At 64.0% G+C, this 50,898-nt stretch carries 43 protein-coding genes and 1 tRNA gene (1 of these 44 only partly in view); 10 read left to right on the top strand and 34 right to left on the bottom strand.

Annotation, left to right across the window (positions count from 1 at the left end; all coding sequences use genetic code 11):
* The first annotated feature begins 334 nt into the window (after nt 1–334).
* Complete coding sequence (locus V6767_RS08010) at nt 335–1,327, top strand: P1 family peptidase (protein ID WP_448472981.1); 993 nt, start codon at nt 335–337, stop codon at nt 1,325–1,327.
* 9 nt (nt 1,328–1,336) lie between these two features.
* On the opposite strand, the gene V6767_RS08005 is transcribed toward V6767_RS08010, so the two are convergent.
* The 5 genes from V6767_RS08005 to V6767_RS07985 form a co-directional block, all read right to left on the bottom strand.
* Nucleotides 1,337–2,734 (bottom strand): efflux transporter outer membrane subunit, encoded by a 1,398-nt coding sequence (locus V6767_RS08005; RefSeq protein ID WP_448472980.1) that lies wholly within the window; start codon nt 2,732–2,734, stop codon nt 1,337–1,339.
* A 97-nt stretch (nt 2,735–2,831) separates the two neighbouring features.
* Nucleotides 2,832–5,966, bottom strand: coding sequence for an efflux RND transporter permease subunit (locus V6767_RS08000; protein ID WP_448472979.1), 3,135 nt, complete (start codon nt 5,964–5,966; stop codon nt 2,832–2,834).
* Between the two features lie 48 nt (nt 5,967–6,014).
* Nucleotides 6,015–7,250, bottom strand: coding sequence for an efflux RND transporter periplasmic adaptor subunit (locus V6767_RS07995; RefSeq protein WP_448472978.1), 1,236 nt, complete (start codon nt 7,248–7,250; stop codon nt 6,015–6,017).
* Nucleotides 7,251–7,395: 145 nt separating this feature from the next.
* A complete protein-coding gene (locus V6767_RS07990; protein ID WP_448472977.1) occupies nt 7,396–7,998 on the bottom strand; it encodes a TetR/AcrR family transcriptional regulator in 603 nt (200 codons plus the stop codon).
* Entirely contained in the window at nt 7,998–8,957 is a 960-nt protein-coding gene (locus V6767_RS07985; RefSeq protein WP_448472976.1) for a phosphoribosylaminoimidazolesuccinocarboxamide synthase, read from the bottom strand. Before V6767_RS07985 ends, V6767_RS07990 begins: the two co-directional genes overlap by 1 nt.
* A 131-nt stretch (nt 8,958–9,088) precedes the next feature.
* Here V6767_RS07985 and V6767_RS07980 point away from each other — a divergent pair, with 131 nt between their 5' ends.
* Nucleotides 9,089–9,739 (top strand): LysE family translocator, encoded by a 651-nt coding sequence (locus V6767_RS07980; RefSeq protein WP_448472975.1) that lies wholly within the window; start codon nt 9,089–9,091, stop codon nt 9,737–9,739.
* 320 nt (nt 9,740–10,059) lie between these two features.
* Here the strand turns inward: V6767_RS07980 and rlmN are convergent, their stop codons facing one another.
* From rlmN to V6767_RS07935, 9 genes are all read right to left on the bottom strand, one after another.
* On the bottom strand, nt 10,060–11,289 hold the full coding sequence (gene rlmN, locus V6767_RS07975) for a 23S rRNA (adenine(2503)-C(2))-methyltransferase RlmN (RefSeq protein WP_448472974.1): 1,230 nt from the start codon (nt 11,287–11,289) through the stop codon (nt 10,060–10,062).
* Between the two features lie 192 nt (nt 11,290–11,481).
* The gene (locus V6767_RS07970) at nt 11,482–13,041 is read right to left on the bottom strand and encodes a glucan biosynthesis protein (RefSeq protein ID WP_448472973.1); all 1,560 of its coding nucleotides are present in this window, start codon (nt 13,039–13,041) and stop codon (nt 11,482–11,484) included.
* 129 nt (nt 13,042–13,170) lie between these two features.
* Nucleotides 13,171–13,494 carry a thioredoxin gene (gene trxA / locus V6767_RS07965; protein WP_448433122.1) on the bottom strand — a complete coding sequence of 108 codons (324 nt, stop codon included), beginning with the start codon at nt 13,492–13,494 and terminating at the stop codon, nt 13,171–13,173.
* Nucleotides 13,495–13,598: 104 nt separating this feature from the next.
* A complete protein-coding gene (gene addA / locus V6767_RS07960) occupies nt 13,599–17,126 on the bottom strand; it encodes a double-strand break repair helicase AddA (RefSeq protein WP_448472972.1) in 3,528 nt (1,175 codons plus the stop codon).
* Nucleotides 17,116–20,307 carry a double-strand break repair protein AddB gene (addB, locus tag V6767_RS07955; protein WP_448472971.1) on the bottom strand — a complete coding sequence of 1,064 codons (3,192 nt, stop codon included), beginning with the start codon at nt 20,305–20,307 and terminating at the stop codon, nt 17,116–17,118. The genes addA and addB overlap by 11 nt, the downstream gene beginning before the upstream one ends.
* A 254-nt stretch (nt 20,308–20,561) precedes the next feature.
* On the bottom strand, nt 20,562–21,005 hold the full coding sequence (gene tsaE, locus V6767_RS07950; protein ID WP_448472970.1) for a tRNA (adenosine(37)-N6)-threonylcarbamoyltransferase complex ATPase subunit type 1 TsaE: 444 nt from the start codon (nt 21,003–21,005) through the stop codon (nt 20,562–20,564).
* Nucleotides 21,002–23,518, bottom strand: coding sequence for an ATP-binding protein (locus tag V6767_RS07945; protein ID WP_448472969.1), 2,517 nt, complete (start codon nt 23,516–23,518; stop codon nt 21,002–21,004). The genes tsaE and V6767_RS07945 overlap by 4 nt, the downstream gene beginning before the upstream one ends.
* A 256-nt stretch (nt 23,519–23,774) precedes the next feature.
* Complete coding sequence (locus V6767_RS07940; RefSeq protein WP_448472968.1) at nt 23,775–25,007, bottom strand: MFS transporter; 1,233 nt, start codon at nt 25,005–25,007, stop codon at nt 23,775–23,777.
* 124 nt (nt 25,008–25,131) lie between these two features.
* Entirely contained in the window at nt 25,132–25,518 is a 387-nt protein-coding gene (locus V6767_RS07935; protein WP_448472967.1) for a RidA family protein, read from the bottom strand.
* 190 nt (nt 25,519–25,708) lie between these two features.
* Here V6767_RS07935 and V6767_RS07930 point away from each other — a divergent pair, with 190 nt between their 5' ends.
* Both V6767_RS07930 and V6767_RS07925 read left to right on the top strand, forming a co-directional pair.
* On the top strand, nt 25,709–26,503 hold the full coding sequence (locus tag V6767_RS07930) for an SDR family oxidoreductase (protein ID WP_448472966.1): 795 nt from the start codon (nt 25,709–25,711) through the stop codon (nt 26,501–26,503).
* A 34-nt stretch (nt 26,504–26,537) separates the two neighbouring features.
* Complete coding sequence (locus V6767_RS07925) at nt 26,538–27,584, top strand: alanine racemase (protein WP_448472965.1); 1,047 nt, start codon at nt 26,538–26,540, stop codon at nt 27,582–27,584.
* Between the two features lie 3 nt (nt 27,585–27,587).
* On the opposite strand, the gene V6767_RS07920 is transcribed toward V6767_RS07925, so the two are convergent.
* From V6767_RS07920 to V6767_RS07900, 5 genes are all read right to left on the bottom strand, one after another.
* A complete protein-coding gene (locus V6767_RS07920; RefSeq protein WP_448472964.1) occupies nt 27,588–28,298 on the bottom strand; it encodes a copper homeostasis protein CutC in 711 nt (236 codons plus the stop codon).
* On the bottom strand, nt 28,295–29,488 hold the full coding sequence (locus tag V6767_RS07915) for an MFS transporter (RefSeq protein WP_448472963.1): 1,194 nt from the start codon (nt 29,486–29,488) through the stop codon (nt 28,295–28,297). Before V6767_RS07915 ends, V6767_RS07920 begins: the two co-directional genes overlap by 4 nt.
* A gap of 141 nt (nt 29,489–29,629) precedes the next feature.
* Nucleotides 29,630–31,093 (bottom strand): M81 family metallopeptidase, encoded by a 1,464-nt coding sequence (locus V6767_RS07910; protein WP_448472962.1) that lies wholly within the window; start codon nt 31,091–31,093, stop codon nt 29,630–29,632.
* Nucleotides 31,094–31,101: 8 nt separating this feature from the next.
* The gene (locus V6767_RS07905) at nt 31,102–33,033 is read right to left on the bottom strand and encodes a beta-N-acetylhexosaminidase (RefSeq protein ID WP_448472961.1); all 1,932 of its coding nucleotides are present in this window, start codon (nt 33,031–33,033) and stop codon (nt 31,102–31,104) included.
* 43 nt (nt 33,034–33,076) lie between these two features.
* The gene (locus tag V6767_RS07900) at nt 33,077–33,940 is read right to left on the bottom strand and encodes a MurR/RpiR family transcriptional regulator (RefSeq protein WP_448472960.1); all 864 of its coding nucleotides are present in this window, start codon (nt 33,938–33,940) and stop codon (nt 33,077–33,079) included.
* Nucleotides 33,941–34,188: 248 nt separating this feature from the next.
* Between V6767_RS07900 and V6767_RS07895 the strand changes: the two genes are divergently transcribed.
* Together V6767_RS07895 and V6767_RS07890 are read left to right on the top strand one after the other, a co-directional pair.
* Nucleotides 34,189–34,665: a hypothetical protein gene (locus tag V6767_RS07895; protein ID WP_448472959.1), complete on the top strand. Its 477-nt coding sequence runs from the start codon at nt 34,189–34,191 to the stop codon at nt 34,663–34,665.
* 29 nt (nt 34,666–34,694) lie between these two features.
* Nucleotides 34,695–36,185 (top strand): M81 family metallopeptidase, encoded by a 1,491-nt coding sequence (locus tag V6767_RS07890; protein WP_448472958.1) that lies wholly within the window; start codon nt 34,695–34,697, stop codon nt 36,183–36,185.
* A 21-nt stretch (nt 36,186–36,206) separates the two neighbouring features.
* Here V6767_RS07890 and V6767_RS07885 read toward each other — a convergent pair whose 3' ends face one another.
* Genes V6767_RS07885 through V6767_RS07860 form a run of 6 tightly spaced genes read right to left on the bottom strand, consistent with a single transcriptional unit; the run spans nt 36,207 to nt 41,972 of the window.
* Complete coding sequence (locus tag V6767_RS07885; protein ID WP_448472957.1) at nt 36,207–36,962, bottom strand: SDR family NAD(P)-dependent oxidoreductase; 756 nt, start codon at nt 36,960–36,962, stop codon at nt 36,207–36,209.
* Entirely contained in the window at nt 36,959–38,473 is a 1,515-nt protein-coding gene (locus V6767_RS07880; RefSeq protein ID WP_448472956.1) for a class I adenylate-forming enzyme family protein, read from the bottom strand. Before V6767_RS07880 ends, V6767_RS07885 begins: the two co-directional genes overlap by 4 nt.
* Complete coding sequence (locus V6767_RS07875) at nt 38,470–38,943, bottom strand: MaoC family dehydratase (RefSeq protein ID WP_448472955.1); 474 nt, start codon at nt 38,941–38,943, stop codon at nt 38,470–38,472. The genes V6767_RS07880 and V6767_RS07875 overlap by 4 nt, the downstream gene beginning before the upstream one ends.
* Nucleotides 38,943–39,959, bottom strand: a complete 1,017-nt coding sequence (locus V6767_RS07870) for an NAD(P)H-quinone oxidoreductase (protein ID WP_448472954.1) — start codon at nt 39,957–39,959, stop codon at nt 38,943–38,945. The genes V6767_RS07875 and V6767_RS07870 overlap by 1 nt, the downstream gene beginning before the upstream one ends.
* Before the next feature lie 53 nt (nt 39,960–40,012).
* A complete protein-coding gene (locus V6767_RS07865; protein WP_448472953.1) occupies nt 40,013–40,990 on the bottom strand; it encodes a fumarylacetoacetate hydrolase family protein in 978 nt (325 codons plus the stop codon).
* A gap of 37 nt (nt 40,991–41,027) precedes the next feature.
* A complete protein-coding gene (locus V6767_RS07860; protein WP_448463846.1) occupies nt 41,028–41,972 on the bottom strand; it encodes a DUF6282 family protein in 945 nt (314 codons plus the stop codon).
* Nucleotides 41,973–42,083: 111 nt separating this feature from the next.
* Between V6767_RS07860 and V6767_RS07855 the strand changes: the two genes are divergently transcribed.
* The 3 genes from V6767_RS07855 (at nt 42,084) to V6767_RS07845 (ending at nt 43,738) form a co-directional block, all read left to right on the top strand.
* Entirely contained in the window at nt 42,084–42,866 is a 783-nt protein-coding gene (locus V6767_RS07855) for a helix-turn-helix domain-containing protein (RefSeq protein WP_448429917.1), read from the top strand.
* A 138-nt stretch (nt 42,867–43,004) separates the two neighbouring features.
* The gene (locus V6767_RS07850; RefSeq protein WP_448472952.1) at nt 43,005–43,370 is read left to right on the top strand and encodes a type II toxin-antitoxin system RelE/ParE family toxin; all 366 of its coding nucleotides are present in this window, start codon (nt 43,005–43,007) and stop codon (nt 43,368–43,370) included.
* Nucleotides 43,370–43,738, top strand: a complete 369-nt coding sequence (locus V6767_RS07845; RefSeq protein ID WP_448472951.1) for a helix-turn-helix domain-containing protein — start codon at nt 43,370–43,372, stop codon at nt 43,736–43,738. Before V6767_RS07850 ends, V6767_RS07845 begins: the two co-directional genes overlap by 1 nt.
* Nucleotides 43,739–43,776: 38 nt before the next feature.
* Here the strand turns inward: V6767_RS07845 and V6767_RS07840 are convergent.
* The 5 genes from V6767_RS07840 to V6767_RS07820 form a co-directional block, all read right to left on the bottom strand.
* Nucleotides 43,777–43,852 (bottom strand) — tRNA-Thr (locus tag V6767_RS07840).
* A 91-nt stretch (nt 43,853–43,943) separates the two neighbouring features.
* The gene (folE, locus tag V6767_RS07835; protein WP_448472950.1) at nt 43,944–44,555 is read right to left on the bottom strand and encodes a GTP cyclohydrolase I FolE; all 612 of its coding nucleotides are present in this window, start codon (nt 44,553–44,555) and stop codon (nt 43,944–43,946) included.
* A 50-nt stretch (nt 44,556–44,605) separates the two neighbouring features.
* On the bottom strand, nt 44,606–45,511 hold the full coding sequence (locus V6767_RS07830; protein ID WP_448472949.1) for a DMT family transporter: 906 nt from the start codon (nt 45,509–45,511) through the stop codon (nt 44,606–44,608).
* A gap of 116 nt (nt 45,512–45,627) precedes the next feature.
* Nucleotides 45,628–46,149: an AAA family ATPase gene (locus V6767_RS07825; RefSeq protein WP_448472948.1), complete on the bottom strand. Its 522-nt coding sequence runs from the start codon at nt 46,147–46,149 to the stop codon at nt 45,628–45,630.
* A 6-nt stretch (nt 46,150–46,155) separates the two neighbouring features.
* The gene (locus tag V6767_RS07820; RefSeq protein ID WP_448472947.1) at nt 46,156–46,503 is read right to left on the bottom strand and encodes an MliC family protein; all 348 of its coding nucleotides are present in this window, start codon (nt 46,501–46,503) and stop codon (nt 46,156–46,158) included.
* A 154-nt stretch (nt 46,504–46,657) separates the two neighbouring features.
* Here V6767_RS07820 and V6767_RS07815 point away from each other — a divergent pair, with 154 nt between their 5' ends.
* The gene (locus tag V6767_RS07815; RefSeq protein ID WP_448472946.1) at nt 46,658–47,944 is read left to right on the top strand and encodes an Hsp70 family protein; all 1,287 of its coding nucleotides are present in this window, start codon (nt 46,658–46,660) and stop codon (nt 47,942–47,944) included.
* Between the two features lie 234 nt (nt 47,945–48,178).
* Here the strand turns inward: V6767_RS07815 and V6767_RS07810 are convergent, their stop codons facing one another.
* The 4 genes in view from V6767_RS07810 to V6767_RS07795 are tightly spaced (at most 10 nt apart) and all read right to left on the bottom strand, a layout consistent with a single transcriptional unit that may run on beyond the window.
* Entirely contained in the window at nt 48,179–49,024 is an 846-nt protein-coding gene (locus V6767_RS07810) for an ABC transporter ATP-binding protein (protein WP_448472945.1), read from the bottom strand.
* Nucleotides 49,021–49,866, bottom strand: a complete 846-nt coding sequence (locus tag V6767_RS07805) for an ABC transporter ATP-binding protein (RefSeq protein ID WP_448472944.1) — start codon at nt 49,864–49,866, stop codon at nt 49,021–49,023. Before V6767_RS07805 ends, V6767_RS07810 begins: the two co-directional genes overlap by 4 nt.
* Nucleotides 49,867–49,871: 5 nt before the next feature.
* Nucleotides 49,872–50,780 carry an ABC transporter permease subunit gene (locus V6767_RS07800; RefSeq protein ID WP_292055901.1) on the bottom strand — a complete coding sequence of 303 codons (909 nt, stop codon included), beginning with the start codon at nt 50,778–50,780 and terminating at the stop codon, nt 49,872–49,874.
* Nucleotides 50,781–50,790: 10 nt separating this feature from the next.
* Nucleotides 50,791–50,898, bottom strand: the 3' portion of a protein-coding gene (locus V6767_RS07795; protein WP_448430282.1) for an ABC transporter permease subunit. The gene runs 900 nt beyond the window's last position; the window shows 108 of its 1,008 coding nt (coding positions 901–1,008); its start codon lies beyond the right edge, outside the window; it ends in the stop codon at nt 50,791–50,793.

Raw genomic sequence — 50,898 nt, 5'->3', positions numbered from 1 at the left:
AAGCCGCTCGCCACGTTTCTCTTTCTTCACATATTCAATTGTCCAAATAACCGACAGATGGAACCATCCGTCAAAATTCCGTTTCGCGTGCCAAACCTTTTGAGTTCAAACACGTCAATCAGCAGAGCTAATTGGCGAAATTAGGGTCAACAGTGTTGTTCGCGAGAGCGACCGTCGACCCCGTCGGTGATGCGCATATAGGGTGAACCGGCCTTGGAAGTCAACAAGGTATTTTCAAAAAAGCGCATTTATTTGCGAATTTCCTCTTTCCCATTGACCGCGACGGCCCCGGAGGGCCTGTCTTCATTGGGAAACAGCACCGGAAGGCAGGTTCATGAATAATCTTATTACCGATATCGACAGCATTTCAGTCGGCCATGCCCATGATCTCGACCTCGCCTCGGGCGTGACCGCGATCATCTTCGATCGGCCCGCGGTCGCCTCTGGTCTTGCGCTTGGCGGCGCGCCCGGAAGCCGCGACCAGCTTCTGCTCGATCCGGCCCGCACGGTGGAGACGGTGGACGCCTTTGTGCTGTCCGGCGGATCGGCATTTGGACTCGATGCGGCCGGCGGCGTGCAGTCCGGCCTTCGCGCCGACGGTCGCGGTCTCGCGATCGGCCCGGCGCTGATCCCGATCGTGCCCGGTGCCATTCTGATGGACCTTCTCAATGGCGGCAACAAGGGATGGGGGCTACATGCGCCCTATCGCGATCTCGGCTATCAGGCCTATCGCAGCGCTCAACAGGGACCGTTCGCGCTCGGCACGGTCGGCGCCGGAACCGGCGCTACGACGGTCAATCTCAAGGGCGGACTTGGTTCCGCGAGCGCGGTCAGCGCTGCGGGTTTCACCGTGGCGGCGCTGGTGGCCGTCAATGCCATGGGCAGCGTGACCATGGGGGACAGCCCCTATTTCTGGGCAGGCAGCCTCGAGCGCGACGGCGAGTTCGGCGGCCGCGGCCTGCCCGCGACCATGCCGGAGGATGCCCATCGTCTCGCCATCAAGGGCGGGCCAACCACCGCGACGACGATCGGCGTGGTGGCCACCGACGCGCGGCTGACAAAACAACAATGCCATCGTCTCGCCGTGATGGCCCATGATGGCCTCGCCCGGGCGATCCAGCCGGCGCATCTTCCCTTCGATGGCGACACGGTTTTGTCGGCGGCGACCGGCGAGAAGCAGGCTCCTGATGATTTGGCCTTCGCCGAAATCTGCATGCTGGCGGCGAGCACGATGGCGCGGGCGATCGCGCGCGGGGTCTATGAAGCAGAAACGCTCCCTCAAAGGGGAGCGCTTGAAAGCTGGAAAGAAAAGTTCGGGCGGCGCTGACGCCGCCTTTTACTGGGCGGCGTAACCGCCGCCGATCGCCACGTTCAGCGCCACGAAATCACTGGCCTGCTGGGCGATCGCATTGGCGAGGTTGGCTTCCGCATCGGAGACCGCGCGCTGGGCATCGAGCACGTCCAGCAGCGAGATCGCGCCATCCTTGTAGCTCGAGGTCGAAAGCGACAGGGCGTCGCGATAGGAGGCGACGGTCGCCCGCAGCGATGCCACGGTGCGGCCATCGCGGGTCACCTGCGCCAGCGCCGATTCGACTTCCTGCACGGCATTGAGCACGGTCTGCTTCCAGGCGAGATAGGCCTCGCGCGCCTGCGATTCGGATTTTGTCACATTGGCCCGAAGCGCGCCGCCATCAAAGATCGGCAGGTTGAGCGTCGGACCGAACGACCAGGACGACACGCCGGCATTGCCGAGCGAGCTTCCCGAAACGCTGGCCTGAATGGTGCCGCCGAGGGAAATCGACGGATAGAGCTGGGCCTCCGCGACGCCAATATTGGCGGTGGCGGCAGCCAGATTGCGTTCCGCGCCGCGAATATCGGGCCGGTTCCGGATCAGGTCGGCGGGCACGCCGGAGGCAAGGCGCGCCTTGGCCACCGGGATCGGCTTCACCTTGTTCATCTGGTCGATCAGCGTTGCGGCGGGAAGCCCCATCAGCGTCGACAGCGCATAGACCTGCTTGCGGTAATCGGCCTCAAGCTGCGGGATCGTGGAAAGCTGCGCGTTCACCAGACCTTCCGACTGGACAACGTCGAGCCGCGAGGCAGCGCCGGCCTCGAGCTGGAACTGGGTGAGCCGCAGCGTCTCGCGCCGGCTGTTGAGGTTGGAGCGCGCGATCGCCAGACGCTCCTGATAGAGCCGGGCGGCGATGTAGGCATCGATCAGCTGGGAGATCAGCGTGAGCTTGGCCACATCCGCGCTGGCATAGGCGGCGTCGAGCTGGTCGAGGGCTGCTTCGCCGGAACGGGCATAAAGGCCGAACAGATCAAGCACCCAGGACACCGGAACCGATCCGCCGAAGGTGTTGGTGATCTTGCGCGACTGAGCCGAGGCGCCGTCGCCGCCAGACGCGCCGACGGTATCCGAGCCGTTGAGGTTGACCTGCGGATAGGCCCCCGCCGTCGCGGACACGACATTGGTCTCGGCCTGCACGATCCTCTCGAGCGCCTGCAGCACCGAAAGGTTCTGCACCATGCCCTGCTGGACATAGCTGGTCAGCAACGGGTCGTTGAATGCGCTCCACCAGGCGACATCGGTCACATCGCCGACCGGCTGGCTGCTGCCTTCGCTGAACTTGTCCGGCAGCGCCGCTGTCGGCGCCACGTAATCCGGCCCGACGACACAGCCGGACAGGAAAACCATGAGCAGCGGAACGGATGCAATACGGCGCAACAACATCTGAAAATATCCTGTCAGTTCTGCCGATCCGCGACGCGGACCAACGGCCTATTAGTAAGCGCCGGGCCGCGCCCGGCGCAATATGGTTAACCCGGTTTTAAACCGCCTGTTGCTCTTCTGCCGCTTTCTCGTCCTTCTTGCCAATGCCCATGATGCGGCAGACGGCGACGAAGAACGAGGGAACGAAGAAAATGCCAAGGGTGGTTGCCGCCAGCATGCCGCCGAACACGGCCGTGCCGATCGCATTCTGGGCGGCCGAGCCGGCGCCCGTCGCCAGCACCAGCGGCGTGACGCCGAGGATGAAGGCGAGCGAGGTCATGATGATCGGCCTCAATCGCATGCGGGCGGCGTGAAGGGTGGCGTCGTAGAGCGAATCGCCCTTCTCGCTCTGCTCGCGCGCGAATTCCACGATCAGAATGGCGTTCTTCGCGGCCAGGCCCATTGTGGTGAGCATGCCGACCTTGAAGTAGATGTCATTCTCCATGCCCCGCAAGTTCGCCGCCAGAACCGCGCCGAGAATGCCGACCGGAACCGCCAGGATCACCGCGAACGGAATGCTCCAGCTTTCATAAAGCGCGGCAAGGCAGAGGAACACGAACAGCACCGAGATCATGTAGAGATACGTCACCTCATTGCCGGAGATCACCTGCTGCAGGGACATATCCGTCCACGCCACGGTGAAGCCGCCGGGGGTCTGTTCCACCATGTCGACAAGCTGGTCCATCGCCTGGCCGGAGGCAAAGCCCGGCAGGGTCGAACCCTGGATATCAACAGCGGAGTTGCCGTTGTAGTGGGCCAGCGAAGGCGCGCCCGTGGTCCATTCGATATCGGTGAAGGCGGAGAACGGCACCATATCGCCGCTGAGATTGCGGGCATACCAGCGATAGATGTCCTCGGGCTGCATGCGGTAGGGCGTATCACCCTGCACGTAGACCTTCTTCACCTTGTCGTCGAGCGTGAAGTTGTTGATGTTCGAGCCGGCATAGATGGTCGCCAGCATGCCGGTGGCTTCGGCGATGCTCACGCCATAGGCGCCGGCTTTCTGGTCGTCGATCGCAAGCTTGAGCTGGGTTTCATCCGGCTGGGTGTCGGTGCGAACCTGCGCGGCGATGCCGCCCTGATTCATCTGCCGGATGATCCGGTTGGTAACCGCAAGCGTCGCCTCCTGGCCCTGATTGCCGCTGTCCACCACATAGCCGGTCCAGCCGGTGGACTGGCCAAGGCCCGGAATTGACGGCGGCTGCACCACATAGACCTGCGCATCACGCACATTCATGTAGAAATAGCCGTTGGCGCGCTGGGCCACCGCCGCTGCGGTCAGGCTCTTGTCCGTTCTGTCGTCGAACGGCTTCAGCTCGACGAAGGCCATGGCGTAGTTCTGGCCCTGACCGGCGAAGGAGAAGCCCAGAACCGTGAACACGGCCTCGACGGCGTCTTTTTCCTGGTTGCGGAAATAGGCGCCCACCTGCTCCGTGACGGCGCCGGTTCGCTCCGTCGTCGCTCCCGTCGGGAGGTTGACGATCACGAACAGCGAGCCCTGGTCCTCATCGGGAAGGAAGGATTCGGGAAGCTGGGTGAAATAATGGTAGACCCCGAAAAGCAGGATGGCGAAAACCGCGAAAACCGGGATCAGCCACCGGAGCATGAGCGCGACGCCGTGGATATAGCCATTGGTGACGCGTTCGAAGCCGCGGTTGAAATAACCCGAAAGGCCGCGATCCTTCTTGGTCGGATCGACGGGCTTGAGCAGGGTCGCGCACAGCGCCGGGGTGAAGATCATCGCCACCAGAACCGACAGGATCATCGCCGCCACGATCGTGATCGAGAACTGACGGTAGATGATGCCGGTGGAGCCGCCGATGAATGCCATCGGAATGAACACCGCCGTCAGCACCATCACGATGCCGACCAGCGCGCCCTGGATCTCGCCCATGGATTTCTGCGTCGCCTCCTTCGGCGGCAGACCGTCCTCGTGCATGATTCGCTCGACGTTCTCGACCACGACGATCGCGTCGTCCACCAATAGGCCGATCGCCAGCACCATGGCGAACATGGTGAGCGTGTTGATCGAGAAGCCGGCAAAGGCAAGCACCCCGAAGGCGCCGAGCAGCACGACGGGCACGACAAGCGTGGCGATGAGCGTTGCGCGCAGGTTCTGCAGGAAGACCAGCAGGACCACGAACACCAGCACGATCGCCTCGAACAGGGTGTGAACCACCTGCTCGATCGACAGTTCGACGAAAGGCGTCGTGTCATAGGGGTAGATCACATCGACGCCTTGCGGCAGCGACGGCTTGATCGAATCCATGAAATCGGTCACCGCTTTCGAGGTGTCGATCGCATTGGCGCCATTGGCGAGCTCGACGGCGAAGCCGGCAGCCGGCAGGCCGTTATAATAGGTGTAGAACTGGTAGTATTGCTGGCCGAGCTCCACCCTGCCGACATCCGAGAGCGTGACTGTCGCACCGTTCTCCGTCGATTTCAGGATGATGTTCTCGAACTCCATCACGTTTTCGAGCTGGGTCGCCGAAACCGCGGTGATGCTGAGCTGCTGGCCCTCGACGGAGGGATTGCCGCCGACATCGCCGACGGCAACCTGCTGGTTCTGCGCCTGGATGGCGTTTGAAACGTCGGCAACCGTCAGATTGTACTGGTTGAGCTTGTAGGGATCGAGCCAGACGCGCATGGCATAGGGCGTGTAGAATCCCTGCACGCTGCCGACGCCTTCAAGGCGGGCGATGCTGTCATTGATCGAGCTGTCGATGATATTGCCGAGGTCGGCGGCGGAATACTGGCCGCTGCTGTCGGTCAGCGCGACAACCATCAGGAAGCTGGAGGACGAGCGGCTGACGGTGATGCCGAGATTGCGCACCACGTCGGGAAGCTGGGGCTGCACGAGCTGCAGCTTGTTCTGCACCTCGACCTGGGCGATTTCCGGATCGATGCCGGGGCCGAAGATCACCGAGATCTGCGACAGGCCGGGCGACGACGTCGAGGTGAGGTAGAGCATGTCGTCGAAGCCGGTCAGACCGTCTTCGATAACATTGGTCACCGTCGTTTCGACCGTTCTGGCACTCGCGCCCGGATAGCTGGCGGAGAGCGAAATCGTCGTCGGCGCGATCTGCGGATATTGCGAAATCGGAAGCTGGGATATGCCAAGCCCGCCGATGAGCATGATCACAATGGCGATCACCCAGGCGAAAACGGGTCTGTTGATAAAGAAATTAGCCATTAATCATACCTCGAGCGCTTGGTTCCGGTGCCTGCACAAGCCTTGCGCTCAGCCATTTCCGCCTGTTGATCCTGCAGCGCTTGATGAACCACCGCTCGAAGAACCGCCGGAGGAACCCGACGTGTCATCGACCACAACGCCCTTGTCATTGATCTTCGCCGGCACCGGCGTGACGTCGGTCACCCCGCCCACCAGCGACTGGAAGCCGTCGACGATCAGACGGTCGCCGTCCGAGACGTTCTTCTGCACCAGCCAGGAATTGTTGGAGACCATCACATTGTCGAAGACCCTGGTCTCGACCTTGTTGTCGGATGTCACGAACATCGCCGAAACCTTGCCGCCGGCCTCGATCTGGGCGGCGAGCTGCGGGATGAGATAGCCCTGTTCCTCGGCAACCGTCAGTGTCGCGCGCACGAACATGCCGGGCAGCAGAACATGATCCGGATTGTCGAAGATGGCGCGCAGGTTCACCGTGCCGGTCGACTGGTCCACCGTGCGGGCCGAAACATCGAGATTGCCGGTCACGTCATAGGTGCTGCCGTCGTCGAGCTGAACATTCACCTTGACCTTGGACAGGTCGCTTTCGGATTTGAAATCGGCATATTTGCCGGTGGCCGACAGAACCTGTCCGGCTGATTCGTACATGTCGACATAGATCGGATCGAGCTGGTTGAGATCGACCAGCGGCGTCGAGGACGTCGGCGAGGCGAGGTTGCCGACCGAAACGTTCGACACGCCGAGAACGCCGCCGAAGGGCGCGGTAATCTTTGTGTGATCGAGGTTGATCTGCGCCGATTTCACGGCCGCTTCGGCCGCGCTGACATCCGCGAGCGCGGTATCATAGCGGGTCTTGGCGTCGGTCACCTGGATTTCGGTGGCGCCGGTGTTCACGATCCGCTGATAGCGCTCGTAGTTTTCCTTGGCCCCGGGAACGGCGGCCTTGGCCTTGTCGAGGCTGGCCTGCGCGGACGCAAGAGAGGCCTCGTAGGTATCGGCTTCGATCTCGTAAAGCAGGTCGCCGGCGTTGACCAGGGCGCCGTCCTTGAAGGCCTTGTTGGTGATGATGCCGGTCACCTGCGGGCGGATCTCGGCATACTGATAGGCAACCGCACGCGCCGGCAGGGTCGTGGTCAGCGGCACCGTCTGCTCCGTCAGCGTGATAACGCCGACCTTCGGCGGCGGAGGCTGCTGACCGGCCTGTTGGTTCTTGCCATCATCACTGCAAGCGCCGAGCGCGAATGCGAGAACGGTAAAGGCAGCGATCGGAAGCTTGCGCGACAGCATGGGCACCTATCCAGAATAGAAAATGAACAATGGTCGTTTTCTTAACACAGTCTAAACGTGGCAGGAAACAACATATCTGCCACACACGAGATCGGATTGAGGCAGGACGCCCCTTTATTGCCTTAGTGACGTATCTCAGAAATCATCACTTTGCAACTCGGTATTTCAATCCGCTGTCGATCATGTCGATAATCAGCGCCGTCTTGTCCGAAAGCGCTGGCGGATCAACGCAATGCAACATCTTCGGGTGCAGCACGCTTGCCAGCATGTCCACGACCACCTCGGCATCGCGCGCCGGGTCGCCCGGGCGGTAAATGCCGGCCTCCATGGCTTCGGCGATCAGGGCGCAGAGTTTGTCCTCGACGAGCCGGCGATAGATTCTGCCGCCCTTGGCGGGATCTTCCAGAACCAGCGGGATCATTTCGAAAAGGTACTGATTCTCCAGCTTGTCGCTGACATGCTCGCGCGCGAGCCGCGAAAGAAAAAGCCTCAGCTTCTCGTCCGGCGCTCCCGATGAATCCTCGATGCTGCAACGCTCCGCCAGCCTGCGGCCGTGGCGATAGGCAATTGCCCGGCCAAGCGTTAGCTTGCTCTTGAAGTGCTTGAACACATTGGCCGGCGACATGTTCAGCTCGGCGGCGATATCGGCGATCGACACGGCGGCAAAACCGCGCGCGCGGAAAAGACGCTCGGCGGTCGCGAGGATCGCCTCTCTCGTCTCCGCGCCCGTTCGCCGAGGTCTGCGCATCAGCCCCAGTTCCCGTCGGGATAATAGGCCTTGAGGTTCGCCCTCACCCGCGCCTTCACGCTGTCGCCGCTTTCATCCGGGGAGAAAGCTTTGCCGGTGATCATCTCGAAGGCCCGGCCATAGACCTCGGAGGCCGCCAGCACGACATCTTCGGGAATTTCCGGAATCGGGTCCTTATAGGGGTCGCAGCGCGCCACCACCCAGGAACGGATAAAATCCTTGTCGAAGCTTTCCGGCCGTTCGCCCGCCGCAAACCGCCGCTCATAGCTTTCCGCCATCCAGTAGCGGCTCGAATCCGGCGTGTGAATCTCGTCGGCAAGCAGGATATTGCCGTCGGCATCCTTGCCAAACTCGTATTTGGTGTCGGCGAGGATCAGGCCGCGCTTCGCCGCGAGCTCCTGACCGCGCGCAAAAAGCTTCAGCGCCGTCGACGAGACCTCGTCCCACTCGGCCTGCGTCAAAAGCCCCTTTTCAACGATCTCGTCCGCCGTCAGCGGCTCGTCATGACCGCCATCGAAGGCCTTGCTGGTCGGGGTAATGATCGGTTCCGGCAGCGCCTCGTTGTCGCGCATGCCATCGGGAAAGGTGATGCCGTAGATCGTCCGCTCGCCGCGCTTGTAGCGGGTCAGGATCGAGGTATCGGTGGTGCCGGCGAGATAGCCGCGCACGATGATTTCCACCGGCAGGATGTCGAGCCTTCTGCCGACCACCACATTCGGATCGGGATAGGCGACCACGTGATTGGCGGCGATATCGGCGGTTTCCTCAAACCAGAACCGGGCGATCTGCGTCAGTATCGCGCCCTTGTGCGGGATCGAAGCCAGCACCCGGTCGAACGCGCTGATGCGGTCGGTGGTGATGATGATCCGCCGGCCATCCGGCAGATCGTAGTTTTCCCTGACCTTGCCGCGGTAGTAATTCGGCAGCTCCGGAAAAAAGGCTTCATCGAGAACACGCAAGAACAATCCCTTCCCTGTTTTCGGCCCTGCCGCAAAGTGTGGAATCTTGCAAAGCCTCACCGCCCTCATTACAGATTGTTAACCTCGTCGGCAATCACAATGAGGGTCCGCCGCCCTCATGCAGGTGTCCCATGGATTTCATTCCGTCGCTTCCCGTTCTCCTCGCCTTTTCCGCCGCAACCCTGCTTCTGGCGCTCACCCCCGGCCCCGACATGACGCTGTCGATCAGCAAGGCGCTGAGGGAGGGCCGGGCCGCGGGCCTTGCCGTTCTGATCGGCACCAATCTCGGCATCTGCGTCCACACGATCCTGGTCGCCTTCGGGGTCTCCGCCCTGATCATCGCCTCGCCCACCGCCTTCTTCATCCTGAAAAGCGGGGGTGCTGCCTATCTGCTCTGGATCGCGGTGATGGCGATCCGCAAGGGCAATAATTTCGTGCTGGAGGCCGAGGCGCGGCCGGAGCGCAAACGCGGCTCGCTGAAGGCGGCAATGGCGAACGGCTTCTGGGTCAATCTGCTGAACCCGAAGGTCATCATCTTCTTCATGACCTTCCTGCCGCAATTCGTGACGCCGAACGATCCGAACGTCACCGGCAAGCTGCTCTTCCTCGGCTTCACATTCATCACCGTCGCGATCCTCCCGACCATCGCGATCGTTCTGGCCGCCCACCGGCTCTCCGGCTGGCTGAAGACCCACAAACGTGTGCTGCGCGCCATCGACTACCTGTTCGCCGGCGTGTTCTCGCTGTTCGCGGTGAAGATATTGCTCACGCAGGCGCGGTGAAATAAGATCGACGGCCATGAAGGCACAAGAATTTGACAGGCGGTTTGAGGCAAGCGAGGACCTGAGCGACGCTATCGACTGGTCGCGGGCTCACCGACCAAACGCGCGGCCCGAGCACGACGGCACCTCGCCGCACAGCCCCCAAAACTTCTCGCCCCGGAGGGGAGAGATGTCGCGAAAGCGACAGTGAGGGGGGAGTCTGTCGCCGCGAACGCCGTCACGAGACGAGATGCCGCGCCACCCTCACTGCCCCTTTCGGGGCATCTCTCCCGCCAGCGGGAGAGAGTAAAGGGAGCAAGCGGCAAACGCAGCGCTTCGTCTCAATCCCCGTGATTGGCGATCATCATCGCCTCATAGGCGAGCCGCTCGGTCTTGCGCATGCGCTCGGATTCCGACTTCAGCTGGCCGCAGGCCGCCAGGATGTCGCGGCCGCGGGGGGTGCGGATCGGGGAGGCGTAGCCTGCCTGGTTGATGAAATCGGCGAAGCGCTCGATCGTCTCCCAGTCCGAACACTGGTAGTTCGACCCCGGCCACGGGTTGAACGGGATCAGGTTGATCTTGGCCGGCACTCCCTTCAGGAGCTTCACAAGGTCGCGCGCATCCTCAAGGCTGTCATTGACGTCCTTCAGCATCACATACTCAAACGTGATGCGCTTGGCGTTCGACAGGCCCGGATAGTCGCGGCAGGCCTTGATCAGCTCTTCCAGCGGATACTTCTTGTTGATCGGCACCAGAATGTCGCGCAGATCGTCGCGCACCGCATGCAGCGAAATCGCCAGCATGCAGCCGATCTCGTCGCCGGTGCGGTAGATTTCCGGCACCACGCCGGAGGTCGAGAGCGTGATCCGCCGCTTCGACAGCGACAAGCCGTCCTCGGCGGAGGCGATCAGCAGCGCCTTCTTGACCGCTTCGAAATTATAAAGCGGCTCGCCCATGCCCATCATCACGATATTGGTGACCTTGCGATCCGATTCCGGGATAAAGGCGCCGTTCGGGGCGTCGCGGTTCGGAAAATCGCCGAGCGCGTCGCGGGCAACCAGAAGCTGGCCGAGAATTTCCTCAGGCCGCAGATTGCGCACCAGACGCTGGGTGCCGGTGTGACAGAAGGAGCAGGTCAGCGTGCAGCCAACCTGGCTGGAAATGCAGAGCGTCCCGCGGTCTTCTTCCGGAATATAAACGGTCTCGATCTCGACGGGCTTGCCGGCGCCGTGAGAGGGAAAGCGGATCAGCCATTTGCGGGTGCCGTCGGTCGAAATCTGCTCGGTGACGATCTCAGGACGGGCGATATCGAAGGCTTCCGCCAGCTTCAGCCGCAAATCCTTCGCCACATTGGTCATTTCGGCAAAATCCGAGACGCCGCGCACATAGAGCCAGTTCCAGATCTGGCTGACGCGCATCTTGATCTGCTTGTCGGCGACACCGACCGAGGAAAGCGCCTCGGCAAGCTCCGGCTTGGAAAGGCCGATCAGCGTGGTCTTGCCCTGCGCGGGAGCGGCGGCAGGACGCTGCCGGGCGCGCTGGGCTTCAAGATCGATTTCGGCTACGGACATGGTCTCTCCGGCAACGCGGCCGTTCGCCGCCGGCCATTCAGGCGGCAGGGCGAACCCGCTGATACGCTATGAAAAATCATCGGGCGCTGTCATAAGGGCCGCCCGTTTGCGCGAGCCTATAGCACTAAATTGCCGCCGCGTCATCCCTTGCCGGGGCATCGGCCTTTGCGCCGCGCCCCGGCAAAGATTGCGTCACTCGAACTGGCCGGCGTGAAACTGGCCGAGCCAGGTTTCCGTCAGCGGCGCGTCATCCTTCGAAAGATAGGCGCGGACATCGACGGTATCAGCGCCTTCCTCGAACTTCAGGTCGTAGGTCAGCCGCCAGTCGTCGGTGCCGACGATCGGCATGGCGAAGGCATCGAGCAGCTCCGCGCCCGGCCCCACCGAGACTTCCGGCTCGACGCCGTCTTCCATCGTCAGCCCCGTGACCGCATCGCCCGAAAACTCGACCACGACCTTGATCTGGTCGTCCGGGCGCGGCTGGCCGGGCACGCCGCCGCGGCCAATCCGGCTCGCCTGGGTCTCGGCCAGAACAGCACTTTCCGGCCCGCGCTTCGCCCAGGTCAGCGTATAGGCGAAATCGCGTTCGTCACCCGCTTCGGGCAGGTCCTCGGGCAGCCAGTAGGCGACGATATTGTCGTAAATCTCGTCATCGGACGGCAGTTCCACGAGTTGCACCATGCCCTTGCCCCAGTCGCCTTCGGGCGTGATCCAGGCGGAAGCACGGCGATTGTAGAACACGCCGTCATCGAGATAATGGTCAAAATCGCGGTCGCGCTGGATCAGCCCGAAACCCTGCGGATTGTCGTCATAGAAGCTCGAAGTCACCACCCGGTCGGGATTGTTGAGCGGTCGCCAGATCTGCTCGCCGCCGCCGGTGACGATCTCCAGACCGTCGCTGTCATGCACTTCCGGACGCCAATCGAAGGCCATGTTTCGGTGGGTTTCGGAATACCAGTACATCGAGGTCAGCGGCGCGATGCCCAGCCGCTCCACCGCGTCGCGGAAGAACAGCCGGCTCTGGATGTGCAGCACCTGCCCCTCGCCATCGGTGTTTTCCGCCTCGATCCGGTAGGCGCCGGCGACGCTCTTGCTGTCCAGCAGGGCGTAGATGACGATGCCCTCATCGGCCTCATCGTCTTCCTCCAGATAGAAGGCGGTGAAGCGCGGGAATTCCTCCGCCGTCGACAGGCCGGTATCGACAGCCAGCGCGCGCGCCGACAGGCCATACTGCTTGTCGGGGCCATCGGTGCGGAAATAGGACGCGCCGAGGAATGAAATCCAGTCGGTCTTCAAATCCGGCCGCATCACCCGGAACCCGGCCCAGCCGGCAACATCCTCGACGGCCTTGGCGGGGCTATCCTCCGGCATGTCGAAATAATCGGCGCTGTAGACCAGTTCGCGGGCCTCGCCATCCTCGACCAGGCTGATCGTCACCGGTTCCTTGAAATAGCGTCCCTGATGAAAGAACTGAACCGGCGCATCGCCGACATCGACGGTGTGATCGGCGCGGAACCTGATCTTCCAGTGCGCATCGTAATCGATCTTCTCGAACAGTTCCGGCGTTTGCACCGGATAGGGCTCGAACGGCTTTTCCGAAAGCGCTTTCGCTTCTTCGGCAAGCGTTTCAAAAGAGAAAGGTTTTGCCGGGCCGAGTTCCGGTTCGAAGGCGAAAGCCGTCACCGGCAGCAGCATCAGGGGAACAACAAACAGGCTGAGAAGAGAGGGCGAAACAGAACGCATCGTCGTCATCAAGAGGTAAACTCCGTTTTGGCCATAATTATGCTGAAGGCCAAAACGCGGCATAACCCGCCAGGTTCCGCCTCGATCAAAAAAAGCCCGCGCGATGGCGGGCTTCATGACTGCAAAATATGGCTGTTTTCAGCCTACGACGCCGGAAATCCAGCTCGAAAGCGCGGTTTTCGGCGCGGCGCCGACCTTCACGTCGGCAAGTTCGCCGCCCTTGAACATGGCAAGCATCGGGATCGAACGAACGCCGTACTGGACCGCCAGATCCGGGTTGTCATCGACATTGACCTTGGCGATCTTGACCTTGCCGTTCATTTCCTCGGCGATTTCTTCCAGGCTCGGCCCGATCATCCGGCACGGGCCGCACCATTCGGCCCAGAAATCGACCACGACGGGTTCGGCGGACTCAAGCACTTCCTGCTTGAAATTGGCTGTAGTGACCTTGACTGTCGTCATTTGAGAACTCCTTGGCGTTGCCGAAAGCGGCGTACCCTGCCCGTCTTTCGCAATTGTTGATAGGCATGTGAGCACTGTTTCACAAAAAATCAATGCCGTAACATTCATTTTTTTGAAAGTGTTGCGAGCGCCTCCGTCAATTCATTGTCACCGAGTACCCGCACTGTCGCAGCTTCAGTATAAATCAGCAGGCAATCGACTTCGTGGTCCGGGTAGAGCGGTTTTAGAATTTCGCGATAGACCGCCATCTGAGCGACATGGCTGAAGGGCGCCGCCTCACTATTGCCCGGCGGGTTGCGGTTGGTCTTGAAATCGGCGAGCAGCACGCGGCCGCCGTCAACCGCCAGCCGGTCGAGCCGGCCGGAGACGGTATAGGCCCCGCCGGCAAGCCGGACGGTTCCGGAAATCGACACTTCCGGACGGGCGGACGGCGCAAACAGCGGCTGCAGCCGGGGATCGCCGATCACCGCCATCACGCTTTCCGCAATCGCGGCGCGCTCTTCTTCCGGAAGCGCAAAAGCCGCGCGGTCGAGATAGCGCCGGCAGGCGGCATCACGGTCATCGGTTTCAAACCCCGGCAAAATCTGCAACAGCCGGTGCACCAGCCGGCCACGCTCCAGCGCCAGATTGATCTCCGGCTTTTCAAACAATGGAGAGGCCGTCATCGGGGCAGGGTCCTCGACCTCGATACCGGCGCGCGACGGGCTGAGCGGCGGCCGCGGGCGTTCGCTCTCGCGAAACGGCGTCAGCAGCGCCTCCGGCAGCGGCGGTTTTTCGGGGGCGGCCTTGCCGGCCTTGGCCGCTTCAAACCGGCGCGGCGGGATCTTTTCCTCGAACACCAGCGCCGGCCATTCCTCGCCGCCCGGCCCGGCCATCACCGTCTCATTGACGCGGTGATCGCCTTCCAGCGCCGACCAGACCATGCGATGCCAGGTATCCGGCACTTCGGTGCGGCCGCGATAGCCGGCCACGATCAGCTGGTCGGCGGCGCGCGTCATGCCCACGTAAAGCAGCCGGCGATATTCCTCCTTCGCCTCAGCCTCACGTCGGGCGAGATCGGCGGTAACCATACTGTCGGCATCGCGCGCGGCTCCATGCCAGACCGGCACATCGCCCGTCATCACCCGGAAGCCCGAAAGGTTGCGGGGCTCGAACGGCTTGCCGCCGCCATCGACGAGAAACACCACCGGCGCTTCCAGCCCCTTGGCGGCGTGGGTGGTCATGATCCGCACTTCGTTGCGGCCCTGATCCTGCTCACGCTTGATCTCCAGCCCGCCGGTCTCCAGCACGTCGAGAAAGCTCTGCAGCCCCGGCAGGCCGGTGTCCTCGTGGCCCTTGGCGGCATTGAGGAACTCGTCGAGAATATCGCCGGCCTCGCTGCCGAGCCTCGACAGAAAGGCCCGCCTGCCGCCCTCGCGCGCCAGAATCCCGGCATAGAAATCGAAGGCGGTGCGCCTCCGCGCGGCATTGATGACCCGCTCCAGCGTTTCGACGGCGGCGGAAAGCGTCTCATCACCGGCGCCGGCAAGGCGCCGCAGCGCCGACCAGACATGCTCGCCGGGCTTGCGCATGGCCGCCACGGCAAAGAGATCGTCCTCCGAAAGCGAGAGCAGCGGGCTCTTGAAGATCGCAGCCAGCGAAAGATCATCCTCCGGCAACACGGCAAAACGGCCAAGCGCGATCAGATCCTTGACCGCGATATGATCGGCAAGCCGCAACCGGTCGGCGCCGGCGACGGGAATGTCGTAGGGCGATTTCAGCGCGCGGGTCAGCGCATTGACGAAGGCATCGCGTTTTCTCACCAGCACCAGAACGTCGCCGGCCCGCACCGTCCGGCTGACTTCGCCATCAACCAGCGTCTCGGTTCCGACCATGCCGGCGATGCGGTGGGCGATCCGCCGCGCGAGGATCGCCGCCGGCGCTTCGTCGGGCGTGGCGTCGAACGGCGCGGTCCAGTCATCGGTCTCGATCACTTCGGCCGGCGCGATCACATCCCACGCCTCAACCCGGCCCGGATGGCCGATGCGGTTGGAAATATGGACCGTGGCCTCATCCTCCGCCGAAAGCCCCTTGCGGTTTTCCGGCACCGAAAACACGAGGTCGACCGCCGAAAGCACGGATGCGGTCGAGCGGAACGACAGCGGCAGGCCAATCCGGGCGAAATCGGCGTCGATCGCCGCCACCCGCCGCGCCGTCAGCCGGCCCTCGGCGGAGAAGCGTTCGGGCCGCGCGCCCTGAAACGAATAGATCGACTGCTTCTCGTCGCCGACGGCAAACATGGTGCGCCGCCCCGGCCGAGCGCCAGCCCCGGAGAAGAAATCCTCGCTCAGCGCCCTGACCACATCCCATTGCAGTGGGGCGGTGTCCTGCGCCTCGTCCACCAGAATATGATCGATGCCCTGATCGAGCTTGTAGTGGATCCATTGTCCGGAATCGGGCCGCGTCAGCAGGCTCGCGGCATGGGCGATCAGGTCCTCGAAATCGAGCTTGCCGCGCCTGCGCTTCAGTTCCTCATAGCGCCGGTCCAGCCGGTCGGCGAGCGTCAGCGCGGCAAGCGTCTTTTCGAAAATGCGATAGCGGGCAAGCGTATCGCGCACGGCAAAGACATGTTCGGCTGCGGCCAGCACCGCCTCGGCGATCTCCGACGCCTTGTCGCGCAGGCTCTTGAACACCAGCGTGCGCTCCGCCTTCGGAAGGCCGGCCTTGGTCAGGAATGCCTCCTCAAGAAGGCCGAAACGGGCAACCGCGTCATCCTCGGCCAACGCGGCGGCAAGGGTCTCGGCGAATTGCTTGGCGCGGCTGCCGCCATCGGCCCGCGCGATCGCGATCAGCGCCGAATAGTCGCTCTCGCCAAGGTTCGGCAGCGGCCACGCTTCGCCGGCAATCGTTTCGGGCGAAGTATCCGCCTTGAACCCATAGGCCTCGCGCAGCGCCTCTTCGAGCCTTCCGCGCGCCGCCTCCAGAAATGGCCGCACCGCATGGCGGTTGCGCACGATCTCGCCGAGCAGTTTTTCGAGCCCGCTATCATCGGCGATCTCCAGAACGGTCTGGAACGCCTTCGACAGGTCCGGGTCCTCGCGGCTGGCGGTCGCCGTCAACAGGCCGAGGCGCGCGTCGGCCAGAAGCGTTGCGGCGGCGGTATCGTCCAGCACAGCGAAATGGCCGGCGACATTGGCTTCCAGCGGAAACCGATGCAGCAGGCTTTCGCAGAAGGCGTGGATGGTCTGGATCTTCAGCCCGCCCGGCGTTTCCAGCGCGTGGGCGAACAGCCGCCGCGCCATCGCGATCTTCAGCGCGTCCGGCCGCGCGCCCTGGATTTCGGCGATCTCGTCGGCAAGAGCGGCCTCCGGCAGCACCGCCCATTCGGCGAGCCTGCGGAAGACCCGGTTCGACATTTCGGACGCCGCCGCCTTGGTATAGGTGAGGCACAGGATCGCGGACGGTCGCGCGCCCGCCAGCAGCAGCCGGACCACGCGCTGGGTCAGCACATGGGTCTTGCCCGAGCCGGCATTGGCCGAGACCCAGACCGAACGGGCCGGATCGGACGCGAGCCGCTGGCGGCCCGTGGTCCAGGAAAGCCAGGTCGCCGCATCGGCGTCATGTCCGGGCGCGGTTTCGCTCTCATTCGTCATCGCCGCCCTCCCCGTCTTCAGCGGTCGACCACTCGGCGACGCGGGCCAGATGATCGTATTCGCCGGAGAAATCGCGCGCGCTCGCCGGCACCAGCCGCGAGGCGAAGGGCCGCTCCCCGGATTTCAGCGCGACCACGAAACGGGTGAACTCCCTGAGCGCGTCGGCTGCGAGTTCCTCTGCGGTGATCGCCGCTTCCTTGGCTGTCTCCGCCTTCTCCAGCGCCTCGCCGATGAAGCGATGGCCGGGGCGCAGCCGCACATATTTGAGGCTCGTCGCCTCCACCGGCGCGACCTCCTTGAAACCGCCCGCCGCAAGGGCCGCCGCCTCCAGCGGCAATTGCGGGTCAAGCAGGGTGCGCGCCTGTTTCAGCGAGGGCGAGGAGCCGGTCTTGTAATCGATGATCTCGGCCCCGCCGCCGGAAAGCATGTCGATCCGGTCGGCAATACCGGTCAACCGGACGCCGGCCAGCGGAATATCGAAACCGGCCGGCACCTCCGTCAGCGATTTTTCGATTTGCGTCAGCGCCCGCCGCCGCGTCTCGAAGGCGAGGAATTCGTCAGCGACCGAGCGCAGGCGCGGCACCCAGCTGACTTCGAGATGCGGCGCAAGTTCGGCCTCGAAAAGCAGTTCCGCGATGATCTCGTCCATCACCGCCCGGCCCTCATCGCTGTCCGGTCTCGCGCCGGATTTGATGAAGCGTTCGGCGAGCGCATGATAGAGAATGCCGCGCTCCTTGACGCCCGGATCGGCGTTGAAGGGCAGTAGCGGGTCGAGCTTCAGCACCTTCTGGGCATAGACCGCATAGGGGTCGCGCCTGAGCCGGCCGATCTCGGAGAAGGAATAGCGCTCCGGCTGGCGCTCGGTCGGCGGATAGGGCGCGGGTCGGCCGGGGATCGGCTGGCGCGGCGCGGCATCGAGCGCCTCGGCCCAGTCGCGATAGACCGCGCCGCGGCGTTGAAGATCGGCGGCAAGCGCGGGGCCGCCAAAGGCGAGCAGCCGCTGCAGCCAGCGGCTTGCCACCGTCGGCGCGGTGCCCTGCCGCAGCGCGCGCGAAATCACCAGACGCGGCGCGCCAGCGGCCATCCAGAGATCGTGCGCCAACTGGCCAACGCGCTTTTCGGGCGGCTCCAGCCCGATCTCGGCCTTCATGCCGCGCGACAGGAAGGGGTTGTTCTTCGGCTGGGTCGGCCACACGCCCTCATTCATGCCGCCGAGCACGATCGTGTCCATGTCCTGCAGCCGCGCCTCGACCGCGCCGAAGATGAAGACGCGCGGATTGCCCATCTGCCGTGGCTTCACCGCCTCGGAGGCCGAGAGCGCCGCAACGATCTCGATCCATTGCGGCCCGTCCGCCTCGATCGGCGTGGAGGAGGCCATGATTTCGGAAAGCACAGCCGCCAGCCGTTCGCCGGCCTCCCCGCTCCACAGCGCCGCCAGATCATCGGTCGCATCGCGCGCGACGGCCTCCAGCGCCCGTCCGGTGCGCGCCGCCCAGTCGGCAAGCGTCAGGCTCTCGGTGATCGGCGCCCGGTCCGGTCCGCGCGGCACATGGGTCTCGATCAGCGGCGCGAGGGCCGCGTCGATGCGCCGTGCGAGATCGCGGGCGTCCTCGGCTGCGGTCTTCGGCAGCGCGGAGCGCCAGCGCGGCGGGTGCCGGTCGTCCTTCTGCTTCTCCAGCGCGTCATCCAGAAATTCCTCCAGATGGCCGAGCGGAACCAGCCGCGTGCCGCCCCTGAGCGCGATCAGTTCGAAGGCAGCACTTGCCCCCCGCATGGCGCGGGCCGACAGACCGAAGCGGGCCAGCGGGTGTTTCAGAAGTGCGGCGAGGGTGGCCGGATCGCCGGGCTTCAGCGCCGCCTCCAGCATCAGCGTCAGCAGCGTGCCCTGCCCGGTCGCGGCAAGCGGCGTGCCGGCCGAATCATCGGCCTCGATCTGAAACCGCCCGAGTTCGGCCGCCACGCGGCGGGCGAGATCCCGGTCGGGCGTGATCAGTGCCGCGCGCGCAGGCCGTCCGTCCTCGGTCTCCTGCTCCAGCGCCAGCCGCAGCGCGATGGCGACCGCCACCGCTTCCTGGCGTTCATTGGCCGCCTCGATCAGCGCGACATCGGCAAAGCCGCGCGCAAGGTCATCCGGTGCAATCGTTTCCCGCCACGCTTCCCAACGATCGGTGGCTTCTGCCGGCGCGAAGGCGGCGGCGAGCACCGCATGGCGGGCGGCGCTTTCGGGTTCCGGCGTTTCCAGCGTTTCGAAATCGGCTCGGGTCACGCCGAGACGCGCGATCAGCCGCGCCATTTCATATTGCGGATGGCTGCGGATCGAGGGATCGGGCATGGCCGGGTTGAGGTCGGGGGCGGTCAACGCCTGAAAGTCAGAATCCGGCATGGCGGTGTCGAGACCCGGCAGCACGATCACGCCGTTTTCCATCTCCGCCGCCGCCGCGATCAGCCCCGCCACCCCCGGCACCGAGCCGGTGGAACCGGCGATGATGACGGGCGACGAAAGCGTCCGCAGCCGCTCCGCCTCTCCGGCAAGCAGGCCGTTGCGGTGGGCGACCGCCGAGGACCGGCCAAGTTCATCGAGCCGGCCCGGCCAGTAGATCGCCGCGATGCCAAGAAATTCGGCGGTCAACTGCCACCAGACGGCGTAATTGTCCTGTTCCAGCGCCGAAAGCCGGTCCCAGTCGACCCCTTCGGTCTCCATCGCGTCGATCAGTTCGGCAAGATCGCGGGCAAGCCAGACGGCATCGGCCGGGCTTGCCGGCGCCACCAGCGGCGAGCCGCCGTGCAGGCCGGCAAGCTCATCGGAAAGCCGGTTGCGCCAGGGCAGGATCAGCCCGGCAAGCTCCAGCAGGCGCGGCACCGGCTCGATCGGCGGCAGCGATTGCCCGGCCTCCGGCAGGCTTTCGCCCAAAAACCCCTCATCCTCGTCGACTTCGCCGAGCGCGCGGATTTCCGGCAGGATCGCCGCCTCGCCGCCGAGCCGGGCGGCGAAGGACGCGCGCAGTTCGCGCACCGCGCGGCGGGTGGGTAGGAATATTTTCACATCGGCGAGCGCCAGCGGATTTTTAGGGTCGTGGCTGAATTGATCCGTCAGCCGTCCCTCAAGCAGGTTGGCGGCAAGGCTGTCCAGAAACGAAACGCCCGGCGGTATCGTCCACAATCTCGCCCGCCCTTGCGCCACGTTCTCGCTCCCTGCTTCGCTTTTGCGGTTTTACGAAGCATGGGGCGAGGACGCAAGCGCCGTTCCCTCATCCGGCCTTCGGCCACCTTCTCCCCAAGGGGAGAAGGGGAAGACGGCGAGGCTCGGCCTTTCCGCGATACTCGGCGATGGCTGCATAGTCCCCCTCGCCCCGGAGGGGAGAGGGTGGCGCGTATGCGCCGGGTGAGGGGAGACAGCGCTTCCTCAAAACACGATGCCGGAGAAGCTGGAGACGCCTACAGCGCCGCCGCCAGGTCCCCGGCCCGCGCACCCGTAAGCCGCACCCGCCGCCCCGCGCCTTCCTCGGCAAAGGCCAGCCGCAAGGCGTCCTTCGGCAGCAGCCCCTCGCCCCGGTCCGGCCATTCGATAAGGCTCAAGCCATCCTCCAGCGCCTCGTCGATGCCGAGTTCGATCAGTTCGTCGGGGTCGGAAAGCCGGTAGAGGTCGAAATGCCAGATCGGCGGGTCGCCGTCATAGACCTGCACGAGCGTGAAGGTCGGGCTCGGGACTTCGAGGTCGCGAACGCCCGTTCGGGCGCGGATCAGCGCGCGGGCGAAGGTCGACTTGCCCATGCCGAGATCGCCGTCGAGCAGCAGACAATCGCCTACCGTCAGAAGCGGCGCGAGACGCCCGGCAAAGGCGATGGTGGCGGTTTCGTCGGGGAGAAAGAAGCTGCTCATTCTGCAGCGATAATGTCAGCGGAGCGCTTCTCGCCGACGGCATCGGGAATCCGGCAGGACACGGTGGTGCCCGCGCCCGCTTCGGAATCAATGAAGATCTTGCCGTGATGAAGGCCGACGAAACTCTCGACGATCGCAAGGCCGAGGCCCGCGCCGGCATATTGCGCCTGCCGGCCGCCCGATTCGAAGCGGGAGAACACGTTTTCAAGCGCGTCGTCGCTGATGCCGGGGCCGCTATCGGTGACGGTGAAGACGAAGTCGCCATTTTCGCGCCAGCACGACAGCGCGATGATCGAGCCGCGCGGCGCGTAGCGGATGGCATTGCCGAGGATTTTCAAGAGCACCTGTTTCAGCCGCTGGAAATCGGCGGTGATCTCGCCGAGCTTCGGCGGCGCGGTGATTTCCAGCGTCACCCCGGTTTCCTGCAGCCGGCTCGAAATATCCTCGGCGACCGAATCGATAAGGTCGTCGAGCGACATCCGGTCGCATTCAAGCTGCAGGATGCCGGCATCGGCCGATTTCAGGTCGATCATGTCGTTGACGATGGTCATCAACACCGAGGAGGAATTGGCGATGTGATCGACATAATTGCTCTGGCGCGCCGTCAGCGGCCCGATCTCGGACGACTTCAGCAGCTCGGCGAAGCCCATGATCGAGGTCAGCGGCGTGCGCAACTCGTGGGAGACATGTTCGAGGAAGGCGTTCTTGAGTTCCTCGGCCTTGCGCAGCGCGTCGTTCTTTTCCGTCAGCGCGCGCTCGACATTGACCGAATCCGTCTTGTTGACGAAGGTCAGCATGGTCTGGGCGTTGGGAAGGGGCGTCACGGCATAGTCCAGCACCACGCCGGAGGCAAGTTCCAGCCGGCCCTGACGCGAGACCCGCTCGTCGTCGAAGGAGGTGATCATCCGGGCAAACAGCCGCCAGCCCTTGGCCGCTTCCTCATCCTTCTCGCCGATCTGCATCAGCGCGCGGATATGGGTGCCGGGCGCGGCCTCGTTCTCGCCGATCCGCCACAGGCCGAGAAAGGCCGGGTTGGAAAGCTTCAGCCGCCCGTCGGGTCCGAACACCGCGACCCCTTCGGAGAGATGGTCGATGGTCTCGCCCTGGACCTTGACCAGCGTGTTGTAGCGGGTCTTGAGCGCCACCTGCTCGGTGTGGTTTTCAAACACCCAAGTGGTGCCGCCGCGCGGATGGGCGGAGGCGAAGACGGAGAGCGTTTCGCCGCTCGGCAGATACCAGAGGTCGTTATAGGGCGCGACGGAATGGTAGACCGACAGCGCCTTGTCCTTCCACTCGCGCCACTGATGCGGCTCCGGCAGCTTGCCGTCGGCGCGCAGGCGCTCGAACAGTTCGCCATTGTCGGGATGGCTTTCGAGAAAGCCCATATCGAGCTTCCAGAGTTTCTCGAAGGCCTGATTGTAGAATTTCAGCCGCCGGTCGGCGTCGAAGATCGCGACCGCGGTATTGAGATGGTTGAGCGTATCGGCATGGCTTTCCAGCGTCTGTTCCAGCGCCGTCTCGGACGCCTGCAAGGCGGAGACGTCGATCGCAAGTCCTGCCGAGCCATCGCCGGTCGGTACTTCGGTGAGATCATAGAAGGCGCGCTCGCCGGCGGTCACCACGGGCTGGCGGCCCTTGAAGGCCTCGCCGGTTCGGATTTTGCCATCAAGCTTTTCCTGGGTAGCGGCCGACAGCAGCATGCGGTTTTCGCAAAGCGCGTCCTCGGCGTCCTTCGCCTCGACGGCTGCGGCATAGGCGCGGTTCACCCAGGTGAGCCGGCCCTCGCCATCGCGCTGCCATGCCGGCGCGTCGACGCCGTTCAACAGCGTCTCGAACCGCGACAGCGCGGCTTTGGCGCGCTTGTGTTCCAGCTTCAGCTCGGCGAGTTCCGCCCGCAGCGATTCCAGCGCGCCGAAGCGCACATGGGCGCGCCCGCCGGTGGTGCCGCCGATCACTTCCAGCACGTAGCCGCCCTTTGTCTCCGCCAGCATCTCGAAGGCCTTGGCGCGGTTGCGCAGGGCGGCAATAGCGGTATCGAGCTGCTTGGTGCTGCCGGGCGACAGCCAGTCGGCAAAGGCGAGAAACGCGTTGTCGTCTTCCGGGGCGCCGGCCTCGTCCGGAAGCGCGCCCAGAAATTCCGGTTCGCTGTCGGGACCTTCCCAGAAGATTATGCGGCGGTTCTTCTCCGCGTTCAGCGCCTTGAGATTGGAAATCCGCTCGCGCTCGGCCTCGAGCTCGGCGGCAAGACGCTGGTTTTCCGCCTCGGTGCGGCCACGCAGGCGCATAAACCAGAGGGTGGACAGCACGGTGGCTGCCAGTATGCCGCCAAAGGTCGCAAGCGCCATGACCTCGCGCGAGGAAAGCATCGGCGGCGCGGCCTCAGCGGCAAAGGCTGAAGCCATCGTCAGCGACAGCGCGGTGCCGGCCAGAAGCAGACGAAAAGCCTGCCGCCCGACGCGAGAATGCCGCTTGTTATTGTGACTGCCGCCCCGGCCCATCAATCCATCCGTCATTCCGGCGATCCGCGCTACCGGCGGAATCGCCATTGTCGAGGCAGCGCCGCCTTTTCGAAGCGGCTTTGCCCCAAGGCATTTCATGTTCGTGAAGATCCGGCCGATTGCCGAATCGCGCCCCTTCAAAACATAGACGCTTGACGAATCCGCGAAAAGAGTCCGGCGGAAATAAAGCAAGCGCCTGCGTTCCGGCGGGCGTCTTGCCAGATTATGCGGACATGCTTTCGGAAGTCTTAAAAGGAGACGAGACCGGCTTTCAGGCGAAAGCCGGGGCCGGGCGTTCGCGCACCGTCAGATGCACCAGCGCCGAGACAAGCCCGAGCACGATCGCGGCATACCAGATCATGTCGTAATTGCCGTAGCGATCGAACCACGCGCCGCCGAGCCAGACCCCGGTGAACCCGCCGAGCTGATGGCTCAGGAATACGAAGCCGAACAGCGTGCCCATGGCGCGCGGGCCGAACATCACCACGATCAGCCCGCTGGTGAGCGGCACGGTGGAAAGCCACAGCCCGCCCATGAGCATGCCGAAGATCAGCACCGAGGCGGGCGTCAGCGGCAGCCAGATGAAGACGAGGATGACGGCGGCTCGCGCCGCATAGATCGCCGCCAGCACATGCGGCTTGGCGAAGATATTACCGAGCTTGGAGGCGAGCAGCGTTCCGAAGATGTTGCCGAAACCCGCCAGCGCCAGCGCCTGCAGGCCGAGCCCGCGCAATTGCGAGGGCGACATGCCGGTGCCGGCGCAGAAATTCTGCACATAGGTCGGCAGGTGGGCGGTGATGAAGGCAAGGTGAAAGCCGCAGACGAAGAAGCCGAGCCCCAGCATCAGGAAGCTGGTGTGGCCAAAGGCCTGCCTGAGGGTCTGCGGCAGATCGATCGGCGGCGGCGCGCTTGTGCCGGGCGCCTGCTTCACCTTGAGGAAGGGGATCGCGAACGCCATCGGCACCAGCAGCGCCGTCAGGATCGCCATCGTCATGCGCCAGTCGAAATGGGTGATCAGGAAGGCGACCAGAAACGGCAGAATCGCCTGCCCGGCCGAGCCGGTGGCGGAGGCCACGCCGAGATAGAAGCCGCGCTTTTCCGGCGGCGCGGCGCGGCCGACGACGGCAAGCACGGTACCGAAGGCCGTGCCGGAAATGCCCATGCCCACCAGCACGCCCGCGCCCATATGCTGGGCAAAGGGCGTGGTGCCGATGATCGAAATGCCCATGCCGAGCACATAGAAGGCAAAGCCGAGCCACATCGCGCGCCGGTCGCCATATTTGTCGGCCAGCATGCCGAAAAACGGCTGGGCAAGCCCCCACACCAGGTTCTGGATCGCGAGCGAGATCGAAAAGATTTCCAGCCGCCCGCCGAACAGGTCGTTGGACAGCGGCTCGATCACCCCGCCGAGCACCGAGCGCACTCCGAAGGACAGCGCCAGCACGAGCCCGCCGGCGACCATGATGCTGGTCATGTTCTGGGTGGTTTCCGATTGCCCGCGCATCTGTCCCTCAAACCCTCCGAAAATTCCGATCTAGCAGCGTTTCCGCCATAAGAACAGTGAATAGATTTGAAGGATAACCAAGGTTTCAGTGATGTATCGGTCCTTGGTATAACCAGCCGCCATGTCAGACCGGCTTGTAGGCCACCGCCTCGATCTCGACCAGGATATTGATCATCAGCCGCGCTTCGGTGGTCGAGCGGGCCGGGAACTTGCCCTGTTCGAAAAACGCGGAATAGGCCTTGTTGAACCGGGCGAAGTCGCGGGCGTCGTGCAGCCACACCGTGGTCTTGCAGATATCGGAGAGTTCGCAGCCGGCGAGCTTCAGCGCCTCTTCTATATTGCGCATCACCTGCGCGGTCTGCGTCTCGACGTCATGGGCAACCACCGAGCCATCGGCAAGGGTCGGCACCTGGCCGGACACGTAAACGAAATCGCCGGCCCGGACGGCGGGGCTCAGGGGTGCGGGATTGTTCGCGCCGCCTGCGGCGTGAAAGTGCTCGATCTTGCTCATGGAAAAGCCTTTCTTCGGGTTGTCAAAATGGACCGTCATTCTCCAACACACCTGCCACAGAAAAACCGCTTCGCGCAACGCGCCAAGGCGTCGTAGCAGGGCTGCGGCCAGCTTCTCCAACGAAGGCTTTCCCGATCCCGATCCATCGGCTATGCATCGGTAAACCAACCCGAACCAGAGGAGAGGCCGGATGAAACGACTTGAAGGGCGGGTCGCGCTCGTCACCGGCGGCGTCGGCGGCGTCGGCGCGGCGGTGGTGAAAGATTTCCTGGTCGAGGGCGCCGCCGTCATCATCAGCGATATCCGCGCCGACAAGGTGGACGAGGCGGTCGCTTCCCTCAAGGCCGAGGGCCATGCCGTCGCGGGTGCCGCCGCCAGCATCACCGACTACGAGGCCTTCAAAGCGGCCGTTGACGCGGCGACCGGCGAACTTGGCCCGGTCGATATCGTCGTCGCCAACGCCTTTGTCGGCGGCACCTCGCCCACGCTCGACAAGACCACGCCCGAAAGTTTCCGCGAGGATGTCGCCGACAATCTCGCCGGCACGTTCAACACCGTGCGCGCGGTGATCGACGGCATGAAGGCGGCCGGCCGCGGCGCGATCGTGGTGATCGGCTCGGTCAACGGGCTCACCACGCTCGGCCAGCCGGCCTACAGCGCCGCAAAGGCCGGGCTTGAAAGCCTGACGCGAACCATGGCGACCGAATACGGCGAACACAATATCCGGGCCAACATCATCTGCCCCGGCACGGTGCAGACACCCGCCTGGGATGCCCGGATCGCGAAAAAGCCCGACGTGCTCGACGGTCTCACAAAATGGTATCCGCTTGGCCGCGTCGCCAAGCCCGTTGACATCGCGAAGGCGGTGACCTTCCTTGCCTCCGACGATGCCGGCTTCATCTCCGGCGTAACACTGCCGGTCGATGGCGGGCTGATGGCCGGCAATCTGCAAATGGCGCGCGAACTGACGCTGGAAGATCGCTGAGCCGATCCGCAGGACCGCGCCGAAAGGAAACAATGTGACGTTTGAAGAACTCGAAACCCCCGCCCCGCTCGTCAATCTCGCCATTGTCGATGCCAATCTGAAGCGGATGCAGGATTATTGCGATAGCCACGGCATCCGGCTGAGGCCGCATATCAAGACCCATAAAAGCATCGCCATGGCCAAGCGCCAGCTCGCGCTCGGAGCGCGCGGCATCACCTGCCAGAAGCTCGGTGAGGCCGAGGTGATGGCCGATGCCGGGATCGACGATATCCTGATTTCCTATCCGCTGATCGGCAAGGCGAAACGTTTGGCGACCCTTGCCGCGCGGGCGAAGATGACCGTTGCGATCGACAGCGAGCAGGCCCTTGCCACAGCCGCCGAGGCGGCCGCGAGCGCTGGCCATCCGATCGACCTACTGGTGGAATTCGACAGCGGCGCCAAACGCACCGGCGTTGTCCGGGTCGAGGACGCGCTGGCGCTTGCCCGCAAGATCACCGATACGCCGCATCTCACCTTTGCAGGGCTGATGACCTATCCGGCAAACGAAAATGCCGTCGCCTTCGTCAACGCCGCCCGCACGGCCTTCGATGCGGCAGGAATCGCGATCCCGATGGTCTCGGGCGGCGGCACGCCGGATGCCTTCAGCGTCCATGAACTCGGCGTGATCGACGAGCTTCGGGTGGGCACCTATATCTACAACGACAGGATGATGATCGGCGCGGGCCATGCCAGCCTTTCCGATTGCGCCTTCGATGTGATTGCCACCGTGGTGAGCTGCCCGGAGGAAAACCGCGCGATCATCGATGCCGGCTCGAAATCGCTGACCAGCGATCCCTCCGGCAAGGGCGGGCCGGGCCATGGCCTGATCCGCGCCTATCCCGATGCCGTGATCGACCGGCTGAGCGAGGAGCATGGCATGGTCGACCTTTCGAATTGCGCCGCCAAGCCCGAAATCGGCGAACGGCTGCGGATCGTGCCCAACCATGTCTGCCCGGTGACCAATCTGCATGACGCGATCTGGGTCGAGGCCGATGGCGAGATCAGCGAATGGCCGGTGGATGCCCGCGGCCTGACGCGATAGACCTCAGGCCATCGCCGCCTTCATCGCCCGGATCGCCGCGGCATCGGTGCGGCCGGGGGCAGCGCTCTCGAACCCCTGCAGCTTCAAGGCCTCGGCCTGATGGCGCATCGTGCAGGAGGCATGCAGTTCGCTGACGCCCGGGATCGCCAGAAACAGATGGGCGTTTTCGGAGTTGAGCCCGCCGCCCGGCATCAGCGCGATCCGTCCGTCCGCCGCCGTTGCGAGTTCGGCAATCAGCTCGCGGCCTTCGCTGGCGCGCTGTTCCTGCCCGGAGGTGAGAATGCGCGGAATGCCAAGCGCCACCGCCGTTTCAAGGGCCGCGAAGGGATCGCGGGTGAGATCGAAGGCGCGGTGGAGCGTGATATCCATGCCCTGGGCCGCCGCGATGAGGGTCGCAAGCCCATCCGCGTCGAGATCGTGATTGCGGTCGAGCGCGCCGATCACCACGCCGGCAATGCCCGCCGCCCGGCAAAAGGCGATGTCGCGCAGCATGGTCTCGAACTCCCGCGCCGAATAGACGAAGCCGCCGGCGCGGGGGCGGATGAGTACATGAACGGGCACCGGCGCGCCAGCGGCAAGCTCGATCAGCCCTGCGGACGGCGTCAGCCCGCCCTGGTCGAGTGCCGCGCATAATTCGATCCGGTCCGCGCCGGCTTCCACCGCCGTATCAAACCCGCCGATATCGCCGACGCAGATTTCAAGGATTGGGGTCATGAGCGTCTCCGGTCGAGAGAAAACACCAGCAGCGCGCCGGCGAACCCGGCGGCGGCGGACAAGATAGCGGTTCCCGCATAGCCGGTCACCTTGGTGCCGATTGCGAATTGCGCCGCGGCGATGCCGGCGCTCGCGAACATGTTGACCGATATCAGCGAGGCGCCAAGCCCGGCCTTGTTGGCGATCAGGTTCTGCAGATAGGTGACCGGGATCGAGATGATCGCCGCTGCTCCCAGGCCCGCGATCCCGGTCAGCGCATAGGCCTGCCACACCGCCGTGATATTGCCGAGCAGGAACAAATAGAGCGCATAGATCACCGTGCCAACGACGAAGATCGCAAGCTGCGACACGTATCGTTCCGCATAGCCCCAGCCGATGATGAACACGATCTCGAGACCGGCGACGATGCCGACCAGCACGCCGACATCGGCGACCGCGCCGCCGGCCTGATCGGTGACGATCAGCGGCAGCACCGCGCCGTTCATATGCAGCATGGCCGTGATCAGCGAGACCGCCAGCAGGCGCAGCCACAGCCCGCGCTGCGAAAACGCCGCGAACGCCCTGAAAAAGGACTCAGCCGGCCGCACCCTCAGCGCCTTGTCCGGTTTTGCCATGCCGAAAACGAACAGCGCGAGACAGGCGAGCGACGCCAGACCGGCAAACAGAAAGGCGGGCAACATATTGCTGCTTTCGGCGAGCGCGACGCCGACCACGCCCGGCACCAGCACCCAGGAAAGCGACAAGACCGCCCTGATGCCGGAATTGACCGACGCCACCTCCGCCGACGGCAGGCCTGCCGTTTCGGTGCGGACATTGGCGAACAGCAGCGGATAAAGCGCCGTGAACAGCGGAATGAACGCCACCTTCGCCAGCGCGAAGCTGCCGATCGACGGCAGAAGGTAGACGCCGGTAAAGCCGACAAAACCCGAGAGAGCGCAGAGCGCCAGCATCAGCCGGTAGCTGCCGAGCCGGTCGGTGAGATTACCGATCAGCACGCTTGCCGCAACCGAGATCAGCGCGCCCGCCGCCATCACCAGCGCATAGGCCCGGTCGCTCATACCGAGTTCCTGAATGCCGATGACCGAGAGATAGGGCGAGGTTGCAGCGCCCGCGAAGCCGAAGCAGAAAACGCCTGCCGCCGATATGCGGATCGCCGGGTTTTTCAGGATAAGCGAGGCTGTGTTGGTCATCGAGGTTCAGGCCGTCGGAGAAGAGGCGTTTTCGGAAGATATCGACCAGCGCAATATCCGCAATCGCGCCGTCGCGAAAGCCTCTCTCGCTGTTGCCGGCAGGCGGCGCCGATGTCTTTTCAGCGCCGCAACGCCCATGGTTCATTCACCGCCGTTGTGCGCCGTCTTCCACCGCTTCGAGGGGCGCGGCTCGGGCGCATAGGCGAAATCGCGCTGGAACGGGTAGCACGGCCCGCGCCGCCTGCGGTTGGGCAGGGCCTCGATATCCTGGTTGACCGCGCCATCGGTGAGCGCCATCAGGTTCGGATTGGCGATCGGCGCAAGCTCGGGCGAGAGATAGCCGGACTTGACCACGAGCAGCCGGAATGCTCTGGGATCAAGGCCAAGCTGCGCGAAATCCGCAATATTGTGGTAGGGACGCCGTCTTGCCGACAGCACGATGGTGATACCGCCGGTTTCGACCACGGCCTGCCGCTCGTCGGGGCCAGCCGGATCATCGAGGCGGATGACGCGGGCCGCGGCGGTCGCCGACGGGCTCTTGTCATCGAGCGTGCCGCCGATGAAAAGGTCGAGCACCGCGCCCTCGCCGGCGGCGAAACAATCCTCCACCGCAGGCCGGTCGGCGATGCCGGCGATCAGGGCGTCGTCGAAGCCGCGTGCGATCAGCGCCACAAGCGCGTCAGCGCGGTCGCCGACCCCGCCGCCGGTGGGATTGTCGCCGGAATCGGCCAGGATGACGGGTTTCGTGTCCGCCTGTTCGGCGATCTTCAGCATTTCCTCCAGCGGACCGGTGACGGGGCCGAAGGCGAAGTCCTCGCGGGCATCCCAGTAGGCGAGCGCGATTTCAGCCGCCGCCTTCTCGGCCGCCGCCCCGTTGGTCGCCGTCACCACTGCGCAGGCGGTGGCGCGCGGCTCGTCGGCCCAGACATAGCCGACCATCAGATTGGCGTCCCAGATGCCCGCACGGGTGTCGATATCGGGCAGCTTGCGATAGAGCGATGCGGCGGGTTCATCCTCGGTGGAGGTCCGCTCACCCGGCAAAAGCACCGGCACCGGTGCCCAGATCACGCCGGGGCGAACCCCGGTCTCGAGCGACTTCACCAGCATCGAGAACGCCCGCGCCATGGTCTCGCGCACATCGATATGGGGCGCGGTGCGATAGGCCGCGAAGATGTCGATCTGGTCGATAATCGTCTGGCTGACATTGCCGTGGAGATCGTAGGAAACGGCGATCGGGCAATCCGGCCCGACGGTCTCACGCGCCGCCGAAATCCAGTCGGCCTCGGCATCATCCATGCCCTCGACATTCATCGCGCCATGCATGGCGAGATAAAGCCCGTCGAGCGGCAGGCTCGCCTTCAGCCGCTTCAGGAAATCGGCCTTGAAAACCTGATAGGTCTTGGCCGAAACCGGCCCGCCCGGCACGGCGCGGGCATGGAGCAGCGGCAGGATTTCGACATTTTTCGCATCATGCAGAAAGCTGAAATACTCCGCCTTCGGCAGCGCATTGCCTTCGAGAACCCGAAAATTCTCCGCCGTCATCAGCGCCGGGTTGCCGGTCGAGCATTCGGTGTGGATGCCGCCGACAGCGATCCTGAACGTCATTGTTCGCCTCACAGTTTCGGGCTTTTCGGGGCAAGGGCTGCAAACCGCAGCCAGTTCTTGCGCGCCTTCGGCGTCCAGCCGGCCTCGGCCACCGCCGAAATGCGCGGGAAGACGAGATGATTGAAATAGCCGCGCGACAGAAAGTGCTCGCTCCAGATGCAGGACTGGACGCCGCGCATCCTGGCCTTCAGTTCCTCGGGAAAATCGCCCTCGGCCTCGTAATGATAGCTGTGCTCGGGCGGCACTGTCCCGGCCCAGCTTGCGCCCGGCTCCTGGAAGGCCTCGTCCTGCACCATGTCGAGATAATAGGCCTGGCCCGGCGTCATCACCACGTCATAGCCGTCTTTGGCGAGCGCGATGCCGACCTCGGGCTTCTGCCAGGCCATCAGCAGCGTGCCCTCGCGTTCAACCCCGCCGCCATCGGAGACCTCGTCCCAGCCGGCAAGCGTCTTGCCGCGTTCGGCAAGCATCTTCTGGATACGCTTCATGAAATAGGACTGCAGGCCGAACGTGCCGTCGATCCCTTCCTTCTCCATCAGCGCGCGGGCGAGCGGGGAGGCAAGCCAGGTATTGTCGGCCACCTCGTCGCCGCCGATGTGAATGTAGCGGGCCGGGAAAAGCTCGGCCATCTCGTCGAACACCTTGACGAGAAACGCATAGGTCTCCTCGATCGCCGGGTTCAGCGCGTTATTGGGAAAACCCTGCACCGAGTGATAGCTCTCCGGCGCCTCCTGCCCGTCGGCAAGCTCGGGAAGGGCGGCAAGGGCGGCGGTCGAATGGCCGGGAATATCGACTTCCGGAATGACCTCGATGCCGAGGGCGGCCGCGTGCGACACCACGGCGCGGACATCGTCCTGGCTATAGAACCCGCGCACCGGCTTTGCGCCATTGCCGAGCTGCGGCGGCATTTTCGTTCCCGGCGCGCGGGTGGCGCCGATTTCCGTCAGCGCGGGATAGGCCTTGATTTCCAGCCGCCAGGCTTCGTCATCGGTCAGATGCCAGTGGAAGATGTTCATCCGGTGCCAGGCGAGGATATCGAGAAGGCGCAGAAGATCGGCGGTCTCGTAGAACTGGCGCGAGACGTCGAGATGGGTGCCGCGCCAGCCATAGCGCGGCGCGTCCTCGATCGTGCCCGAGGCCGGGAAGCGGAAAGCGGACCCCTTTTCACGGGCGGCCGACAGCATCTGCGCCAGCACGGTCAGCGCGTATTGGCGGCCGGTGGCGGTCGCAGACCGGATCGTGATCGTGTCGCCGAAGCCGATGGCATAGGATTCTTTTCCCATACTCGCATCGGTCTCGAAGACGATCGCCTGACCGCCCTCGACGGGCACAAGGCTGAATGGCACATGGCCGCTTTCAAACAGGCGGGAAAACAGCGCGATCACGCCATCGACGGATTTCACGGCCTCAAGAGCAGTCCCTTCGGCAGGATAAAGCGCCACCGGCGGCTCTTCCGCCGGATCGAGCGAGAGCGCGGCCGGCCAGGGCAGGATGAACCAGGGCTCTTCGAGCTTGCCTTCCGGCAGCAGCGGGCGCGGGCGCTCGGCCACGCCGCCGGAGAGCATAAGATCGTCGCAGGCGACATCGAGATAGCGTTCGTCCTCAAGGATCAGAAAGGCGGACTTGGCGCCATCGGTGCGGTGCTTGGCCGGGCGCGTCAGCCCGACCACCGAGAACGACCAGCTCTCGCCGGGTTGAAGCACGAGGCCGTCCGGCGCCTTGAAGGCGTGGTAGTTGGCGTTGCGCTCCATGAAGATCGCGTTTTCAAACTTCGAGACGCCGCTCACCCGGGTGAGCGAGGTATAGGCGAGTGAAAATCCGGAAATCGGCGCGTCGGAGAGATTGACGAGACGGAAATCGAGCGCCCCGGTGGGGTCGCCCTTAACCGGACGCCATGCATTTTCGAGACGGAATAAGGAACTGGACGCGGCGTTGGTCATGGACCCCTCTTTGTTTATGCGTGGTGTTACCGCGCGAGAAAGATCAGTCGCCGAGAAGCTGGCTGTCTTCCTTGTCGCGGTGAAGGACGAGTTGGGTTTTGATGTTGCGAAGCGTTGTGGCGGCATGGTCGCGGGTGCGATAGGCAACCAGATTGGCGAGAATGTCGATCGCCGCCAGATAGGCGAAACGGGTCGATGTCGGGCGAAAGATATTCTCGCCCTCCGGCAGGTCGATGCCGATGACGCAATCGGCGGCGCGCGCGACGATGCTGTCGCTCTGGGTCAGCGCCACCGTCTTAAGCCCCGCCCGCTTTGCGATCTCCAGCGTGCGGGCAAGCTCGTGGTTGCGGCCGGAAAACGAGGAGCCGACGATCACGTCCCGTGGATCCGCCGCAGAGGTCATCATCAGCTGCATCGAGTGGTCGGCACTGGCGGTGATCTGCTTGCCGAGCCGGAACAGTCTGTTCTGCAGCTCCGCAGCGATCATCGAGGAATTGCCGCCCGCGCCGAAGGCATAGATCATCCGTGCATCGGCGATCATGGCGGATGCCTTTTCGACCGCGTCGAGATCGAGCGCGCGGTGCATCAAAAACAGCGCGTTCTGCGCCTTGGTGACCACATCGGCGGCGACTTCGGACGCGCCCGAGCTTCTGGCCTCCGGATTGAGATAGCGCACGCCGACATAAGCGGTCTTGGCGAGCTGGACCTTGAAATCGGCGAAGTTCTGGCAGGACAGCCGACGGCAGAACCGGGTCACCGTCGGCGCGGAAACGCCGGCGCGTTCGGCGAGCTCCACGATCGAGGCGTTGACCGCGAAATCGAAATCATTGAGCAGGATATCGCAGATGCGCTTCTCGGCCTGCGAAAACTGATCCTGCTGCTCCTGTAGGACCGCGAAAATATCCATGTCCTGCGACACTCCCCCTATGCCGGCGCCAGGCGCCGTTCCTGAATCCGAGCCAGCTTAGCGCAAAGTTTCAGGAAGGTCGGGCTCTTTGTTTTGACGCATCGGGTTATCGAAAAACCGGATTCCACTTTTTCGCCCGATGCTCTATGCAAATTATTTTCTTTATTCGTTGACATGGCACCATAAAAACGGAATTCTGGCTAGAGAAAATCCCCATTCACGAAAAAAATTTAGATAGACGGCCCAAAATGCGTGATCCCTTCGCCAACCCCTTCTCCGATCAGGACCGACACGCGATCTGGGAGATGCTGGTGCCGCGCGATATCGACGCCTTTCTTGCCGCCGACTGGTCGATGGTCGCCGAGGATTTCGTCACGGTCGGCTTTTTCGCGCTCGATGCCGGGCGGCAGCGCAACCCGGACGACTGGCGGCTCGGTTTTCCCGATCTCGATCATTACCGCGATGAGTGGGTGCGCCAGGCGCAGGAGTTCGCCAAGGGCCAGTATGCCGGCGATCCGCGCAGCGCGATCTTCAACGCGACAAGGCTGGAGGAGATCGAGATTTCAGGCGACAGCGCGCTGGTGCGCAAGAAATTCGACGGCGGCATCAAGCGCGCCGACGGCGGATTTGACAGCATGAACTGGCAGACGCTTTATTACTGTCGGCGCGAAGACGGCCGCTGGAAGATCGCCGGCTTTACCGGCTACCTGCCGCATCCGTTTTAGATCGGACAAACGGCAGGGGGGAACGGACAATGCGGATTTTCACGGCGGCGCTGGCAACGGAATCGAACACGTTTTCGCCGATCTGCATCGATCGCTCCGCCTTCATCGCCTCTTTTTATGCTTCGCCCGGAACGCACCCCGATACGCCGACGCTGTGCACCGCGCCGGTCACGGTCGGCCGCCTCTTTGCCCGCGAGCGCAATTTCGAGCTGATCGAGGGCACCGCCGCCTGGGCCGATCCCGCCGGCCTCGTCAACCGCCAGGCCTATGAGGGCCTGCGCGACGAAATCCTCGGCCAGTTGCGCGCCGCGCTCCCCGTCGATGCCGTCGTGCTCGGCCTGCACGGCGCGATGGTGGCCGCCGGCTATCAGGACCCCGAGGGCGATCTGCTGACGCGCATAAGAGAGATCGTCGGACCGGACATTCTGGTCTGCGCCGAGCTGGACCCGCACAGCCATCTGACGGCAAAACGGGTCGCGGCCGCCGATTTCTTCGTCGCCTTCAAGGAATTTCCCCATACCGATTTCGTCGAACGCGCCAGCGATCTGTGGCGGATCGCGCTCGATACGCTGGAAGGCCGGGTGAAACCGGTGATGTCGGTGTTCGACTGTCGCATGATCGACGTGTTTCCCACCTCGCGCGACCCGATGCGCGGCTTCGTCGATCGGCTGATATCGCTGGAAAAGGTCGATCCGGAGATCCTGTCGCTATCGGTGATCCACGGCTTCATGGCCGGCGACGTGCCGGAAATGGGCACCAAGATGATCGCGGTCACCGATGGCAATCGGGAAAAGGGCGAACGGCTGGCGCGCGAGCTCGGCATGGCGCTGTTCGAAAAGCGCGGCACCTTCCGCATGCCGGAGATCGACGAAACCCAGGCCGTGCGCCAGGCGCTGCAATCGAAAAACCATCCCGTTGTGATCGCCGATATGTGGGACAATCCCGGCGGCGGCACGGCGGGCGACGCCACGGTGGTGCTGGCTGAACTGCTGCGCCAGGGGGCAACCAACACCGCGGTCGGCACGATCTGGGATCCGGTTGCTGTCAGCATCGCCATGGCCGCTGGCGAAGGCGCGGAAATTCCGCTGCGGATCGGCGCCAAATCAGCGCCGGGCACCGGCGCGCCGATCGACGGCGCCGTGCGGGTGGAAAAGATCAATGCCCATGCCGAAATGCGCTTCGGCGACAGCATCGTGCCGTTCGGCCCGGCCGTGACGGTGCGGCTTGAGGGCATAGAGATCATCCTCAACACCGTGCGCGCCCAAAGCTACGACCCCTCGCTTTTTACCGCGATGGGCATCGATCCGCTGGAAAAGGACATTCTGGTCATCAAGTCGACCAACCATTTCCACGCGGCGTTTTCGCGGATTTCTAAGGAGATCATCTACTGCGCCGCCGGCACGCCCTACCCCAACAATCCGAGGCTCACCGCCTATAAATATGCACGGCGCGATATCTGGCCGATGGTGGACGATCCGCATGGGCTGGATGTGGCGGAGCGCGGCGTCGGCCTGGGGTGACGGGTTCGGTGGAACGCCGCCTCAGAGATGCCGGCCTTCGTCCACGGGGACGACGATGCCGGTGGAGCTGGTGAGGAGCGTGGCGCAGGCGATGATGGCGCGGGCGACGTCGTCGGGCGTGGTGATCCGCTGGAGCGGCAGGGTTTTCGCCATCGCTTCCAGCTTTTCGCGCGGGCGGCCCGGCACGAAACCGGTGTCGACGCCGGCGGGCGAGACCGAGAACACGCGGATATCCGGCGCCAGCGCCTTGGCAAGGCCGATCGTCAGCGCGTCGAGCCCGGCCTTGGCCGCGCAATAGGCAAGATTGCTGCCCATCCCGGTGCGCGCGGCAATCGAGGAGACATTGACCACCGCCGCGTCATGCCCGTGCGAAAGCAGCGGGCGGAAGGCGCGGACCATAGCGAAGGGGCCGCGCAGATTGACCCGCGTGATCCTGTCGAACAGGTCGTCGGTGAGGCCGTCGAGATCACCTGCCGGCACCACCTCGGTGGTGCCGCCATTATTGACCAGGAGATCGACCGCGCCGAAGCGCGTCTCCACCATATCGGCCGCTGCAGCGATGCTGTCGGCCTCCTCAATCGCGATCCGAAGGGCCACATGGCCATTGCCGGGCAGTGCGGCGGCCAGCGCCGCGGCCTTTTCGCGGTTGCCGTGATAGCCGATCACCACCGACGCGCCGAGCGCCGCCAGCCGTTCCGCGGTCGCGCGGCCGATGCCGCCGGAAGCGCCGGTGATGACGGCAACGCGGGGCCGGACCGGCAATACGTCGTCGCTCATGAAACCGTCTCCCAATAGGGCTTTTTCAGGTCCTGCTTCAGCACCTTGCCGCCGGAATTGCGGGGCAGCGCGTCACGGATTTCGACGGCAGAGATCTTCTGCATTCGGCCGAGCCGCGCATTGGCCCAGTCACGGAGCGCATCCGGCTCGAGCGTCGCCCCCGCCTTCGCCACGACAAAACCGAGCGGCGTCTCGCCCCATTTCTCGCTCGGGATCGCGATCACCGCCGCTTCCAGCACGTCCGGATGGGAGAGCAGCTTTTCCTCCAGATCCGAGGCGTAGATGTTGAAGCCGCCGGAAATGATCATGTCCTTCTTGCGGTCGAGAAGCACCAGGAACCCGTCCTCGTCGAACATGCCGATATCGCCGGTGCGATGATAGAGCGTGCCGTCAGGGTCCCGCCAGTAGAAGGCGCGGTTGGCCTCGTCATTGCGGAAATAGCCGGACATCATCATCGCCGAGCGGCCGATGATCTCGCCGCGCTCGCCCTGTTTCACATCATTGCCGTTGTCGTCGATGATGCGGATCGTGTTGCCAGCGGCAGGTTTGCCGACAGTATGGGCCTTGTCCGGATAGCGCGCCGCATCGAGGATCGCCGTGCAGCCGCCCTCGGTCAGACCGTAGACCTCGAAGAAATCGCCCGGCCAGGTGTCGACAAGGGCGCGCTTGGCGGCGGCGGGCAGCGGCGCGCCGGTGGACTGCTTGACCTTGAAGGCGGAAAGATCGCGCTTGCCGAAACTGTCGGCCGCGAGGATGCGTTGGTATTGCACCGGCACCAGCATTGTGTGGGTGGCGCGGAGGCTTTCGGCGAGATCGAGATAGCGCTCGGCGTCGAATTTCTGCATTAGCGCCACGCGGGCCCCGTGGAACAGCGCCGACAGCATCGGCATCAGCGTGGTGTTGGAATAGAGCGGCGTGGCGAGCAGCATGGTGGAGCCGGCATCGAGCCCGAACAGCGTGCGCGCCGCCTGGCGGTAGCGCATGCGATGGGGATGGACGATGCCCTTGGCGCGCCCGGTGGTGCCGGAGGAATAGATGATATTGAAGGGCGCATCGGGATCAGCGGTGACGGGTGCGGCAAGCGGCGCGGCCTCGTTGCGGAAATCCGCCGGCACGCCGCCCGCCGCATTGGCTTCAAGCTTCACCACGCGCCCGGCATCGGCCGTCGGCGGGTCATGGCCATCCTGAACGAAGACGAGCGCCGGATCGCAATCGGCGAGCATGCCGGCAAGCGCATCGGGATGGGCGGACGCCGGCAGCGGCACGGCGCAGCCGCCGGCGGCGATGATGGCGAGATAGGCGGTGACGAGCCCGATATCGGCGGTGCCCAGAAGGGCGATGCGGCCGACATTCCCGTCGCAACGCACCGAAAGCGCGCCGGCTGTCGCAAGAACATCGTCGCGCAACTGCCGCCAGCTCGCGCTCTCGCCATTGCAGAAGAGCGCCGTGTCCTCCGGCCGGGCCTCGGCATGGGCAAGAATGGCCGCGATCAGGCCGCCTTCCGCGCTCATGCGCCGTCTCCCGCCGCATCCTCGATCAGCAGGATATGCCGCGCCACGATCGCCGGGCGCTCGTCCCCTTCAAGTTCGATCACCGCGTCGTTGACGATCCGCGTGCCCTTGGGGTGCGCCCCGGCTTCGACCAGCGTCAGCGCCAGCCGGATGCGGCTTCCCACCGGCACCGGCATCACGAAGCGCATCCTGTCATAGCCGTAATTGAGCCCGCGCCCGCGCCGCTCGATCCGGTAGATATCGCGCTGCAGGCGCGGCATCAGGCCGACGAGATAAAGCCCGTGGGCGATGGTCTTGCCGCCGGGCATTTCGCGGGCGGCGCGCGCGACATCGACATGGATCCAGTGATCGTCGCCGGTCAGCCGCGCGAATTCGGAGATCGCGTCCTGCGTCACCGCCACCCATTCGGAATGCCCGAGCCTTTGTCCGGCATGGTTTGCGAGATCACGGGCATGTTCGACCGTCAGCATCAGTTTTCTCCCCTTTCGCGCGGCGCCGTTCCGGCACGCGCTTCGTCAACAGCGAGCACTACCTTGCCGATCTGTTCGTTGCCATCCATCAATTGATGGGCGGCGCGGACATCGTCAAAGGCGAAGACCTTGTGGATGCGGGTGCGGATTGCCCCGCTTTCGAGCAGCGGCCAGACCTCGCGCACCAGTTCGGCGGCGATCCGGCCCTTGTATGCGGCGGAGCGCGGACGCAGCGTCGAGCCGGTCAGCGTCAGCCGCCGGCGCACGATCGCGCGGATATTGACCTCTGCCGTCTCGCCTTGGTGGCTGGCGATGAACACCAGCCGGCCATCGGACCTCAGAAGATCGAGTTGCTTCTGTGTGTAAGGTCCCGCCTGGGCATCGAGGATGACGTCGAAACCGTCGGTCAGCGCGCGAAGCTCCGCTGCCCAGTCGCCGCGATAGTTGACCGCATGCTGCGCGCCTATTTCACGGCACACGGCAAGCTTCTCCTCGCTGCCGGCGGTGGCGAACACGATGGCGTTGCGGAGCTTGCGGGCGATCTGGATCGCCGCCATGCCGACGCCGCTGGTGCCGCCCTGCACCAGCAGGCTCTCGCCTTCGGCCAAACGCGCCAGCCAGATGACGTTGTTCCAGGCGGTGAAATAGACCTCCGGCAGCGAGGCGGCCTCGATAAAGGTGAGGCCGCGCGGCACCGTCATGCACTGCAATGCCGGCACGGTGCAGAACTCGGCATAACCGCCGCCATTGACGAGCGCGCAGACCGGATCGCCAACGCTGAAGCCGGTCACCCCCTCGCCGATCGCGGCGATTTCGCCCGCGACATCGAGCCCCGGGATCGGCGAGGCGTTCGGCGGCGGCGGATAGAGGCCGCGCCGCTGTTGGACGTCCGGCCGGTTGACGCCGGCGGCAATCACCCGGATCAGCACCTCGCCGGGCTTCGGTTCGGGCTTTGGCCCGTCAATAATCGCGAGCACCTCCGGTCCCCCGGCGCCCTGAATATCCACAAGCCGCATGGCTTCTCCTCCCGGCATGGAGCGGCAGGCGCCGCGCCATGCGTCGTTTCAGCTTACGTCCAGTCGTGCACGACGGGGTTCGACAGATGGCCGAGCCCCTCGATCTCGATGTCGATCACGCCCGAAAGCTTGTGCATATTGACCGAACGATGGCCATTGGGGAAGTTGCCAACGCCCTTGGCCGAGGTGCCGAAGCAGATGATATCGCCGGGCAGGAGCGTGAAGTAGCGGCTTGCCTCCGCGATCACTTCCGCGACCTTGAAGCGATAGCTCGCCGTCGAGTCGACCGCGAAGGGTTCGCCGTCGAACCAGCCCTTCACCTCCAGCGCATCGGGGTTTCTCACCTCGTCGGCGGTGGTGATCCACGGGCCCATCGGACCGAACGTGTCGGTCGCCTTGGAGCGGGTGTGGTAGACGAAATAGACGTCGTTGTCGTCCTCGCCCTTGCGGTTGCGCCAGGCCAGATGATGCGGGCGGATCAGGTCCTTCTCGCGGGTGGTGGCGATCGAATCCATGCCGAATTTCAACCCGTGCGAGGTGACGTCGTTGATGATCGAAAAGCCGAAGATCGCGTCCTTCGCCTCCTCCACCTTCACCTTCCGGCAGCGCTTGCCGATCACGGCGGCAAGCTCGAGCTCCGGTATGGTCTCGCCGAAATGCTCTTCCATGATGATGGGCTTGTTGTGGCCGGTGAGGCAGGAGGGCGCCTTCAGGAAGAAATTCGGCACGCCCGGATCGCGGTGCGCCGATTTGCGGATGCCCATATTGTTGAAGGCGACGCCGAGCACCTTGGAGGGGCGCGGCTGCGGCGGCAGCCAGTCAAGCGCTGCTTCATCGAGCGGCTCGGCCGTGCCCTTTTCGAGTGCCGCGCGCACCTCGGCGAGCCTGCCGTCCTCGATCAGGTCGAGCATCGAGCGCGGCGCTTCGCCGAGACCGGCGCTTTCATAAAGCGCGGACAGCAGCACCGGCTTGCCGTCCTTCTGGGCGACGAGCGCTGCCCGGCCCTGATGATTGATCATGCCTAGTTTCACGGGGTAACCTCCTGAGGCGGATTGTTTTTTTGACGGCTCAGCCGAGGTCGAGACCGACGAGCTTTGCGGAATTGTCGCGCACCATCAGGCGCACCTCGTCCTCGGAAAAGCCGAGAGCGAGCAACATCTTGATCGCCTGGCGCATGCCTTCCACCGGCGAGGGATTATCCACCTGTCCGAGATCGGAGCCGATCGAGGAATGTTCCACGCCGGCGGCCAGGATGTGTTCCTTCAGCTCGTCGGGGGAAAACACGTTGAAGCGCGAGTCGATATAGAGGCAGGCCGACTGCTCGATCAGCGCGCCGAACTGGGCGAGCTCGGTGATATCCTGATAGGTGAAGTGCAGGCCGTACATCGGGTGGTTGACCAGAAGCCGCTTGACGCCGCGCTTCTTGGCCTCCTCGAACAGCTTCCAGATCTCGTAGATATGCAGATGCCCCGATGACAGGATCGCGTCGAAGGCGGCGATCGAATCGAGGATCTCCTTCACCACGTCGAGAATGTCGCCATAGGCATCGAGCACGGTGATGCCGGGCGACTTCTTGAGCTGGACATTGGAGGCAAGCCGGCTCTTGCGGTGGGAGGAGCGAATGTGGTTCGCCGACTGCGCCGTCGGCATCCACACCAGTTTTGCGCCCTGGTTGAGCTGGGCGTCGACCACATAAGGGTTCAACCCGCCGGTGGTGTTGTTGAGCACCAGCCCGCCATACATCGCCACGTTGAGATGCCCGAGCACCCGTTCCATGATCGGCAGAAAGGGGGCCACCGAATAGTGATGATCCTTGAACATGATGCCGCGCATGCCGGCGGCTGCCGCCTGTTCCACGGCCTGGAAATGATCGAGCTGGCGTGCCATGGTGGAGGGGCCGGAATGGACGTGCAGATCCACCGCCCCCTTCATCAGCCCGTCGACGACGCCGTCATCGATCGTTGCCATCAGCGCGCGCGCCTTCTCCCTGTTCTCCGCCCCAACGTCTGCCATGCCAGTCTCCTTGTCTTGCTGGAAAAAGGTATAGGGCTTGACAATTTGCGCCGACAACGCGCAAACCCATCTCGTTTCGACAGACGAAACGTCGCTGACCGGGAGGAGAAGGTGAGCATACGTTCGATTGAGCGCGGACTGCGCGTGCTGCAGGAAATGAACCTGCAACCCTACACATCCATCGCCAGCCTGCACGAGCGCACAAAGCTGCCGAAGCCGACGCTGGTGCGCATTCTGAAGACGCTGGAACAGGCGGGCTATGTGGAGAACGATCCGCGCGTCGGCGGCTATCAGCTCTCCGCGCTGGTGGCCTCGCTCTCGTCGGGCTATCACAAGGAGCCGATGGTGGTGGAGGCCGGTCGACCCTGGGCGGTGGCCGTCACCCGCAAGCATCAATGGCCGGTCTCGATCGCGCTTCTGGATCGTGATGCCGTGGTGGTGCGGTTTTCGACCGTGCCGGACAGCTCGGTCTCGCCGTTCCACAAGACCGTCAACATGCGCCTGCCGCTGATCACCCGCGGGCTGGGCCTTGCCTATCTCGCCTTTGCCGAGGAGGAGGAGCTGGGGCTGATATTGCGCATGCTGCAGACCTCGGAAGACCCTGAAAACGAGCTTGCCCGCAACCCGGAAAAGATGAACCGGCTGGTCGCGATGACAAAGGCCAGGGGGTATGCCACCCGCGCCACCCATGTCGAGCCGCGCAATTCCGATACGCTCGCCGTGCCGGTCTTCAACGATTCCGGCCGCGTGGTCGCCAGCCTCGGCCTCACCTATTTCCGCTCCGCCTTCTCCTCCCACCGCGAAGCCTGCGACCGCTACGCCCCGGTGCTGAAGTCAGCCTCGAAGGAGATCACGCGGGATTTGACGCGGTTGAAGAGCAGCGCGCTAGTGTGAGAGCGCAGCTAGGCGTTTCCCAACCGCGTGTTCGTTTAACGTGTGGCAGGAGACGCAGCACTAAATCTCAGGTTGCTTTAAAGCCTTACCCCTGTTAAGTTTATAGCCTTGAAATTATATAAACTGAAGGCTATATTTGTGGCATGGACAGTGGTTTTTGACGATGATTTCGTTGACGATTTCCGCACATTCGACAGCGAGGTGAAGATCGAGCTGCGCGCCATGGTGTTGCTCTTCACCGAACGCGGCCCCGAACTTGGGCGTCCCCGGGCAGATACGCTGAACGGTTCGCGCTACGCCAACATGAAGGAGCTTCGGTTTGATGCGGCGGGTGGCGTCTGGAGGGCTGCCTTCGCGTTCGACCCCGAACGAAAGGCCGTGGTTCTCGTCGCCGCCGACAAATCGGGCGTGAGCGAAAAGAAATTTTACAAGAAACTGATCAACACGGCTGACAAGCGCTACGAAGCCCATCTGCACGCATTGAAAAGGAAGGATAAAAAGTGATGACGAAGTCCGCCGAAGACGTTTTTGCCGAAACCATGACTCCCGAGATGATCGCCGCATCCGATCTGCGGGCGAAAGAGTTGCTCGAGGAGTATGATACGCTTCAGAAGCTTCGCAAGGCGCTTGACATGACTCAGGAGCATATCGGCAGGAAAATGGGTAAGAGGCAGGTATCGGTCGCGCAGCTTGAAAAACGTTCCGATTTCCTGCTTTCGACGCTCAGGGATTATGTGGAGGCTCTCGGCGGAGAGCTGGAACTGGTCGTGAAATTCGAGGACCACGCCCCTGTACGCCTCGCAGGCATCGGCGAAAAAAGCCTTTCGGACGTACCGCGAAGGCAGAATCGCGCCCAGGATATTGCGCGTTGAGAGCGGCCCGGCGATTTCGGACAATCGTAAAGGTAAAATGGTGCCGCTTACGTGACTCGAACACGTGACCCCATCATTACGAATGATGTGCTCTACCAACTGAGCTAAAGCGGCCCGAACGCGGTTTCGCGTTGCAGTGCGCTGTTACAGGCTCTGCAGCTGTTTTTCAAGCGTCTTGCGCGCGGGGCGTTTAAAAAAATGGCGGTCAGGCGAGGCCCTTCAGCAGCGACAGGGTTTCGGCGCGGCGGTCGCGGTCGGTATCGAACAGGCCGCGGGTGACGAGCGTGATGGTCTTGGAGCCGTGGGCCTTGATGCCGCGCATTGCCATGCACATGTGCTCGGCCTCCACCATCACCATCACGCCCCTGGGCGCAAGCGCATCATTGATGGCATCGGCGATGTCGTCGGTCAGGCGCTCCTGCAATTGCGGGCGGCGCGAGACGGTGTCGACCACGCGGGCGAGTTTCGAAAGCCCCGTCAGCCGCCCGCCCTCGGGCAGGTAGGCGATATGGGCTTTGCCGAAAAACGGCAGAAGGTGATGCTCGCACATGGTGTGGAACAGGATGTCCCGGACGATGACGATATCATCATGGCCGTCTTCCTGGAACACGGTCTGAAGATGGGCGCGCGGGTCTTCATTCCGGCCGGAAAAGACTTCCTGGTACATCTTGGCGACCCTGAGCGGCGTGTCGCTGAGGCCCTCGCGGGTTGGGTCCTCGCCGAGCGCCACCAGAATATCATGGACCGCCTTCATGATTGCCTCGCGCTGGAGGCGCTCGGCCTCAAGGGCTTCGATATCGGTCGGGATCGTGTTCACGGGTCACCTGTCGGTCGGTTCTGTCGCGGGCTATGTAGGCCTTGCGACCATCAGGGTTCAAGCCCCGATTTCGTCCGTAGTTCCTCGGGCCGTCTCTGGTCGCGCGCCGTCAGCACGCAGGCGATCACGATCAGTGCGCCGCCGATCAGCGTCGGCCAGGCCGGGATTTCGCCGAAGAACGCGAAGCCGTAGAACCCGGCCCAGACCAGCGCGGAGTAATCGATGACGGCGTAGAGCGAGGCCGGAATGCTGGCGAGCGCCGAGATCAGGCAAATGAAGCCAAGCGCGCCGCAAAGCCCGATCAGCACGATCTGCCAGGTGAGCGCGGCCGCCGGCGTCTGCCACAGCACGAGGGCCATCGGCAGGCAGAACAACGCGGCAAAGGCGGTCTGCATCAGGCTCAGCGTCACGGGGTGATCGTCGGCGGAGGATTTCTTCATCGCGATCGCGGTGAAGGCATAGGCAAGGGGTGCAGCAAGCCCCGCTGCAATCACCGGCAGCGTCACCGGCGGGCCGGCAAAGCCCGAGCCCTTGGCGGCGACGATCAGCGCCGAGCCGGAAACCGCCAGCACAAGGGCGATCAGCACGAAACGGCCCGGTCGCTCGCCGAACACCAGCGCGCCGAGCATCGCCATGTAGATCGGCGCCGTCATCGCCAGGGCCAGCGCCATCAACAGCGGCATGCCGGCCAGGCCGTAGAAGAACAGGCTTGCCGTCACCGCCGCCAAAAAACCGCGCAGCATATGGGCCTTCATGAAGCCCCGGCGCGGCCAGCGGCGCACGAAGATGAAGACGAACAACGCAAGAAACAGCGCCGAGACGGCGTAGCGCAGGAACACGACCTGAAAGCTCGAGAGCTCCGCGCCGAGGCTCTTTGCAAGCGCATCCACGCCCGAAAGCAGGGCCACCGCCGTCACCGCAAGGCCGATGCCGGACATCCGGCTTGCTGCTGCCATGAACCCCTCCCGCCTGTACCCGCATGCCGGGCAGTCATCAGCCGATAGCGCCGCCTTCGCTAGGGGTCAAGCCGCGCAGCCGGCCGGGCGGTTCGCCTGGAGACTTAAAGAGAGGATCAAAGATGGCCGAGGATGAAATCCACCCGCGCTTCCACCGTCATCTTCGGCAGAATGACCGGATGATAGCCGTGTTCGGGGTAGAATTTAAGTAAGCGCTGGTATTCTTCGCGGCCCTGCTCCAGATCATGCCGGCGCTCGTCGTCGGTCTCGAAAATCTCCGGCCAGGGCGGGGTAAGAAACGCCGTCGCATTGTAGCGATAGGCTGAAAGCAGGTCGGGTTCGAGAAAGCCGCCGGCATGGGCAAGCGCCGCCGCCGCGTCCACAAGACCGCGGTCGAAGAACACCGGGCCGCGATGGTCGCGCATACGTTCGAAATCGGCGATCGCGACATCTATGGCGCGGCGAGCGAAGGCTGCAAGGTTCACCCATGGCAGCGCCGCGCCCTCGCCCGCCAGTTCCTCGGCCACGATCCTTCGGCCGGGCTCTTCCGCCGTCGCGTAGCCGCGACGGGCGAGCGCGGCAAGCAGCGTCGACTTGCCGCCGCCCGAACAGCCGGAAAGGACGAAGAAATTGTCCATTGCGTCTCAGGATTTTCCCGTGCAGGCGATGCCCGGATCGTTCTCGCCCTTGGTGACGTCGTAGAGCGTGCCGTCATTGCCCTTGCTCCACCAGACATAGGTGCCGGCGGCATAGCGCGCGCCGGAGGCGGCGATGACCTGGGCGGCGATAATGTGGTGTTCGGGCCACTGGAGTTCGGCAAGCATGATCTGGTCGCTATTGATATAGCGGGCGTCGAGCGTGAAATCGCCGCAGTCATAGCTGGCGGAAATCTCGGCGGCACCGCTCGGAAGCGTGATCGAAACCGCGTCCTCCGCCAGGGCGGGAAGGGCGGCGAAAGAAAACGAGATGGCGATGAGGGCAGCAGTCTTCATGAGGTCCTCCTGTTATGCTGACGGCATCATACACGGCTTCGCGGCCACCGCCGACACGCATAGGTTTATCGCGGAAATTTCGGTGTGGACCTTGCAATCGCCCACCGCCGACGTATAACCGCCGGCCCTTGCCCATCATGACAGGATAAGCCCCATGACCGCGCTCGGCCTCGACTTCGGCACGACCAACACCGTGATCGCGATCCCAGGCGGAAAGGACGGCGAAACCCGCTCGCTTGCCTTCGAAAGCCGCGCCGGGATCACCGATACGATGCGCACCTGCCTGTCCTTCATGAAGGACCGGCAGGCGGGTTTCGGCGCGCCGCTGGCAACGGAGGCGGGGGCGGCGGCGATCCGCACGCTGATCGACCATCCCGGCGAGTGCCGGTTCCTGCAGTCGATCAAGACCTATGCGGCAAGTCCGCTGTTCAAGGAGACCGCCGTGCTCGGCCGACGGCACACCTTCTCCGACCTGATGGCGGTGTTTCTGGAAAAGCTGATGACCTATGCCGGCGAAGGCTGGCCTTCCGATGTTTCGCGCGTGGTCGCCGGCCGCCCGGTGCGCTTTGCCGGGATCGGCGCGGACGAGGAACTGGCGCTTCAGCGCTACAACGACGCGCTGTCGCGCTTCGGCTTCCCGGAAATCCGCTTCGTGCTGGAGCCGGTGGCGGCGGCCTGGTATTTCGCCGAGCGGCTGACGAGTGATGCCAATGTGCTGGTCGCCGATTTCGGCGGCGGCACCACCGACTATTCGATCATCCGGTTTTCGAGATCGGCCGGAAAGCTTTCCGCCGAGCCGCTCTCACACTCCGGCGTCGGCGTTGCCGGCGACATGTTCGACTACCGTATCATCGACAATGTGGTGAGCCCGATGATCGGCAAGGGCACGCATTACAGAAGCTTCGGCAAGACGCTCGACGTGCCGTCGAACTATTACGCCAATTTCGGCCGCTGGAGCCAGCTCTCGATCTTCAAGACCACCCGCGACTTCACGGATCTGAAAAGCCTGGTGCGCGATGCCACCGACCCGGACGCGCTGGAACTGTTCATCGAGCTGATCGAGAACGACGAGGGCTATCCGCTTTACGAGGCGGTCTCGGCCACAAAGCGAGCGCTGTCGGAAGCGGACGAAGCCGAATTCTTCTTCGCGCCGCTCGGCCGCGACAGCCGCCGCACGGTAAAGCGGGCGGATTTCGAAGGCTGGATCGCCGGCGAGCTCGCCCAGATGGAGACGGCGCTGGACGAGGCGATCGACGGCGCCGGGTTGTTGCCGAAAGACATCGACAAGGTGTTCCTCACTGGCGGCACCTCCTTCGTGCCGGCGGTGCGCCGGATTTTCGAGAACCGGTTTGCAGATATCGAGACCGGCGGCGAACTGCTGTCGATCGCCCATGGGCTGGCGTTGATCGGAAAGGATGATGCGTTTTCGGGGGATGCGTGACAGCGCGGCGTTGCCGAAAATCTCCGGGCGCAAGATGGAGCACAGACGTGGCAGCCAACAATCTCCCCCCTTGAGGGGGAGATGCCCCGACAGGGGCAGAGAGGGGTGAAACCTCTCGGCAAACTTGGCCTACAGGGCTTGCGACCTTTACCCCTCTCTGACGCGTTCGCGACATCTCCCCCTCAAGGGGGAGATTGATTGGGGGCTATGCGACGGATAAGGTCAGCCTCGCCCTCAGCCGCCTGCCGCCATCTTCGCCTGCTTGGCCGCAAGCCGCGCGCGGATGCTTTCCACGTCGGCCCTTGGCGTCGCCTTGAACAGGGTCTGGGTGTATGCGTGCTGCGGGTCGGAGAACACGGCGTCGCGGGTACCGCGTTCGACCACTTCGCCGAAATACATCACCATGATCTCGTCGCAGATATATTTCACCACCGAGAGATCGTGGGAGACGAAGATATAGGTGAGGTCGAGCTCGTCCTGGAGATCGGCAAGCAGGTTCAGGATCTGCGCCTGCACCGAGAGATCGAGCGCGGAAACCGGCTCGTCGAGCACCAGCAGCGAGGGGTTGAGGATCAGCGCGCGGGCGATCGCGATCCGCTGGCGCTGGCCACCGGAGAACATGTGCGGATAGCGGTCGAAATGCTCCGGCCCGAGGCCGACCTTCTTCAAAAGGTCGTGGGCCTTGTCGCGGCGGTCGTTCGCCGTGTCGTCGGTGTTAAGAAGCAGCGGCTCCATCAGCACGTCGCCGATCTTCTGGCGCGGGTTGAGCGAACCGTAGGGGTTCTGGAACACGATCTGCACCTTGCGGCGCTGTTCGGGCGTGGGGCGCGTCTTTGCGATGTCGATCGTCTGGCCCTCGATCGTGAGATCGCCTTCGGTCTGGGCATCGATCATGGTGATAATCCGGGCAAGCGTGGACTTGCCGCAGCCGGATTCGCCCACAAGCGCCAGCGTCTTGCCGCGCTCGACGGAAAAGTCGACGCCCTTCAGCGCGCGCACCGTGCGCGCCGCCTTGAACATGCCGCCCGGCACGACATAATCGCGGACGATATTCTTTCCTTCAGCGACGATCTCGCTCATGCCGCACCTCCCGTATAGTCGGCGGAATAATCGATGGTGGGCAGCCGGTCGCCGGTGGCGTTTTCCGGCAGCGCTGAAAGCAGCGCCTTTGTATAAGCGTGTTTCGGGCTCTCGAACAGCGACAACACGTCGGCCTCTTCCATCATGCGGCCCTTGTATTGCACCACCACCCGGTCCGCAGTCTCGGCGACGACGCCCATGTCGTGGGTGATCATGATCATCGCCATGCCGGTCTCGGCCTGAAGATTGGCCAGGAGTTCCAGAATCTGTTTCTGGATCGTGACGTCGAGCGCCGTCGTCGGCTCGTCGGCGATCAGGAGCTTCGGCGAGCAGGCCATGGCGATCGCGATCATGATGCGCTGGCACTGGCCGCCCGACATTTGGTGCGGATAGGCCTTCAGCCGGTCTTCCGGGTTCGGCAGGCCGACGGCCTGAAGCAGTTCGATGGCGCGGGCGTGGCGGGCCTTCTTGTCGAGGTCGGTATGCTGTTTCAGCACTTCCTCGATCTGGAAACCGGCGGTGAAGCACGGGTTCAGGCTCGCGACCGGCTCCTGAAAGATCATCGCAATATCCTTGCCGATGATCCGGCGGCGATCCGTTGCCGAAAGGTTTGAGATATCGCGGCCCTCGAAGGCGATGCGATCGGCCTTCACGGTGGCGGTCGTCGGCAAGAGGCCCATCACGGCGAGCATGGCGACCGACTTGCCGGAGCCGCTCTCGCCGACAATGGCGAGCACCTCGCCCCGGTCGATCCGGTAGGAGGCGTTGTGCAGCACCGTGGTTTCGCCGTTCGCGGTCGGAAAGCTGACGGAGAGATTTTGAACGTCGAGTAGCGGTTCCATGAGACCTAGCTCCGCTTCAGCTTGGGATCGAGCGCGTCGCGCAGGCCGTCGCCCACGAGATTGATCGCAAGAACCGTGATCAGGATGGCGAGACCGGGGAAGGTGACAACCCACCAGGCGCGCAGGATGAATTCGCGCGCTTCAGCCAGCATCGTGCCCCATTCCGGCGTCGGCGGCTGCGCGCCCATGCCGAGAAAGCCCAGCGCCGCCGCCTCCAGAATGGCGTTGGAGAAGGAGAGCGTCGCCTGCACGATCAGCGGCGCGAGGCAATTGGGCAGGATGGTCTTGAACATCAGCCTGAGATTGCGCGCGCCGGCCACGCGGGCCGAGACCACATATTCGCGGCGCGCCTCCGCCATCACCGCCGCCCGGGTCAGCCGCGCGAAATGCGGCTGCAGCACGAGTGCGATCGCGATCATGGCGTTGAACAGGCCTGGGCCGAGAACGGCGACCAGCACCAGCGCCAGAAGCAGCGGCGGGAAGGCGAGGATCACGTCCATGACGCGCATGATCGCGACATCGACCCAGCCGCGGAAGAAGCCGGCGAGCAACCCGAGCGTGATGCCGAGCAGCAGCGCCACCGACACCACCACGAGGCCGATCACCAGCGAATAGCGCGACCCGTAGATCAGCCGCGAGAGCATGTCGCGGCCCACAGCATCGGTGCCGAGCGGGAAGGTCAGCGTTCCGCCCTCCTGCCAGAATGGCGGGGTCAGGAACATGTCGCGATATTGCTGATCGGGATTATGTGGCGCCAGAAGCGGCGCGAAGACCGCCATCAGCACCAGAAGGACGATGACGACGAGGCCGGCGACCGCGCCCTTGTTCTGGCTGAAATAGTGCCAGAATTCGGTAAGCATCTGCAGGCGGATATTCCGTTTTTGGACCGGCTGGCCCAGCGTGCTGTCTGACATGGCTGAGCTCCTATTGGTGACGGATGCGTGGATTGATGAGGCCGTAGGCGAGATCGACCAGCAGGTTGACCAGCATGACCAGACCGGCGATCAGCACCAGCCCGCCCTGGACAACCGG

Source organism: Martelella sp. FLE1502 (assembly GCF_053484255.1).
Note: the sequence above shows the minus strand (reverse complement) of the source record. Positions and strands in the feature narration are given on the sequence as shown.

Bases quoted from the DNA above. Each gene is read 5' to 3' on its own strand.
- V6767_RS08010 (WP_448472981.1), top strand. From the start codon at position 335: ATGAATAATCTTATTACCGATATCGACAGCATTTCAGTCGGCCATGCC.
- V6767_RS08005 (WP_448472980.1), bottom strand. From the start codon at position 2,734: ATGTTGTTGCGCCGTATTGCATCCGTTCCGCTGCTCATGGTTTTCCTG.
- V6767_RS08000 (WP_448472979.1), bottom strand. From the start codon at position 5,966: ATGGCTAATTTCTTTATCAACAGACCCGTTTTCGCCTGGGTGATCGCC.
- V6767_RS07995 (WP_448472978.1), bottom strand. From the start codon at position 7,250: ATGCTGTCGCGCAAGCTTCCGATCGCTGCCTTTACCGTTCTCGCATTC.
- V6767_RS07990 (WP_448472977.1), bottom strand. From the start codon at position 7,998: ATGCGCAGACCTCGGCGAACGGGCGCGGAGACGAGAGAGGCGATCCTC.
- V6767_RS07980 (WP_448472975.1), top strand. From the start codon at position 9,089: ATGGATTTCATTCCGTCGCTTCCCGTTCTCCTCGCCTTTTCCGCCGCA.
- rlmN (WP_448472974.1), bottom strand. From the start codon at position 11,289: ATGTCCGTAGCCGAAATCGATCTTGAAGCCCAGCGCGCCCGGCAGCGT.
- V6767_RS07970 (WP_448472973.1), bottom strand. From the start codon at position 13,041: ATGACGACGATGCGTTCTGTTTCGCCCTCTCTTCTCAGCCTGTTTGTT.
- trxA (WP_448433122.1), bottom strand. From the start codon at position 13,494: ATGACGACAGTCAAGGTCACTACAGCCAATTTCAAGCAGGAAGTGCTT.
- addA (WP_448472972.1), bottom strand. From the start codon at position 17,126: ATGACGAATGAGAGCGAAACCGCGCCCGGACATGACGCCGATGCGGCG.
- tsaE (WP_448472970.1), bottom strand. From the start codon at position 21,005: ATGAGCAGCTTCTTTCTCCCCGACGAAACCGCCACCATCGCCTTTGCC.
- V6767_RS07945 (WP_448472969.1), bottom strand. From the start codon at position 23,518: ATGACGGATGGATTGATGGGCCGGGGCGGCAGTCACAATAACAAGCGG.
- V6767_RS07940 (WP_448472968.1), bottom strand. From the start codon at position 25,007: ATGCGCGGGCAATCGGAAACCACCCAGAACATGACCAGCATCATGGTC.
- V6767_RS07935 (WP_448472967.1), bottom strand. From the start codon at position 25,518: ATGAGCAAGATCGAGCACTTTCACGCCGCAGGCGGCGCGAACAATCCC.
- V6767_RS07930 (WP_448472966.1), top strand. From the start codon at position 25,709: ATGAAACGACTTGAAGGGCGGGTCGCGCTCGTCACCGGCGGCGTCGGC.
- V6767_RS07920 (WP_448472964.1), bottom strand. From the start codon at position 28,298: ATGACCCCAATCCTTGAAATCTGCGTCGGCGATATCGGCGGGTTTGAT.
- V6767_RS07915 (WP_448472963.1), bottom strand. From the start codon at position 29,488: ATGACCAACACAGCCTCGCTTATCCTGAAAAACCCGGCGATCCGCATA.
- V6767_RS07910 (WP_448472962.1), bottom strand. From the start codon at position 31,093: ATGACGTTCAGGATCGCTGTCGGCGGCATCCACACCGAATGCTCGACC.
- V6767_RS07905 (WP_448472961.1), bottom strand. From the start codon at position 33,033: ATGACCAACGCCGCGTCCAGTTCCTTATTCCGTCTCGAAAATGCATGG.
- V6767_RS07900 (WP_448472960.1), bottom strand. From the start codon at position 33,940: ATGGATATTTTCGCGGTCCTACAGGAGCAGCAGGATCAGTTTTCGCAG.
- V6767_RS07895 (WP_448472959.1), top strand. From the start codon at position 34,189: ATGCGTGATCCCTTCGCCAACCCCTTCTCCGATCAGGACCGACACGCG.
- V6767_RS07890 (WP_448472958.1), top strand. From the start codon at position 34,695: ATGCGGATTTTCACGGCGGCGCTGGCAACGGAATCGAACACGTTTTCG.
- V6767_RS07885 (WP_448472957.1), bottom strand. From the start codon at position 36,962: ATGAGCGACGACGTATTGCCGGTCCGGCCCCGCGTTGCCGTCATCACC.
- V6767_RS07880 (WP_448472956.1), bottom strand. From the start codon at position 38,473: ATGAGCGCGGAAGGCGGCCTGATCGCGGCCATTCTTGCCCATGCCGAG.
- V6767_RS07875 (WP_448472955.1), bottom strand. From the start codon at position 38,943: ATGCTGACGGTCGAACATGCCCGTGATCTCGCAAACCATGCCGGACAA.
- V6767_RS07870 (WP_448472954.1), bottom strand. From the start codon at position 39,959: ATGCGGCTTGTGGATATTCAGGGCGCCGGGGGACCGGAGGTGCTCGCG.
- V6767_RS07860 (WP_448463846.1), bottom strand. From the start codon at position 41,972: ATGGCAGACGTTGGGGCGGAGAACAGGGAGAAGGCGCGCGCGCTGATG.
- V6767_RS07845 (WP_448472951.1), top strand. From the start codon at position 43,370: ATGACGAAGTCCGCCGAAGACGTTTTTGCCGAAACCATGACTCCCGAG.
- V6767_RS07830 (WP_448472949.1), bottom strand. From the start codon at position 45,511: ATGGCAGCAGCAAGCCGGATGTCCGGCATCGGCCTTGCGGTGACGGCG.
- V6767_RS07825 (WP_448472948.1), bottom strand. From the start codon at position 46,149: ATGGACAATTTCTTCGTCCTTTCCGGCTGTTCGGGCGGCGGCAAGTCG.
- V6767_RS07820 (WP_448472947.1), bottom strand. From the start codon at position 46,503: ATGAAGACTGCTGCCCTCATCGCCATCTCGTTTTCTTTCGCCGCCCTT.
- V6767_RS07815 (WP_448472946.1), top strand. From the start codon at position 46,658: ATGACCGCGCTCGGCCTCGACTTCGGCACGACCAACACCGTGATCGCG.
- V6767_RS07810 (WP_448472945.1), bottom strand. From the start codon at position 49,024: ATGAGCGAGATCGTCGCTGAAGGAAAGAATATCGTCCGCGATTATGTC.
- V6767_RS07805 (WP_448472944.1), bottom strand. From the start codon at position 49,866: ATGGAACCGCTACTCGACGTTCAAAATCTCTCCGTCAGCTTTCCGACC.
- V6767_RS07800 (WP_292055901.1), bottom strand. From the start codon at position 50,780: ATGTCAGACAGCACGCTGGGCCAGCCGGTCCAAAAACGGAATATCCGC.